Below are 57,671 nucleotides of genomic sequence, written 5' to 3'. Positions count from 1 at the left end.
CGTACGCGACGGCTGGATTCCGATCGAAGAAACGGTTCGCTATTACAACGGGGCCAAAATCGTCATTAACCTGCACCGGGGCTGCCACCGTCACGGAAGAGATCACCGCAACCTCCGGGGTCTTCCCGGCCAATCGATCAACCCGCGCACCTATGAAATCGCCGCGTGCGGAACGATGCAGCTCACCGACGTCCGCGACGATCTGACCCGTTATTATACGCCGGGTGTAGAGCTCGATATTTACCGGTCGGCCGGCGAACTGATCGATAAGCTGGACTATTATTTAAAGCACGACGCCGAGCGGCAGAAGATCGCTCTGAACGGCTTGCGGCGGACCATGCAGGAGCATTCGTTCGTCACGCGGATCGGCCAATTGCTAGGCTTACTCGGCTACTGACGGGGCAAGCGTCAAGCAACTAACCCAAAGAAGGGAGGCAGGAGCATGTCCGGAAAAACAGCACGCTCCAACGTAAAGCGAGTGTCGCGAGCCCGCCGCCGCGCCGCTTGGCAAAGCGGTTGGGAACGCGGGTTGCGGCTCGGCTTGAGCGGCGGCTATCATTTCGGCCGGTGCGATGCTGTCATGCGGCTGCTGCCGAACGATCCGGTCGGCCGGTGGGACGTCCGGGTCATGTACGTGACCTCAGGCAAAGGCCCCCCGTATTCGCCGCTCGACGCCTCCATTATCGGGGCGCTGCGGCCGCTGGTGCGCGAGCTGATTGTTCGGAAGCCGACCCAGGATTTGAAGTCCGCGGCCGTGAAGACGCGGCCCGACATCGTACTCGTGCTGGAAGGATTGCGGATATCCGGCGAGCGGATCGACGAGCTGCGGGCGGAAGGAATCCGTACGGCGATCTGGCTTACGGACGATCCGTATTACACCGACCTGACGCTGCCCCTCGTCACGCATTACGACGTCGTATTTACGCTTGAGCTTGCCTGTGTGGAGTTTTACCGCCGGTTCGGCTGCAAGCAGGTCCACTACTTGCCTTTAGGCACGAACTCGTCGATCTTTCGGCCGAAGCGGATTCCGGCCAAATATCGGCACGATATCAGCTTTATCGGCTCCGCTTTTTGGAATCGGGTTGCCTTTTTCAATCAGATGACGCCTTTTCTGGCGGCGAGAAATACGTACATCGCGGGCATCTGGTGGCAGAGGCTGCGCCAATTTCGGATGCTGCGCCGAAAGATCGCCCTGAACAAGTGGATGGGAGCGGAGGAAACGGCCGCGCATTACAACGGGACGAAAATCGTGATCAATCTGCACCGGGCAACGGACGACCCGACCTATAACTTCAACAGCCAACGCATCGGAGCCGTATCGCCGAATCCGCGGACGTTCGAGATCGCGGGCTGCGGGACGCTGCTGCTCACCGATATCCGGAGCGATATGGCCCGTTTTTATACGCCGGGACAGGAGATCGTCACCTATGCGTCGCCCGACGAGTTGATGCAAAAAATCGATTATTACTTGCATCATGAAGAAGAGCGGCGGTTTATCGCGCTCAATGCGCTGCGGCGCACCATGCAGGAGCATACGTATGCCCATAGGATCGCGCAAATGATGCGCATTTTGTTCGAGGGCGCTCCCGGCTGATGCGTTAAGCTTGCCTGCTGCTGCGAAATAGGCGACTGACTTCGTCCGTTTCCGCGTCCATCCGCATAAGGTGTATAGATGCATGCGGAGGAAAGGAGAGACGGAGAATGGCTAAACGCATGGCGAGCAAGCGGGGGGGCAGGAGCCGGGTCCGAAAGGGGAAGCGAAGCCTCCGGCCGATCCGCAACCGACGGACGGCCCGACGCCGTGCGCCGAAGAAGGGTCGACGGCGTCGGGCCGGAAGGCCAAGGCCGCGCATGTTCCGGCGAGTCTACAACAAAGCATTCAACAAGGCATACAAGGAAGGCTTTGCGTCGGGCTTCGCCAAAGGGCTTCAAGACGGCGGAGCGCCGGAAGGCTGAACGGAGCGTCGGTATATGCCGGATATTTCTCGAGGAGGCATGTCCGGCCCTTCGATCCCGCGAGCCGGACAAGCCCTCTTGATAGGCGGACAGGCATGGAACCGGGTCTTTAGGCGGCCGAATGGGTAAGTGTCGTGCCGGCCCGGTTCATTTCCTAATATAGTATAGGACTTGGATTGCAATCGGGGAGGCGTCAATTGGTGGTGAGTCACTGCGATGAGGAAAGGCGGCCGTACGGGAGGCATGAGCCGAAGAGAGTGCTCGTGATCGGCGGCGATGGGATGGCAGGACACGTGCTGCTGCGGTATTTGGCCGCGCACACTTCGTATGAAGTGTTTTATACGACGGAGTACGGAAAATCAGACTGCGAATACCCGCTCCCGGGAGCGGCTCTGCGTCTCGACGCGTCGGATAGCGTGATGGTCGACAAGCTGGTGGAGGCCGTTCGTCCCGAGCTGATTGTCAACGCTCACGGTATTATGTACGATGCGGCCAGGCAAAGGGAGCTTGAGGCCGTCCGGATCAATGGTCTGTTCCCGCACCAGCTTGCGGAGTTGGCCGACCGGCTTCAAGCCCGCCTCGTTCAGATCAGCACCGACAGCGTATTCCTGGGGGACCGCGGCCGCTACGAAGAACGTCACGTGCCCGACGGGACGACGGCGTATGCCAGAACGAAAGCGCTCGGCGAAGTCGTTCGTGCGCCGCATCTGACGATTCGCACGTCGCTGATCGGGCCGGAGCTGCGGGAGGAAGGCAGCGGGCTGCTTCCATGGTTCCTGCGGCAGCGGGGGGAAATCCGCGGGTTTGTCCGCGTGCCGTGGAACGGGGTAACAACGCTGGAGCTGGCGAGATTTATTCATTATACGGCGGAGCGGGGAGACCGGTTAAGCGGCATCGTTCATTTGACCGCGGCTGAGACCATCAGCAAATACGAGCTGCTGGAGCGAATGAGGCGGATATTCGACAAGCAGGATGTCCGCATCCGGCCCGACGATGCCGTCGCGCTGGACCGTACGCTCCGATCGACCCGCCCCGAGCTTGACTTTGCCGTGCCCGGCCACGACCGCATGCTCGAAGAACTGCGCGAATGGATGCAGCCGGTCCGGTAACGGGAAGCGGCGTTTTTTTCCAAAGCCGCAGAGTCGTTTGATGGAGAGGGGGAAGCTCAGGTGAGACATAGTCGCAAGTCTCGGAAGCGGGGAGGAACCATACTGGAGGCGGCTGCGGTACGGACGGCGAACGTCTCGGTTATTATCCCGGTGATCAACGAGAAAGAAAAGCTGCCTTCCGTGCTCCGGGAAGTGGCGAAGATTGGGGCGGAGAAGCTGGAAATCATCGTCGTGGCCAACGGCTCGACCGACGGCTCGGAGCAAATCGCCGAATCGATGGGCGCGAGGGTCATCAGCTTCCCGGAGCCGCTCGGCCACGACGTCGGACGCAGCATCGGAGCCAGCCGCGCGAACGGGGAAATCCTGCTGTTCGTCGACGCCGATATGGTCATTCCCGCGCGCGATCTGAGACCGTTCGTTCATGCGGTGCACAGCGGGGTGGATGTGGCTTTGAACCGCTATCTGGGACCGATCCATAAACGAAGGCCCCATCCGGTCGTGCTGGCGAAGCACGCGCTGAATGCGGCGCTCGGCAGGCCCGATCTGAAGGGAACCTCGATGACGACGGTTCCTCATGCGATCAGCCGCAAGGCGCTTGAAGCGATCGGAGCGGGAGCGCTGGCGGTGCCTCCCAAGGCGCACGCGATAGCCGTGCAAAAGGGGCTTGTCGTAAGGCCGGCTCATCTGGTGCCGGTCGGCCGCTTGAATCCGCTGCGCAAGCGGCAATGGACGTCGCTTGGCACCGATACGGTCGGTCAATTGATCGTAGGGGACCATCTGGAGGCGGTTCACTGGCTGCTCACGACGACGGGCGAACGAGGGCCCCATAACGATTTGATGCGAAACCGCAACAGCGTGAGGTGATTTCATCGATGAGGCAGCAACAGGCGATGTTGGTTGACAATCCGGCGGTTCGAGGCCGGCAGATTCGCATGCAGCCGCCGGAAGAGAGCGGCAAAGCGACCGTATCGGCCGCGCCTGCGCGCAAGAAGCCTGCGCGGAAGAAGCGGGCTTATGGCAGTGCCGCTTACCGGCTCGGGTTTCGGCTCGGCCGCAAGGATGCGCCGCCCAATCCTCCGGACGGCGCGAGAGGGCTGCGCCGGCTGCTGAACCGGGGCTGGTCAGCGCGGGTGAAGGAGCGCGGCTTGACCGGTTACCCGGGGGGCCGCTATCACGAAGCTGCCGCCGGGTACGTCCGGGGCTTCTTCGCGGGCATGAACCGGCCCGCGCCCAACTGGGTGCCGCTCCCGACGGAGCGCACGGTAGCCGTTATCGTATCGGCCAAGAACGAAGGACGCACGATAGCCGCCGTGCTGAAGGAAGCAAGCCGGCTCACGGACGAGATTTATGTGATCGTCAACGGCTCAATCGACAATACGTTCCGCAAAGCCAGAGCGGCTTCCCGGGCTATTGTGTTGTCTTATCCGCAGGCGCTTGGTCACGATGTAGGAAGGTCGGTCGGAGCCAAGCTGGCTCAGGCCGACATCCTGCTCTTCACCGACGGGGACATACCGATTCCGGCGAAGAAGCTCGTGCCCTTCGTTCACGGAATCGAAAAAGGACTGGACGTAGCGCTCAACAATGTCCAGCCGTACCTGAGACGTTTTGGCCGTCAAGATTCCGTCACGATCATGAAGCAATTTTTAAACTCGGCGCTTGGCAGGCCGGATCTGAAGGCCAGCTCGCTCACGGCGATACCGCACGCCTTGTCGCGCCGGGCGGTAGAGACGCTGGGCCTTGAGCTGCTGTCGGTGCCGCCCAAAGCGCACGCGCTGGCCGTACTCCAGAAGCTGCGGGTCGGCAAGGCGGGCCAGGTGAACGTCATCCGGGGCAACAAGCGGCGGAAGCTAAACAGGGGCCGCCGCAGTCCGGTCGCCTCCATGATCGTCGGCGACCACCTGGAAGCGTTGAAGCTGGCTGGCGACCAGTTGGGCGAGCGGCTCGTTTATCCGGACGTGATGCGCAAACGACACTATATCGGAGGCGATTCCTAATGGAAACCGTTAGTATCATTATTCCGAATTATAACGGGGCCAAGTGGCTGTCTCCATGTCTGGAGTCAATTCGGCAGCACGTAACCATGCCTCACGAAGTGATCGTGGTAGATAACGGCTCCTCCGACCCGTCGCTCCGGCTGTGCCTTCAGCATAAAGTCAAGCTCGTTTCGCTGCCCGGCAACCGCGGGTTTCCCGCTGCCTGCAACTTCGGGCTGCGGGTCTCTACAGGCGATGCGCTGATGCTGCTCAACAACGATACGCAGATGACGGCAGGCGCACTGGAGAATATGATGCGCTGCCTCTACAGCAGCGACGATGTCGGCATTGTCGGGCCGATGACGAACTATGCCAGCGGCAAGCAGCAGATCAAGGAGCCTTTCACCTCGATTGCCGATATGGCGGCGCGTATGAATCGGCCGGACAGCCTCCAATGGCGTGAGACGGAGCGGATCGTCGGACTGTGCTTCCTGTTCAAACGGGAGCTGATGGGTCGGATCGGGGAGCTTGACGAGCGGTTTTCGCCCGGGCATTTTGAAGACGACGATTATTGTTACCGTGCCCGGCAAGCCGGATACCGTCTGTTTATCGCGGGGGATGCGTTCATCTACCACCGCGGCAGCGCCAGCTTCAAATTGGAAAGCCGGGATAAAATCAAGGCCTTGCTGAAAACGAACCGCCAAAAGTTTATCGATAAATGGGGCGTCGATCCGCATGCTTTTATATGAACCGACTGGGCCAATACCGTGGTCCAAGGCGCTTCGGGCGCATAGGATATTAGAAAGGCGGAGTGCATTCTTTGCACGTCTCGAAAAGCGCCAAATCGCCGTGAAAATGACCGGGGTCCGCATACGCCGCTTGCGGCGCGGAATCCCGGGCAGGCCTTGGCTTGGCAAAGAAGTGAGCAAGGTTGTCTTAAGGAAGAGAGTCCGTACTTAGCCTCAAGGAGGAAGGACGGACTCTTTTTCACGTGTCTATGCTTTGGGAGATAGCGCCTTCCAGCTTAGCAGCAGGCCGCCGTAAACGAGCCCGCCGCCGAAGCCGAACAGCAGGACGGTATCGCCGTCCTTCAGCTTCTCTTCCCGGGCCGCTTCCTCCAGCGCAAGCGGAATCGTAGCCGCAGACGTATTGCCGTACTTCTCGATCGTATGCAGCGTCCGTTCCGAAGGAATCCCCATCTTCTCGCATACGGAATCGATGATGCGGAGGTTGGCGCTGTGCGGGACGAACCAGTCGATGGCATCCGTAGATAAGCCGGTTTGGCTCAGCAGGTCGTTCACGCCTTTCGGAATGGTCTGAACGGCGAATTTGTACACCTCGCGGCCGTTCTGGACAAGCTTGCCGCTCGTATTGACCGGGCTGCCGTTCATGTGATCGGCAAGCAGGGAGCGATAAATGTGAGGCCCGCCGCTGCCGTCGGTACCGCCCGTATAAGCGAGAAACTGCGGGCCGGAATCGTCCGAATCGTCCCGCTCAAGCAGGACCGCTCCGGCGCCGTCGCCGAATAGAATGCACGTCGTACGGTCCGTATAATCGGTGATCTTGGACAGGGCATCGGCTCCGATGACGAGCGCCTTGCGGTGCAGGCCGGAAGCGATCATCCCGTCAGCCAGATGCAGGCCGTAGACGAACCCGGCGCACGCGGCGCTCAAATCGAAGGAGGTCGTTCCCTTCATGCCGAAATGAGCTTGAACCTGACAAGCGGTTGCAGGGAAAGCGAAATCCGGCGTGCTGGTGCCGACGATAAGCAGATCGACATCGTCCAACACGGCGCCGTAGCGGTCGGCAAGCTGCTGCACCGCCCGGATGCACAAGTGGCTCGTATACTCCTCCGGCGCGCTGATGCGCCGCTCACGGATGCCGGTCCGCTGCACGATCCACTCGTCGTTGGTTTCCACCATGCGCTCCAGATCGGCGTTCGTCAGACGGCGTTCGGGGACGTAGCTGCCGATGGCGGTAATACGGGAGCGGTAAAGCATAGCGGGAGAGGAAGAGAAATGGGATTTCATAAAGGTCACCTCATTCATGAAATGGTTATGAAATTTAGTGCTATGTGCAGGTATTAGTACTAAGTACTAAAGATGATACTCCCTTTCCTCTCTTCTGTCAATCGATGGAATAGCGGCCGCCAGGTTCGTATCCCCGTCATAGTCCGAGTACGGTGCTGCATATAATCTTAGCAAATTGCAGCGGATGAATGGGGTGATGGACATACGTAAAAGAAAGCTCGTGAGGAGAAATCCAGATTGGTTTTTCCGTACAACGTGGAAGTATCTTATGGCGAGGTATTCCCGGTCAAAGCTGCGCGTCCGAAAACATTATAAAAGGTATTATCGCGGTCAGATCCTTCATTTTTCGGAAGCGAAACGACTCGTTCCCGAACTATACGAGGACTTTCGGGCCCGTACGGTAAAGTCGCCCGCCGCCTTTGTCGCCGTGCTAAAATATGGCCGTGTATGCGGCAAAAAAGCTTACATCCTCTCAGCAAGATATAAGCTTCTGCAAGATGTTTCCTTTGAATTTGAATTTAACGCCGAGCATCTTCAACCCATAAAAAAACGGAAAGCCTATCGGACCTGGAAATCACGCCCTTTTCAATATATTCCGGGTACTGTCGCTGTCCTCGCCTTTTGTTCCTCTTTTAACTATTTCCATTGGATGTTCGACGTATTGCCGCGATTGGAATTGCTGCGCCAAAGCGGTTTTCGGATCGATAAATTTGTCTTGAATCGTCAATGGTTTCCTTCCTTTCAAGACGAAACGCTTGCCGTTCTTGGAATTCCCAACGAAAAAATAATCGATAGCCGGGTTGACCTGCAAGCCCGCAAGCTCGTCGTTCCTTCCATAATAAACAGCTATAGTTTAAACACTAACACGTTTATCAAACCGCGTGTCATTCCCAAATGGCCTTGTGATTTTCTTAGAGCTACATTCCTGCATCCAAGCCATAACGATTGTTCGATGCAGCACGAATACATCTACATTAGCCGGGAGTATGCCAGGCACCGCAGAGTCATCAATGAGGAAGAAATCGTCGATCAATTGGCTGCGCTCGGATTTAAAAAAGTGACGCTGGATTCTATGAAGGTTGCCGAGCAAGTCCAATTATTTTCTTGCGCTAAATTTATCATTGCTCCGCATGGCGCCGGCCTTGCCAATCTGGTATTTTGCAAGCCGGGGACGAAGGTCATCGAGCTGTTTTCGACCCAATATATGCCCGCCTACTTCTGGATGGTCAGCAATCATGTTCAGTTGGATTATTATTACTTGATTACTCACGTCGAAAAAAATCATGAAAAGTTGGACTATACGGTAAATGTGGACCAATTGCTACAGCTAATCACACTTGCCGGCCTATGAGCTTGAAGGGGAGCTTATGGAGGGCGGTCGCCGAAAATTACACTGGATCGGGGAATTGAAAAGCTGTTCCGGAACGAACAAACCACTTGACTGCTTGAAGCAAGTCAAATGGTTTGTTTTCGTTAACTTTTTTGGAATAGGGTCACACCATTCCAAAAGGTAGGATGCCCGTTATAAGCGGTAGATGAATCAAAGAGTATTTTATAATCATTTACACTATTGGCCATAAAATCAAGCGTAGCTTGTCGAGGTTGTTCCCAGTTTGTATCGTCTACCATAACAATGCAGTTATCGGCGAAGAAAGGTTCGGCTAACTGTAGTCCTGTTAATTGATTATAGTAATCATGGGCACCGTCATAAATGTAAAAGCCAATCGGATCGTTGTGCGTATGAATGAAGTAGTCAACGTAATCCATGTCATGGAAGGCATGAGAATCGCTTTTGTAATATGAAAATCGTGATGCAAAGTCCTCTCGCGGTCCTCCAAATTCCGAGAAGTTATCGACACCGATACATTTTTTATTCGGATTATTGATCATTCCGGCAAGAAATGTGAACCCATGCCAAACCCCTATGTTCACAAAAGCATGGCGATCGTTCATTTGCGATACGCCTTTATTAATGATGGCTCCCAAGGCGAGGGTTGACATTCTTGGTATTTTGCACAGCTCGTAAAAGCTTTCTTTTGTTTGTTGATCCGCTTCCGGTAATTTCGTATTCGCTAACTCAAAATCAAGCATGTTGTCGATAGGAGAACTAGGAGACATGTTCGGCTGCAGCCATGAGAATGAAATTCCGTTTATATATTTCGTAAACCTCATTACTCGGTTCCTCCTCCAAGTTGGTTGGACAATGTACTAGTACTTTATGATGCTTCCAATCTTTTGGTGAACCTATTTTCGTCCCAAAGCGGATGCCGTTATGCCATAGCCGTGTCCTTCAAAGGCTGTGTTCATAAAATGTAGGAAAACGTTGTTGACCGCCAAAGGAGCTGCTAGAAACTATGACCGGTTCAAGCGAATTGATGCCTCCTGCAGGTTTTTACGAATCCACATTAGATTGGATCAAACAGTCACAGAATGAAAGGTTGTTATACTCTATTTATCCGGAAATTCCGATTCCCACCGTTAGAAAACAAGAAGAATTGCAATTGCTCGTCGATAAATCCAGATTCAGCAACAAGGCATTTGTTGCCATTGTGCCCTACGGACGGGTCTTGGGCGAGCGGGCGGTTATCTCACCCGACCATAAACTATTATGGGATGTCTCGGTTGAATGGGCGAAAATGCCGCCGGAGCATTCCGTATTTCAGGAGCATAAGCTGCCGCCACTGATCCGAACCGATAAAACCGTAGCTTTGCTTACCCATCCGGCCGCTAAAAATTACTATCATTGGTTATTGGAAGCGATCGCCCGCGTTCATTTGCTGCAAATGACCCATATCCCAATAGACAAATATATCGTCAACCACAACTGGCTGCCATTTCAGCTTCACACGCTTGCCGCATGCGGCATACCTGCCGAAAAAATCATTCAGCCGTATGAGCTTTTTCATCTGCAAGCGCGAAAGCTCATCGTTCCCTCCTATGTGAATTTGCCAAATTCGTGGTCTTGCACGTATGTTCGAAATGTACTTTTACCCCATATGGCCATTCGGGATGAACCTGGATACGAGCGGATTTACATCAGACGGAATTCCTATCGAAGAATTATGAATGAACATGCCCTATTCGGTCTGCTGGAAAAGTACGGTTTTCAAAGCGTCGAGCTGGAGTCCCTACCGTTGGATCGGCAAATCCGATTGTTTCATTCCGCCAAAATGGTCGTTGCACCGCATGGAGCCGGGCTCGCCAATCTCGTTTTTTGCAAGCCGGACACCAAGGTCATCGAATTATTCAGCCCAAGCTTTATGGAGCCGCATTACTGGTTGCTCAGCAGAGTAATGCAGTTGGATTACAACATGATCATTGGACATCAAGAAAATCCGCATCATTATTGGAGTGGTTTCGATGATATGTCCATCGATCCCCATCGATTAGAGGAGGTGTTGTCATGTCTGTTGTCGTAATCACAGGCTCTGCCGGGCTGATCGGGTCCGAAGCGACCGAATATTATGCGAGCCTGGGCTATCGTGTCATTGGCATAGATAACGATATGCGTCAAGACTTCTTTGGCCCGGAGGGGACAACGAGATGGAACCGAAGTCGGCTTGAGAAAAACCTGGGAGCGAATTATGTACATTATGACGTGGATATACGGGATCATGACGCGCTCAGCGAAATCTTTCTAAAGTACAAGCAGGATATAGCGCTCATTATTCACACCGCCGCGCAGCCGTCTCACGATTGGGCTGCCAGAGAGCCGCTCACGGATTTCCATATTAATGCCAGCGGGACACTGAATCTGCTTGAAATGATGCGTCTGCATTGTCCGGAAGCCGTGTTTATTTTTACCTCGACGAATAAAGTGTATGGCGACCGTCCGAATGAGCTCCCGTATTTGGAGCTGGAAAGTCGCTGGGAGCTTGATTCGGGCCATCCCTGCTATGATGGAATACCGGAAACGCTCAGCGTAGACCAATGTTTGCATTCCTTGTTTGGGGCGTCAAAGCTTGCGGCAGATGTTATTGTCCAGGAATACGGCCGCTATTTTCAGTTGAAAACGGTCTGTTTTCGCGGAGGCGTATTAAGCGGCTCCAGACAATCCGGGGTACAGCTGCACGGATTCATCAATTACCTGTTAAAGTGTGCCATGACGAATAGTCCATACACCATATTCGGATATAAGGGAAAGCAAGTCCGGGATATCATCCATGCGAGCGATGTTATCGCTGCCTTTCATGCGTTCTTTCAACATCCAAGGCGGGGGGGCGAAGTTTATAATCTTGGCGGTGGGCGTGATTCGAACATCTCCATTCTTGAAACGATCGAATGGGCCCAGCACATTACCGGCAAAAAGCTAAACTATTCCTACTGCGACCAACCTAGAACAGGCGATCACATCTGGTATATTTCGGATACGTCAAAGTTCCGGAAGCATTATCCGAATTGGAGCATTCAAATTCCCGCACCTCAAATGATGGAACTGATTTATGACGAAAATAAAGATCGTTGGAAGGTCTGAACTCAAAAAAATCCCGGACCACTTGAGGGGTGGTTCGGGAAAATATCATGATTTTTAATATTTATAATTCCATATTTTAAATACTTTTCTTCTCCAGCGCGGGCCTCTACGCAAGAGACGATGCGTTAATCCGTTCGATAACCGGTTGTTTAATACCACGGCCGCATGAAACGTTCTTCTTTTTTTCTGTAAACGTATTTTTCTGGAGTCTCTGATCGTTCTTACATAGACATAATTTAATTTTTTGAACCTATTGCCTACCCGTTTCTTGAAGAACAAGCATCCTTTTCTTGAACCTACAATGGTTAGGACAGGTTGTTTCCTCTGCTCCCGAATAAGCTTGTTGTAGAGATGGAGAGACGATATCGTCATTAATTCGGTGATCGTCTGCTTCGTATTTTGTTTGCCTAAGGAGTCTTCGCGAAGCCTGTAGTGATATAAGACTTTGGGGATTTTCTCAATGGGCGCAATTTCGAACATGCGTAGCCATAGATCATAATCGTAAGAAATCTTATACATTGGATTATATCGCCCGGCATCGTAGAAAGCTTTTTTCGAGAACGTAACCGAGCCGTGGCACAAATAGCACATAAATAACCGATGTTTATAGATTTGTTCTCTTTCCAGCATTTGATTGTAATACTCGACTTCGGCATTGTTGCTTACGACCTTATTTCCTATGCGGCCTGTGATCAAAGAGCCTACGCCAATACTTTCAGGGTGTGACAGCAAATAGCTGGCCTGTTCCTCCAACCGGGTGGGTTCGCTGAGATCATCCGCGTCATGTATGGCAATCCAATCCCCTGAAGCATGCTCGATACCCAAATTAAGCGAAGCTGCCGCCCCTTGATTCGTTTCAGCATGAATCATTTTGACTCGATCATCGGCAATGGCGTCCAGAATCTCCCGCGTTCGATCCGAAGAACCGTCGTTAACGATAACAAGTTCAAATTGCGAATACGTTTGATTCAATATACTTTGGATCGCTTCCTCAATATACTTCTCGCCGTTATATACGGCCATCACAACGGAGATGTACATCATGAATCCTCCTCGCTTATTTGCGGATCAACGACTCCAAAAGCGCCACCAATTTGGGATATTCCCTTGAAGATTTCAGTTGATTCAATTCCGCAAAAAAAGCATGCTTCCACTGCTCATCCCGCATGGTCCCGGATGCATTCATGAGGTTGGTTACGGGCAAATTGCGAATCCGTAAGGTGAAAATTTGATCAAACAAAATAGGAAATGCCTGAATCAGATGGGAGTATTGCTGCGGATGCTGATGAACCATCGCTTTATATTCAATAACCAGTTCGTTGACTTCAAGCAAGTTTTTGCCGATCCAGCATAAGGATTGTACGCCCACTTCAAATTCAGGATGCCGAGTAAAAAAATATTGATAATTGATCAAAGCGTCTTTCGTTTGGTTGCCGAGACTACGGGGATGTTCCTGGTGGTACACCTTCACCTTGGGGTTGTCAATAATTTTGACGCCATTTCGATACAGGCGGTAGCCAAACTCCCAGTCCTCGCATCCCCAGCCTTTAAATCCTTCGTCAAACGGTCCAGCTTTGTCGAAGGTGCTTCTCCTGACGGATATATTATGGGTAACGACAAAAATATACGGCAAATGATATCCTTCATAATGCGCGCCATGGCGGTCAATGATCTCTCGAAAGAAGGGAGCTGGGTACGCATATTTCTTGTATTTTCGCTGAAAAATGCTCTGCTTCTTAAATAGCCTCATTTTCGAGTATTTCTTGAAAATACGCAGAATTCTCAATCTCCTGTAGCGGGAGTTTTTTTTACGGTTCAACCGCCTGAACAGCTTTAATTGTTCACGATTAAATTTTTTATCCAATACCGTGTAGGTATTGTAATGTTTGGCACAGCCCGTTACCACCAGATTGGGGTCGGCTTGATGGAGGCGAACATGCTGTTTCACGTAAGCAGGGTCCAGAATCATTTCGGCATCGATGATGATCAGGACCTCCCCGGTAGCTGCTTCAATCCCGATATTTTTCGCTTTCGATCTCCCCACATTTTGCTCGCAGCGAATATATCGAAAATGAAATGGCGGACGATAGTTTTGCAGTCTTGGCGTTTTATCCGTCGAGGCATCGTCTACCAGAATGACTTCCATTTGTTTGGGGTCAAAGGTTTGGTTTTCCAATGCATATAGGGAATATAGATTTTGAGGATATTTATTATGGGTAATCATAACGACGCTTACTTGAATACTCATCGGCGGTCACATCCCTTCTTGGAGTCAGGCTATTTCAAGATATATGCTTAGCCAATCGGATGTGACACGGCAAGTTCATCAATTTCATCTAAACCAACGTTATGCGTACATTAGCTGATAGCGTAGTAGGGCTATTCTTCATAGGATGTTATGAGCCGAGCATCGTGAAAGGAGGGAGTTCGAATAAAAACGATTCGCAAAGCCGTCATTCCTGCGGCCGGCCTTGGTACCCGATTTCTTCCCGTGACGAAATCGATACCGAAAGAGATGCTGCCGATCGTCGATAAGCCGACGATTCAATATATCGTCGAAGAGGCCGTTCAATCCGGAATTCACGACATTTACATTGTGATCGGAGACAACAAACGATCGATTCAGCATCATTTCGATAAGAACCTTGAGTTCGAATTCATCTTGAAAGAGCGCAATAAGCTGGAATTGTTAAGACTCGTCGAGGACATCAGCTCACTGGCTACGATTCATTATGTCGTGCAGGAGCAGGCACTCGGACTCGGTCATGCGATTGGGTGCGCTCGTCCGTTTATTGGCCATGAGCCTTTTGCGGTTCTATTAGGAGATATGGTTGTCGATAGTCAAGTGCCTTGCTTGCAACAGCTACTCCATGTCTACCATGAAAAACAGTCATCGGTTATCGCAGTCCAACGGGTAGATTGGTCGGAGACAAGCAAGTACGGCATTGTACAGGGGAAGCAAATAAGCGAACAGTTGACCCTGGTTACGGACTTGATTGAAAAACCTCCAGAGGCTCCCCCTTCAAATATCGCGATCATTGGAAGGTATATTTTAGATCCGAAGATTTTTGAATTTTTAGAGGAAATGCGGGTCGGAGCTGGAGGGGAGATTCAGTTAACGGATGCCCTTCAACAACTCATACAGGAACAACGCCTATGGGCGTATGAGTATGAAGGAAAATTATATGATGTCGGAGATAAGTTAGGTTTTCTTCAGGCCAACGTTGAATTGGCTGTCAAAAACGACGATGTAAGCGAGAAATTTAAGCTTTTTTTGCATAAATTTATGGGAAGCGCCGAAGAATGATCGACTGAGGTGGATTCATTGAAAAAAGTCATTGTGACGGGGGCCGCCGGATTTCTCGGTTCGTGCCTGACCCGAAAGCTGCTGGCCGACGGAAACCAGGTGATCGGAATAGATAATTTGCTGACGGGCAGAGTTAGCAATCTGGCAGAGATACGAGACCATGCCAACTTCACGTTTATCCAAATGGATGTCGTATCGGAAAGTATGGTGGAGATGAAACCGTTGGCAGGGGTTGATGAAATTTATCATTTGGCCTCCCCGGCATCGCCTAAGTTTTATCAATCGGCCGCTCTGGATACGATCGCGGTCAACACCATCGGAACGAAGCATATGCTGGAGCTGGCGAAATCCAACGGAGCGAGAATGGTGTACACCAGTACAAGCGAAGCCTATGGAGATCCGGAGGTTCACCCGCAGCAAGAGATGTATCGGGGGAACGTCAATACATGGGGACCCCGGGCTTGTTACGATGAAGCCAAGCGGCTCGGTGAAGTATACTGCTATGAGTATTATCGTCAATTTCAAGTACAGGTCAAAGTTGCGCGTATTTTTAACACGTATTCGGCCAACCTGCGCAACGACGATGGACGAGTGATCTCCAATTTTGTAAACCAGGCTATACGGGGAGAAGACATCACCGTCTACGGAGACGGAAGTCAGACAAGGTCTTTTTGCTATGTAGACGATACGATCCAAGGACTTATGCGGATGATGGAGAAGAATGCGGCTACCGGGGAAATCATTAACCTTGGAAATCCGCAAGAGTACGCGGTATTGCATGTTGCGGAGCTTGTCAAGAAGCTGGCGCATTCGAACAGCCGCATCACGTTTCACGACCTTCCGAAGGATGACCCGAAGCTGCGTTGTCCGGTCATTGATAAAGCGAAAAAACTTCTCGATTGGGAACCTCAAATTACATTGGAGGAAGGACTTGTACGAACGATTGAGATTTACCGTGCGCAGTTGAGCGAAGCAGCCGGAGGGGATCGAGCGTGAAGGTGGTATGCGTTGGTTCGGGCTATGTCGGAAGTGTCACGGCTGCCGCCTTAGCGATGGCGGGGCATGCTACAACCGTAATTGATGTTGACCGGCACAAGGTCGATTGTATCAACGCAGGGCGAAGTCCGGTCTTCGAGCCCGGTCTGGATTCTCTTATACAGCATCAAGTCGGTACGTCATTGAAGGCTTCCGTTACTGCTGATGACGTGCATGAGGCGGATGTTGTGTTTATTTGCGTGGGTACGCCGTCGCTTGCCGACGGTACGGCAGACTTGCGCTTTGTGAAGGCTGCGGCCCGTTCCATTGGAGAGCATTTGAACACGGAGCGGTTCACAGTCATCGTCAACAAGTCTACAGTTCCGGTCGGCACGACCGAGCTGGTCGCGACGATCATCGAAGAGGCATCGGGACTAAAAGCCGAGGAGCAATTCGCTGTCATTAGCAACCCTGAATTTTTGAGGGAAGGGTATGCGTTAGAAGACGTTTTTTTCCCTGACCGCATTGTCATTGGCACGCTAAATCTTAAAGCAAGAACGACCATGAGGGAGCTGTATAAACCATTCGTTGAACAGCTCTATGATGAAGATGTTACGAGGCTTTTACCACTAGAAGCCTGCAAGAACCGGCAGAAAGCCGTCTATTTCGAAACCGATGCGAAAAGCGCGGAATTGATCAAGTATGCTTCCAATGCGTTTTTGGCGGTTAAAATTAGCTATATTAATGAAGTTGCACGATTATCCGAAGCGCTCGGCTCGAATGTTGCGGATATTGCAAGAGGGATAGGACTCGATTCGCGAATCGGGGAGAAGTTTTTGCAGGTATCCAGCGGATGGAGCGGGAGCTGTTTTCCCAAAGATACGGGGGAGTTATTGGCGACCAGCCAAAAATACGGGAAGGAGCTCGCTATCGTTAAAGCGGCAATCGAATCCAACCAGCAGATGTACCAATTTTGTGTGAGCAAGATTCAACACAAGTTGAAAAGCTTGAACGGTAAGACTATCGGGATTCTGGGGCTGACCTTTAAGCCGGATACGGATGACGCGCGTCAAACGCAAGCGATACCGATCATTCACAAGCTGCTGCAATTTGGAGCGAAGATAAGAGTCCACGATCCGAAGGGGATGACCATGTTTCGGGCTTTGCATGGCGAGCTGCCGATGACCTTCTGCGATCAGGCCGAAGAGACGGCCGACCGTGCAAATGCGCTCGTCCTGTTAACGCATTGGAAGGACTATCAGCAGTTGGATTGGAAACGAATCTACGATGCCATGAAAACTCCGTATATTTTGGATACACGCAATTTCCTACCGGCGATCGAACTGCGTAGTATTGGTTTTGATTATGAAGGTATTGGTATCGTATAGTGACGAAGGAGAATAAATCCCCTTTAAGCTGACCATGTCACGCACTTATGGTCTGCTTAAAGGGGAATTTCTTTTTCTCCAGCTTTTACGACGGCAACCAATCTATCCAGTTTAGCGTTGCTGCATTAATTTTTGTTCGCGCTGCTGTCACTTGCTATTACGTTTTTCGGCGTCGGGGTAACTGAATTTATCAGCAAAGGTACAGAAATAGCGGAGCGTTTCGGAATATAATAACTCATCTTCTAATTCCCATCCCTCAGGTGCAAGGTTGATTTCACCATATTTTTCAAGAATGTTCCTTTGCAGAAAGTTCCAAAGTGAAGTGTCTTGATCTGTAGAGAGCTCTCTGCCATTAACAAATTCAGTAAGATCCAATTCGAATTGCTTTACATTTAAAATAGCATGAAATGGATTTTCCTTTGGAGTAATGTGATTTGACTTGATATAAAAATCTCGTACTACCGGGTGAATTTTTTCCTTAGTAAAAAGAACGGTTTGAAATTCCTTTTTGGATTCTTGTTTTAAACCTTCGAGTATCACTTCTTCTACTTTATCATCGATATAAATAACTTTAATCGTATCAAAATGGATGCCGACAGTTTTCATAAGCAACAAGTAGTCGTCTTTGTACTGAATCGGAAGTTGAATGACATGATCTTGACTCGTATTGAGTAGAAAGGGGACGATTATCCATTGACTCAGTAAGCTTAGATCATAAGTATAGATCGAGGGGATTGGTGTTTCTTTTTTTATCTTAAAATTGGTTGAATCCTCTCGTGGTACTATATTCCCCTGTATCGGTTCTGATTGTTCTTTTCTTTCATCCATCTCATAATAAAATCCTTTCTATGTGTGAATTGAATATCTTAGGAGGTTGCGTCAAAGTTATTTTTTGAGTCCTGAGTCAACAGAAAAATAAGTCTCCATCCCCACGTTATCGGTGGTTTTGGAGGCTTATTTATTTTGCATAGAGTTCAAAGTTTGCTATAGTTATTTTATTGTTACTTCTGCTGATTTAACGGAAGCAATAGCATAGACAGCTTCCCTACCAGCAACAACGCCCTTTTTGGTAGCGGTAAATTCACCACTGCCCCACAATTTATGCTCAATCTGATCGCGATATGTTTTTTGATTTCCACCTTTCGGGGCTTTATAAACTTCGTCACCGGGAATACTGCGTCAGGGAAAGTTAATTAATGAATATAGAAGTTATCAGATTGTTATCCGTATTAACCAAGATCGTCATTGAACTGCATACACTGGAAAATGCCTGAACGGTAATCCGATCCTTGAATGATTCATCAAAATTCCAATTATTTGGCATTAAAACTAATTGGCCATTAATTTGAACGAAAGAGTGCTTAAAGAAATTCCAAATAGACACAATATCATGACCCAAAGTTCGTGTAACTGCCTCGAGATTTACCTTATATTCTTTTATTGTATGAGAACCGGTTTCCAAGCTCGCGCTCCCATTGGCATACAAATCTAGAGCTATAGCATTAATGTTCCCGGTGTTAAATACAGACAAAAAATTTTCTTTGGAAGTTTCCTTTACATTTTCTAGCATGACTTGAACTTGCTCACCAGAAGTAACTTTTCTAATTCTTTCGAAATGGGGGGCAACTTCCTCAATAAGTTTTTCATAGATAAACTCTTTTCCAATAGGAATATGCAATACCCCATTTGGATTTATATAAATAAAAGGTGCTATAAAAAACTGGGCAATTGAAGATAACTGTTGATCAGCAAGGTTTATGTTAGTTACCTCCTCGAATATTGGCCTATGTTGTTCTGAAATAAAGTTTATGGAACAAATTTCTTCTTTATCTTTTTGGAAAATTTCATCAAATAAGTTCAATGATGCTAACCTTCTTTCTGAAAAAATCAAGAGAGAAAATCAAATGGAGTTTAGACCATCGATTTTCTCCCGGATGATTATGATTTGTTATTTAACGGTAAATTTTATTGTTCCTGGAGCAACAGTATAAGCATTTCCTTTTGTTGTGCTTACAGAACCAGAAATTGTTGCAAAATAAGTCCCTTCACTCTCAAAGGTATTTTCGGCTTGGTTTGCTACGAATGTAGGAACACCAAAAGTTGGGTACTTGAATTTAACAGTTCGACCAATCAAACCTATTCCCCATTTAACATTAATGTCTACACCAACTATAAACGCTTTTGGAGTCGTAATGGTGACCTTCCAATTAGCATACACTTTTTTTCCTTCAACCTCTGACCAAAAATCAACATAACCGTCAACACGCGATTTCGCTGCTGAAACTGTATTCCCATCTGCGATAGGTATTAATGTAATCGGTATTCTCGTATGTTGAGTATACGCCTCTTCTTTTACTGAAAGTTGTTTCGCTTCTGCAAAAGCACCAGTTGGCAATGAAAAAATTAAAACTACCAGAAGAAAAATTTGTGCAATTTTTTTCAGCTTCATTGAATTGTTCCTCCTTCAGCATATTAAGATAATAAGTAAACTATCTCAAGAAAAAGAATACATTAATATAAATAGATGGTAAACCATATTTAAACATTTATTACAAAGATAGTATTTTCGTCCTATAACAAAGATGTCAGCAGAACATAAAGTGCTAGACTGGACCCAAAGAATATAAGCAAAATTTGCAGTTAATCGTTGAAATTTGGAAAATAAATATTAGACCGAAGAAAAAATCCGGCATGCTCATTGTGCCGTACCCACCTACTTTTGTTGCAAAACTCCCATCTTCGTTTAATGCACGCAATTCAAATTCTTGCTTATAATGCCTTAACTTTTGGTATTCAGGAGATTTTTTAACCTCTTCACTCACACTAGCAAATGCTGGAACCGTTGTAAATATCAATAGAACTAAAAGCAGAATTGAAGATATGATTTTTTTCAACTCGATACCTCCTAAAATTTTTGAGGTTTAAGGATCGGCAATGTGTTAGCCTATTTTTTCTTCATGTATAGCACCTTCCCTCAATAAATTTTTGAACAATTCGTCGCGACCTCATCGTTAAAACATAATTTATCATAATCTTACAAAATATAGGATAGTAATTCGTATCTATTTTTATTTCGTTATTTACTTCAAAATGTACAAGTAATTGCAGTGATTACCAAATAACGGTTATACTTTGTAGAAATTTAGCGAATCGTTGTATCTCAGATGAAATTAGATGAAATATCATGAAAAAATCAATTAATTGTAAAATAGAACATTATTCGCTATAATTAGACATAACATAATATTGAATAAAAGGAAGGTATTATTATGGTGAATATTAAGCATCAGAATAAAACCATCTCAGATATCATCTTCCAACTTAGAAAAGAGAAAAACTTGACATATGCGAATCTTGAAGAAGTTACAGGAGTGAGTATTCCAGCACTCCATAAAATTGAAACAGGAATTACAAAGCGTCCTGAATTTAAAACAGTGAACGCAATCGCTACTGCTTTTCCAGGCTCTTATAAAGAGATCATAGAATGCTATATAATGATAGAAAATCGAATAGAAACCTTATTTGAAGTTCTGTATGATGTATTATCCAATGAGAATTATGCATTACTTGTTCCTAAAGTGGCTTTTCGTTTGCTTGAAATACCCAATTGCGAAACAGAAGAATCTTTAAAACGCCTTTTTGATTATACTCAAGAAATTAGTGACTCCACACTAAGAATAATGATATATAAAGTAATTGTTAAATACTCAAGAGAGCATGGAATTACGAGCTTCATTGCGAAAGGATTATTGCAGCAATATTTGATTGAAAGATTAGATCTGAAGCGTGTTGAACAAACGTTCCAAGAAGGACTAGAAATTTTACATTACATTGATTTTTTAACTAACGAAGAAAAGATTATATATTTTTTCAGAATGGGCTTGCATGCTTTTAATACACAAAAATATAGGGAGTGTATTGAGTTTTGTGAAAATGGGATGGTTTTGGAAAAAAACTGCTCAGAATTAAAGGCAAGAGCGCATCTATCTATGATTAATTCTCATTTAAAATTGAAAAACTTTGATAAAGTTGAAGAATTATTAGATGTATTTGAAAATTACGAGTATGATTTTGTCTACGAAGCGGCTAAGTTTATACGTGCATTAATAAAAGCAAGAAAAGGTGAATACGATATTGCTGTCCCCCAACTAGAATATTACCTTGAGGTACTTAGTCAGCGGTATCGATTACATATAGTCGACGAGCTTTTTGAGATTTATTTAAAGATAGATGATATGGATGCATGTTCTAAACTCTTAGAAAGAGAGTATAAAATGTTGGGGACGTTCCCTGAGACACCTCATACTTACAAATCGCTTGGAAAGTATTATCGACATAAAGGATACTATCAGGTAACTATTGGTTTAATAGATGAAGGAGTAAAAAGCTTCGCCACTAGTGTACAATATTTAACAAGGATTAGCGCCGTTGAAGAAAAGGATATTTATGTTTTTTTACTGTTTATCCAAAATTCAATAATACTTAATCAGGGACTTTATGGATATAATTTCAGGAAGGCATAACTTACCCCGCAGAAAAGCAAGCTCAATTGACTTAGTTTTAAAGCCGGGACATTGATTTCCTTGGAGTAGATATACATTAATCTTAAAGTGAACAGGCGCATTGCCTGTTTTTTTGTTTTGTCTACAGATTTTTATCATGTTTTGGAATTTTACGGAAAACTAGAAAAATTAATTACAATGATGCTATAAATCCTTAGGGGGAGGAAAAGGTGACTATCTTATATGTGGTTGATGCAAGATGGCAGAAGAACGGGAATTGTCAGGGTTGTAGACAATTTTGGGAGAATAGTAATCCCCACAGAGCTTAGGCGTGTTTTGAATCTTGAACCCAATGTCAGGACAGAGTATTTCTGCGATGACGAGAGAAAGGCGATTATGGTTTATAAATATCCAGCAGAAGAATGTTTGTTTTGTTTGGACAAGCAACAACTCATTTACTTCAAACGATTTTATATTTGTACGCCATGTATTCATAGCCTTCCATCGCTTCAAGTTTTCCTTGAGCGGGTGGAACGCGAACGAGCTAGCGAGGAAAAAAGAACACTTTCAAAAGAGAAAGACATCACTCCAAGAAGGAAAAAAGCATTGGATCTTCTGCGCCAAGCAATGAAGGAAAACCCTAAAGCTTCACAAAAGGAACTAGCCGAAATTTTAGGATTTTCACAAGCATGGGTCAGTAAGTTGATTAGGAAGCTAGTAGATTCATAAAGTGCTAACTCTTGAATTAAGCAAAAGATAATTTTTCCCCTTTAAGCTGACCCTGTGTTTGAGGATAACGCTATGGTCGAACTTAAAGGGGAATAAATCGGTCCTCTATCCCAAGTTCTCGTAAGTTTCAGGTGACAAGGAGTCTTAACATGGCGGACAACGCCCCGATATCAACCGTAAGGTCGGAGGATACATGCCCGACCAAGCCGATATTCTCGTTTTCGGTGAGCCGTCTGCCATGACCGATTAAATACGAATAGCGAAGGCCGTAATAGCTGCTTATGTGCCAAAAACAAGGATACATATACTCGGGAGGATAAATATCAACAACCTGCGTCCCGGTCCGGCAAAACATAATATTTGTGAGACTGGCGCCATGTGGGGCGACGACGATTTTAGCCGAATAAAAAAGACGCACCTGGTCGGCTACCGACATCCCATCCAGCGTCACATCCCGGAAACCGTGCGCTGCTGTAACGTGGAGCACTTCGCTTTCGTTCAGCACTCTTCGATGCTTCGCTTCCCTTCTGCTAATATAAATGCGCTCATAACCGCTCATAGGGCTCGGTCTGACGATTTTCAACAATTCGCTGCGTACGAAATTGGTCGCCCACATGGGCACTTGATTGGATACAAACGGCTGCAAGTAGTACGGCTGTAGCGAAGGAACGACCAGCCACGCGGCTTTCACGTGAAGCCCCTTGTAGGAACGAATTATTTTTTGTTTCGGGATGCCGAGTAGCGCGAGCGTCTCTTCCTGAAAGTGCGCGGGACCGTCGCTGGAAATAATATATTTGTCTATGGGCAGGCCGGTTTTTCGGATCAAATCGATTCGACCCAACGCGTCGACCATCCAATGGAAATAATTGCGGCTCCATATAAACGTAAGTACAGCTACCGTTTTCGGCGTGTGGGTCGCCGCAGGCAGCGAACTCTGTTTAAAAACAGGATGAACCGAGCCTGGTACGTCAACATTCACCGAAACGTCCCATACCAGTTTATTGTCTGGAGTAATGACGGCTCCCGAATGTTCCTCGCCTCCATAGAACCGTCCTTCCGGCAACACTGCCACATACCCTTCCGGGACGGTTACGTACCGCTGCCTAAACACGGGATGGTGCTGGGGATCGACGGTACCCGGTTCCGTCAGGTGCACCGCCTGTGCCGGATGGACGAATTTATGCAATGAATTGCGTGCCGGCGATGTTGAAGCGGATGCCGCGATCCAATCCCGAAGCGTCATATACATGCCGCTAGGAATCGCTTCGTTCATCCCAATCCCCCCGTTTCCCTATGATGAAGCTCCGTGTCGGTTACACCACTTTTTGTATAACCATGAGCCCGTTCCAGTACGTAGGATGACCGTTGCTTGCCGTCGTAACGTCGAGGAGGGTGCGATATTGCCCCGGGTACATCGCCATAAAATCGAGCGTCGCCTGGCGAGGTTCGGGCCAGTTCGTATCGTCGACCAAGATGATACACCCATTCGCGAAGTACGGCGACGCGTGTTGCAATCCCTGCAACTGATTCGTATAATCGTGCGGTCCGTCGAAGAAATAGAGTCCGATGGGGCTGCGATGAATGTTCTTGAAATACTCTATATAGTCCATGTCGTAGAACTGATGTCCGGGACCTTGATGCAAGTTGAAACGGTACATGAATTCCGCTCGCGGACCGCCGAATTGCGAGAAGTTATCGATGCCTATGCATGATTTGCCGGGGTTATGAATCAAGCCTGCCAAGTAGGAAAATCCATTCCAAACCCCTACGTTTACAAAACCTTGATCGGACGGAAGTTGGGAAACAACCCGATTAATGATCGATCCGATCGCGAAGGAAGACATTTTTGGCATTTGCCAGATGATGTTCATCGCGTTTCTCATTTTTTCCTCATCCGCAGGAAGCACGGTGTTGGAAAATTCGAACGCGGCGTCGGTCCCGTACATTCTTTCATTCGGCACGGGCGTTTCAGGTAATACGTACCGAAATGAAATTCCTTTAATAAACTGTTCGTTATTCATAAACGAAGCATTTCCCCTCTCCGCATAGTTCGGCCTGTAGTAACCATTTTATTTAATGTCACAAAACCCGGAAGAGCAACTGATATACGTACTATGAAAAATGCCTATTTTTCCTCACGGGTTAAGAATTGGAAACAGCAATAAAGCTGCGCAGGAGTGAAGATAGTACGCCTCTTGCGCAGCTTTGCTTGTAGGGTTCATCCATGTCGATTCAGCAAAATATGCAGGGTTGTGCCTTGACCCATCTGACTGCGAACCGATAACGTCCCGTCATGCGCTTCGATCATTTTCCGGGCGATGACCAAACCTAATCCATGCTCTGATCCCGCCAAACGTTCGGTGAGGACATTGGGCTGCAAATCATGTAGTTGAGAAAATACCTCCTCCGGAATACCTGCCCCATTATCTCGAATCGTGATACGTACATGTTTTTCACTTTTAGCCGCAATCGCGACGTGAATTTCAGTATGCTGTGCATTATGCTGCACGGCATTCATCAGAAGGTTGGCAAAGGCGCGGTATAGCAGCTTGCGATCTCCATTCAGCAGCGCATTTTTGGCGTTCAAGTCCGCAGACAGCTCGAAGTTATAGGTAAACGCACGGGGATTGTTGGCGATATCGGCCGTCACTTGCTGAACAAACTCGTAGACGGGGAACACTTCGGGGTCCATAGGCATCTCCTGTTCCACATTTTCGAGGTGAAACGATCGGTTTAAATCCCCAATGAGTTCCCCCATATATTCACTTTTCGCGACAAGTTCCTGGACAAACTGATGTTTTTCCTCCTCTGACCAAGCATAATCCGGTTGCGCGAGTAAGGCTGAATAGCCAGTTACATAAGACAACGGTGTTTTTAGATCGTGCGAGACGCCGCGAATCCATTCCTCTTTTGCTTGTTCGAGTTGCCTTTGCTTCTCTTCCGCTTTTTGCAATACGCCAGCAAGCGCGATCAAATCGGTTAGAACCTCCTGGTAGAGCCAGTAGGATTTTTTTATTTTTCCCTTCTTAGTAAAAATTCTTTGGTAATCGGCTGCACGTTATATTGGCGGTGACGCAATTGCTTAATCAGCTTTTGCACGAGCCAAATCGGACGAGCGAAATAGAAGGCGAATAGGGAGGCGCAGCTTAATAAGGTCACACTAAGTTCAGTAAATACGATGCCGAAAGGGGGGGATTCAGGAACAAATTTGTAGCCGATCCCACGCAAATTCAAAATGATCGTTGGTTTTTTGGCATCGTCGCCTAATTTTTTACGTATTTTTGAAATATGCATCGTGACGGTTTTTTCCTCACCAAAGCCAGGACTCCCCCATACCGCTTCATAAAGCTGTGCAGAGGTCAAAATCCGATGAGGATGCTTACAAAAGTAATGTAGTAATTCAAACTCCTTTGCTGTACATGCAACAGGCATGTTGTCGATGACTAGGCGCGCGCGACCGGGGTCCAACGTAAAAGAGTGATATTCAAAGATCGCTTGTGTCTGCTCGATAGGTCCATGTGTAAGATGAGTATAGCGTTGACGGCGAAGATTCGCCTGGATGCGAGCAACCACTTCAAGCGGCTTGAACGGTTTAGTCATATAATCATCGCCGCCGATGGCCAATCCCCGCAGCTTATCAAAGTCACTATCGCATTTGGTTAGGTATACTGCTTCATAAGGTGGATATCGTTCATAATCGAAAAACACTGAAATCGATCACTTATCCAAGGAGGCAACTTCATGAAGAACAAACTAGCTTGGGTGCTATCCTCTACATTAGCGCTAACGATGATCCCGACAGTGGCAATGGCTGCTCCTAACAGTACGATTGCGGCGGCAGCTAACCAAGGATTGGAGAAGATTGCGGCGGAGAAGGCGGCGTTACTAACGAAGTCTTATGAGATGAATAGCGTGCAGTATGCGTTGATAGATAATGGGAAAATGATTTTGTCGGGCCAGACAGGCAAAAATGATCAAGAAGGGAAACAGCCGCTGACCAAACATACGCTATACGGGATTGGTTCAGTCAGTAAAGTGTATGCAGCAGCGGCTGTGATGAAATTGGTCGACGAAGGAAAAGTCGATTTGGATGCTCCCGTCTTTCGATATGTCACCGATTTTAAGATGAAGGACGAACGGTACAAGCGCATTACTCCGCGTATGCTGTTGAACCACTCCTCCGGCTTGCAAGGTGCCACGTTAGGTAGTGCTTTTTTATTTAAAGATAATGATACCTATGCCCATGATACCTTGTTGCAGCAATTGTCCAACCAGAGCTTGAAGGCGGAACCTGGCGCGTTCTCGGTATACTGCAACGACGGCTTTACGCTGGCCGAGATTTTGGTGGAAAGAGTCAGCGGTATGAGCTTTACCGAATTTCTACATCAACGGTTTACAGAACCGTTAAAGCTGAATCATACGAAAACGCCGCAGGACAAATGGGAAGACGATAAGCGGGCTGGACTTTATTCTCCGTCGTACCAAGGGCAGCTTCCCATTGAATCGGTGAATGCGATTGGTTCGGGAGGGATCTCTTCCACGGCAGAAAATGTGGTGCGATTCTCACAATTATTTATGGGACAGGGAAAAGGGGTCCTCTCTGATAAGGCAGTCAAGGCGATGGAGCAAGAGGAATATAAAAAAGGAATGTGGCCGGGGGATGGAGATAATAATACCAACTATGGTCTTGGCTGGGATAGTGTGAAACTATATCCATTCAGTGAATATGGGATAAAGGCCTTGGCTAAGGGCGGCGACACAGCACTTCAACATGCTATACTGGTCGTGCTTCCGGAACAGAAGATGGCAGCGGCTGTGTTGTCATCCGGCGGCGACAGCACGACAAATCAACTGCTGGCAACGGAATTGCTGCTCGCCGCGCTCAAAGAGAAGGGCGCAATTAAGGACATCAAGCCGAACAAATCCTTTGGCAAGCCGGTCAAGGCCGAGATGCCTCAAGACGTGGCGAAGAAAGCGGGCTTTTACGGCGATAGCAGGAGTCATTTCAAAGTAGAAATTACGAAGAATGGAGAACTGTTCTTACCCTCTAAGCCAGAAGAGAAATATGTATATACTGCGGATGGAAGCTTTATTCATGAGAAGGGTACCACCAAGCTCAACTTCGTCACTGAGAAGAATGGACGAACTTATTTGAAGGAGAGCACCTATAAATCGACGCCAGGCTTGGGGCAAGATGCGATGACTCACTATTTAGCCGAGAAGCTAGAAGACAACGTGCTATCGAAGGAAACCGCTGCCGCATGGGCGAAGCGGGAAGGCGTCAAGTTCTATATCGTGGACGAGAAATTTAGTGCTATGGAATATCAACAACAGATACTTACCACAGAAATTACTCGCGAGAAAGACATGGCGGGCTATTGGGACGGCAGAAAAATTACAGGCCCGAACACGGCGGAGCATCAGATCCAAATCCCCGTGTCGGCAGGCCGTGATACGACGGAAGCTCGTTTCTATACAGAGGGCGGCAATGAATATATGGAGATGGCCGGATCGTTATACGTAAGTGGAGCCAACGTAAAACCGCTTGATGCAGGCCAATCATCCAAAGTTGCGCTGCAAGCAAATGGGCATGCGAAATGGTTTACGATCCCCCAAGTGGCAGCAGGGAAAACGATGACCGTGGCGTTGCCAGCGAAGAGTGCGTTCGCGGTGTATGATGAGGAGGGAGTATGCGTCAATTTTACCGTTGTGAGCGGCAATAACAAAGTAAAACTGCCGAAGAACGGAACAGTTGTATTTGCTGGCGCGCCGAATGCGGAATTTGGAATCACGTTGAACTAGCTACAATTTAAGATGGGCTTCAACAAAACCAGTACGACACAGAAAAGGTGTTTTGCTGGTTTTGTTTGATGGCATATTTATGAATCTACATATTCCTAAGCAACTTACTAACCCATGCCTCTGAAAATCCTAAGATTTTGGCTAACTCTTTTTGTGAGGCTTCAGGGTTTTCCTTGATCGCTTGATGCAGACGATCCAATGCTTTTTTCCTTCTTATAGAAATTTTTTTCTCTTCTGTCTCATTAGCTTGTTCACGTTCTAGTCCTTCGATGAAGACCTGAAGCGCCGGAAGGCTCTGAATACATGGCGAACAAACATAAAACCGTTTGAAGTAAATGAGTTGTTGCTTGCTTGAACAAAACAAACATTCTTCTGCTGGATATTTATAAACCATAATCGCCTTTCTCTCATCATCACAGAAATACTCTGTCATGACATTGTGATCAAGATTCAAAACACGCCTAAGCTCCGTAGGAATTACTATTCTCCCAAAATTGTCTACAACCCTGACAATTCCTGTTCTTCTGTTATCTTGCATCAACCACACCTCAAACAATAATGATTTCTAGTCTACACACCGCATTCTCCTAATTTGGGCAATTAAAACGTAGGTATCTAATTGTTGGCTTAATTGAACCATATATTCACTCGTCAAGCTCTCGCCTTGCTGTACGGCCTCTTCCATTTGGTTCTGAATGTTTTTTATTACGTTCTGTAATGCTTCATCGCTGCAATCTGCTACTAGAGTATTCATCGTTCCTCCTCCAAAGCATTTATCATAATATAAATCTAAATCAACTTTCTTATTTTCCATTTAATCCAAGAAACAAGAAACATTTTACTCTTAAAAACAAAAAAACAGGCAAATATGCCTGTTCATTTGTTCTATCTATTTATCGAATCATTAATCACTTTCCTCCCTCATTTAACAATAAAGAGATTTTTTTGTACCATGTTATTATATGCCTCGTTGAAATTATATCCATAAAGTCCCATATTAAGTATTATTGAGTTTTGGATAAAAAGTAAAAATACATATATATCCTTTTCTTCAAAGGCATTAATCCTTTTTAAATATTGTACACTAGCAACGAAGTTTTTAACTCCTTCATCTATTAAACCAATAGATACCTGATAATATCCTTTGTGTCGAAAATACTTCCCTAGCGCTCTGTAAACATTAGGGTCTTTAGGACTCGTGTTCATTATTTCATGCTCTCTTTCTAAAAGTTTCGAACATGCATCCATATCATCTATCTTTAAATAAATCTCAAAAAGTTCGTCTACTATATTTAACCGAAACTGCTTACTACATTCTTCAAGGTGATTTTCAAGTAGAGGGATTGCAATATCATACTCCCCTTTTCTTGCTTTGGTTATTGCCCGTGTAATTTTAGCCGCTTCATAAACAAAATCATACTCGTATTTTTCAAAAACGTCTAATAACTCTTCAACTTTATCATAGTTTTTCCAAGCCGAATAAGAATGAATCAGAGATAAATGTACTCTCGCCTTTAATTCCGATTGTATTTCTTCTAATACCAGTCCATTTTCAGCAAACTCAATGCATTCCCTATATTTTTTTGTAGCATAAGCATGTAAAGCCATCCTATAGTGATAGATTACGTTTTCATCGTTAGTTAAGAAATCAGTATAATGCACTATCTCCAGTCCTTGTTGGAATGTTTGGTCAATGTGTTTGAAATCTCCCCTTTCGATCAAATATTTTTGTAGTAAGCCTTTGGCAATATAGTTCATAACGCCATGTTTTCTCGAATATTTCACAATGACGTTATACAGTTCTAATCTTAAGCTGGAATCACCAACCTCCTGCGTAAAGTAATAAAGTCGCTGCAAAGAGTCTTCCGTTTCGTTGATAGGGTTTTCAAGCAAACGCAATGCGACTTTAGAAGCTAGTGATGGCTTCTCACTTGACAATACATCTTGCAGAACTTCATATAAAACTTCCGTTCGACTTTCTATTCTGATGTAGCATTCTATGAGTTCTTGGTAAGCTTCGGGGAAAGCACCCGTGATCGCTTTTACTGTTTTAAATTCAGGACGCTTGGTTGATCCTTTTTCTAGTTTTTGAAGTACAGGTTTACTTACACCCGTAATCCCCTCAAGATTCGCGTACGTCAAATTTTTTTCTTTTCTAAACTGGAAGATGATATCTGAGATGGTTTTATGCTGATGCTTAATATCCACCATAATACATAACCTTCCTTTTGTTCAATATTATATATTGGTTGATTATAGCAAAATACATTCCATTTTACAATTAATTGATATTTCATCTAATTTCGTCCGAGATACAACGTTTCGCTAAATTTCTACAAATTTTTAATGATATTTGGTAATCTATGTAACCACTTTGGAAATTCGAAGAAATTAACGAAATAAAAATAGATATCAATTCATATCCCATAATTTATGAGGTTGTGATAAATTATGTTTTAACGATGAGGTCGCGACGAATTGTTCAAAAAATCTAGGGAGGTAAAAGAATGAAGAGAGTTAAGAATATCATGCTATTTTTCTTCTTATTCAGTTTAATCGTTTCTAGTTTTGTAACCCCAGATGCTTTAGCACAAACTGCTGATTCGTCAGTCAATGTAAAGGCAGTTAACGACGTTGCAATGGAGATTCAAAGCGATCCGTCGCTTTACAACCCGAACAATCCAAATGAAGTTAAAGCACAACTTGAAAAAGTCTACTTTGATGATACTCCAAGCAACTCAGGCGATATTAAATTTATGGAGCAAGGCGGTGTTGTTTTTAGCATTATTCTAGTTCCTATTGAAGGATCAGGAAATGTGCGTCTAGCTTCAAAAATAGTAAGCTTTATTGGTGGTAAACCACACAGAATTGATTTTGACTTACATTTATATCGCGGTGCCACTCGTGGAACAGGAACGTATGTAAAAACATGCTCTAGCTCATTATCTGGAATCTTAGGAGTACAAGTTGGCAAAGAAATTACGTGTGATCTTACCATTGATTCTACTGGATATTATTTCTTGGAATCAAAACATACAATAAAGAATATGCTCGGAATGACTCTTGGAGCTTCTTCTGGTCAAACAAGTCAATATCTTTTAAATACAAAAGCGTCGCTCTACCCCAATGTTTCCGATCCATATTCTGGTAAGGCAATGACTGAACCAAGAGCTGATTGGGCCTACACTGGTTCGATTCCTTGGACTAAAACTGACAGAGGAAACTTTATCGCAGAATATAGCAGACGACATCCTAATAATGGATGGAATTGGAGTGGTGAATTTACAGAAATACACCACATCAGACCTCGGCAGTATGGTGGATCTAATGACTATGATAACCTCATACCACTTGAAAAATGGTTTCATCAAGGCCCAGTGGAAGGTTGGTGGCGATATTATAGATAATAGAACATTAAACAGTTGAAGAAAGGGTTTAATGGTTTTACAATAAAAGGGGTAACTCCTAAATGTTACCCCTTTTAAAACTAGATTAGGAGTTGTATACAAAGATGAACAATAGCATTAAAGCCTTAAAGAAAATCTTAAGTGTCAATGAGCAAATATTGCTTACAAGTCCAGATGGAGAAACCGTTCCACACGTATGTAGTTTTAAACCACCTGCAACAGATGAGGAAATTAATCTATTAGAAACAACAACAGGTTTCAAACTGCCTGAAGACTATCGAAACTTCCTAAAAACCTGTAATGGATGCAGCTTGTTCGATCATCATCTGTATGGTGGTGAAGCTCAACTTCACGGCATTCAAGAAATCATTGAGCGGTACCATAAAGTTGATATAAAAAATGTAATTCAGGTCGCTTGGATTTATCAGGACATCATCGTAATTGACATTGACAAAGTAAAAGCTGGAGAAAAAGAGTACTTATTCTTAAAAGAAAGCACAATATTTTATCAACCCGGAAGAAACCTATTTTGCGACTTTGAAACTTGGTTAGAAAGATTCATCTCAACGAATGGGTCTAAATACTGGGACTGGAAAACAGAACCAAAAAGAATGTATTATTCTTAGCGTTTAATTGCTAATGGCGATTTAAATTTTCTTAAGGGAAAACTTAATGGTACATTTTACGCTTAATTTAGTTGTTTATTTCTGTTTTGTTGTATTAATCAATTACATACTTGAGTCTTGCGAAACTCCGATGCATTTTGCCTAAAGGGCAGACCTGTAGCGTGATCGGTGAATTAGCAGTTAGGCCGGGAGCTTGAGATGACGCAAAATGTCGATAAGGGGCTTCTTCTCCAAGGCTTGTTGGTAAACATAAACAACGATTTGCCCGAAGCACTCTTCTCTGATGCGGCGTACGACATCGCCAAGCGTCAAATCTGCACCATCACTCATCCAATCCTGCCGCTGAAACTCAAGGAAGTTCTGCGTTAAGAATTGAATGGCCCAAAATCGCTGAATCCCCGTAAACGAAAGCAATTGGTATTGGTCAAAGCCTAACAGCTCCTTGAAATAGCGATACCCCGTCTCGATGTTCCAGCGTACGTGATAATATCGTTGAATCGTAACGAGATCCAGCGACGAATCCGTGCACAGGAGACAAACCTGTGGTTTGCTCGATGCGGTGTAATCGTATTTTTAAAGCTGGCTTAACTATGAATAGGACAACAGGAGAACAGACATATACTACTACAGAGGGAGCAAAGCACGTTAATAATGCCCAAGTAGATATATGGGGGATTTACCGAGGGGCTTCCCTTCATTTGGTAACAAACTATACAGTTAACAGCACTTCTATAAAGATTGATGATACAAATACCTCCGGCACGAAAGACCTGTTTCCCGTTAAGGTAGATGTTAAAAAGAACGCTACACTGAGTAACAGCGATAGAAATGTCGCTTCGTATGCAGAGTACTTGGTAACATTCATTCATGAAAAGCTAGGAGCTTCAAATACTTGGAGACTTGAAACACATCTCAAAGTACTATATGCTGGAAATGGTAGTATTACATTTACTGCAGAAACAAAATGGTTTTATTAAAAAGGATGATGTCAGCTTATGGTTTTTTCTCTTAAGCTAGCAATTATTCAACTCTTGATCATTGTAGTTGTAGGTTACATTTTTTATTTGCTCTTCTTTAAAAAGAAACGTCGAAAAAATGATAACAGCCACTAATCGAGCAGGAGGAGGTGGCTTATCCAGTCCCTTTTATAACACGTACAAAAGGATCGCATACGGTGGTTTTAAAAAGTTATTAAAATTCGGGAGCGGACGCAATAATGAATATTAGCCCCGTCCCGATTATGGGAACTGCCTATGCCGGGTAAACCACACGAAAATTGAAATAAGCTTCCCTGTAACGGGAAGCTTATTTCAATTTCTTGAACAACTGGCTGACCCAACCCTGTGTTACCCAGATTCCGCACCCTCCGAGCGAGAGGAGCTTCGAGATACGAAGCTCTTCTTTCAGGATTCACTGCTCTCCCCTTCGTCCTCCTTATTCAAAGGCAAGACATTACCTTTGGTGCACGAATTGGGATTGCGGCACCGACATTGCTCCGTTGGTATTGCTGAAATCGTCCCAGCATATAATCATAATTGACATTGACAAAGTAAAAGCTGGAAAAAAAACCTGTATGCCATTGCGAAGTATGACCAAACTATTATTTTTATTGATTCGTCGCGGGTCAAAGAGGGGCTTGCTTGATTTCATAATTGGAGTGATGACTTTGCAAAAAATTTCGATCTTCTGGAAGATAATATTCATCATTCTTCTATGTATTCTTGTAGTAGGTTCGATTGGGTTATTTGTTGGCGTGAATTTCTTGCTAATCATGGCTTTATCAAAAGTATCTTTGTTGGGTATTCAAATTAAAACAAATTTTGCTGGATTTCTTTTTTCAATTGCCATAATATTTTTTAGTCCAATTAATTTGGTAATTGGCTTCATTCTTGAAGTAATTAAAGAGAGTTTATTTAGAAGAGAAATTTTTAAAAGTTTGTTTGATATGGTAACAACATATTTCATAACTTACTTATTCATTTATGGTTTGGATTTTTATTTCGAAGATATTGCATTTTCCCAATTTGGAATTGCAGTCCTAGCCCTCTGTTATGCAATAATCTTTGAGTTAATCGAAAATTATGAGCCTTTAATGAACAAATGGAAGAATAAAAATCAAGAATAGTATACCAGTGATCCAAAAGAAGCAGACATCAAATTCAGTCACCTAATTAGTGAGGGAACAGCCCTATACACGATAAAAAAAGCACCTTGACAATAGGGTGGGGGGCTATACTATAATGAAATGGAATTCGGGGAAATATGGCATTCCGGCCCCTCGTTTTAGACGGCCGTCACGAGGTGATCGACCGGGAGACGTTCTTCGGAAAATTCTGTTCAGGTGGAGGATTAAATATGTCTACGCAATCACAGGCTCTTTCGCAACCCGATCCTAAGCGTTGGAAGGCATTGGCGTTGCTTTGCTTTGCAAATTTTATGGTCATTATGGATACCTCGATTATTGGGGTAGCCTTGCCGGCCATTAAAGAAGCACTTGGATATTCGCAGGAAAACTTGCAGTGGGTATTTAACGCTTATGTCATTTTCTTTGGCGGCTTGCTGCTGCTGGGCGGCCGATTATCCGATCTATTCGGTCAACGAAGCATCTTCATGTGGGGTTTCTCCATCCTTACCCTAGCCTCTTTATTTGCAGGACTGGCATGGAATGATGAGGCGCTTAATGTTGGCCGCGCCTTGCAAGGGTTCGGTTCCGCACTAATTGCTCCGTCGGCGTTGACGATTGTCATGATGTTGTTCAGCGGTAACCCGAAGGAACTGGGCAAGGCTCTTGGCTTCTGGGGCGCTTCGGCAGCGGCAGGAGGATCTGCCGGTGTGTTTCTTGGGGGAGTGATTACCGAATGGCTGAGTTGGACGTGGACGTTTCTAATCAATGTTCCAGTCGGTATTCTGGCCTTATTGCTAGCTCCGTCCCTATTGTCGAAAGGGCAGCGCAGAAAAGGGAGCATTGATGTCGCGGGCTCCATCTTCGTCACAGCCGCTCTCGTGTTGATTGTATACGGTATTGTAACGGCAGAACATAATGGATGGGGATCGCCGTCCACGCTATGGACCCTCATTTCGGGAGCCGTTCTGTTTATTCTCTTTCTCATCCTTCAGGCTGTTAAAAAAGAACCTCTCGTGCCGCTCCGAATATTTAGAGCGCCAAACCTGGCTGCCGGAAATCTCGCGCTCATTATGCTCTCCGGCGGATGGATTCCGCTTTGGTATTTCCTCAACCTATATATGCAGCAGGTTTTGAAATTTTCCGCCTTTGCCGGTGGAGTCGCTTTGCTTCCGATGACGATACTTCTTGCCATTATTATGATGTTCATTACAGGCAAATTAATCGGGAAGTTTGGTATGAAAGCCAATATCGTGATCGGCTTGATCGCTCTCGGAGCGTCAATGATGTGGTTCTCGGGAAATACGCCTGTAGACGGTACTTTCGTTGCGAACGTTCTCCCGGCATCGTTATTGGGGGCGCTCGGCATGTCTCTTGCCTATATCCCGGCAACGATGGCAGCCATGTCAGGGGCGAAGCCGGAAGAGGCGGGCTTAGCATCCGGTCTGGCCAATACCAGTTATCAGATCGGCTCGGCATTAAGTTTGGCCTTTATGGTTGCGATCGCCGCTTCCACAACAGCTTCCCAAGGAGGAGTTGATTCCGTAGCGGCCTTGAATGACGGATTTCATCAAGCCTTTTTTTGGTCCGGTATAGTGGCCTTTGCAGGAGCTGCTCTGGCTTTGCTCTTTATCCGTTCGCCCAAACCAGGGGAGTCAAGCGGTCCGGCAGTCATGTGATTAATCACGACAGGTCTCCGGCCAAACGAAGGGTTTGGCTGGAGACTTAAGTGCAGCGAGTGATATGCATACGGTGTTGATGAGCTGAAGCAGTTACTGGTGAATCTATAGGAGACTACTGTTTTGCATAATGTCGTAGGGGGCCGTTTTAAGGAAAATAGTCGTCCATTCGAACATGAGGATGGGAGCGTATGAAAGCTATGCGGTTTGAGTAGAAGGAGGGTAGCGTTTTGATCAGTGAAGAACTATTAAATCATTATCGACAGCAGGGAATGAAGCTGCGGGTAGTTCGTGATGATTATCCCGCAAATGACGTAAAAGGGATTGTTGTGGCTTGGGATGACACGACTGTTCTGATCCGCAAACAGAATCGAAGGGTTTTGAAGCTGGATAGAAGATATCATTATCAGCCATTTATCGAGGAACGTTTCTCGGAATGGGATTTGAATAAGGAGCGTCCAAATGATGAGTGGTCCGGTCAACCGCATTTTAGATAAAGCCATCTCCGGAAGGCTAAGCGGCTTCAAGGCGTTCATTTCATGGACGTTCCAGCCGGAAAATACAAATTTAAGAGCTGAGAAGCTGGGACCAGAGGATTATTTGAAGAACGTGGCGATCAGTCGGCTATTCCTCGACAATATTAATAACTTCCAAGCCTCGTGGGTGACGATGGGGCCGGAGGTTGGCAAGCAGTCTCTGCATTTCGGTTGCAATGACTTCGGTTCAACGATGATCGAGGAAAATGTCGTTTCCGCAGCGGGCGCCACCCATAAGGTCAACTGGCTGAATCCCGTGTTGATGATTTATTGTACAGAGTTTCGATGACGATTGCGAAAGCCGTATCGGATTCAATCAAGGTTCCGAGCAACAATCCGCTTCCGACCAAAAAAAGCTGCGGGAGCGATACGTGCTCCGGCAGTGGAACATGCAGCAGTTGCAGTTGAAGCATGGGCTTGCGTTTTGCAGAATACGAAATTGGACAAGATAGCGTTGACTTTGTCGCAGCTCCAACTCCATAATTGTAATATCTAATAGGGTATTGGGGTATGGTATAATCAAGGTGAAGGAGGCGAATCATATGAACAACATGGATACAGAAATGCTTGAGCATGAAAGCGAAAGTTGCTGCTCGACTGCCGAACCTGGACGAAAAAGTCATCATTCAGATAAAGTAAAAAACAGCTTGTTAAACCGATTGAATCGGATCGAGGGGCAAGTTCGCGGCCTTAAAGGACTTATTGAGAGGGATACGTACTGTGATGATGTGTTGAACCAAATCTCCTCCGTACAATCTGCTTTGAATGGGGTAGGAAAGCTTTTATTGGAGTATCATCTGAAAAGCTGTGTTATCGAACGGATTCAGGAAGGGGACTCCGAAGTGTTAACAGAGCTTATGATTACCATGAATAAGTTAATCAAGTAAGCTGCTGGGGCAGCGTCTGCTGCTTTTTCTTCGAATTAAATATAGGTAGAGGGGGGCGGTAAAAAAATATTGACGATATATAGGATAGAGGGGTATACTAATTTTGAGGTGATGGAAATGAATTCGGACAAATCGATGGCATCATTTCCTGAAATTCAAGCATCAAGCTACATGACTCCGAAGGGTCGGATCTCCATCCAGATCAGATTGAATCGAATTGAAGGGCAGGTTCGCGGGGTGCAGAGGCAAGTGGAGCGAGATGAATATTGTGATAATATCTTCAACCAGCTTGAGGCTGTCCATTCTGCATTAAATGCAGTCGGAGTTGTGCTCATGTCGAATCACCTGAAAGCATACGCGGCGAGCACCCGTCTAAAGGATAACGATACGGTCGCGGATGAAATGCTAAGAACATTAACCATTCTAATGAAGCGAGAGGATGAGGAAAAATGAAAAACATCACACTGCAAGTTGAAGGTATGAGCTGCCAGCACTGTGTCAATTCCATTGAGGGCGCGCTTAAAGAAATCGGGGCAAAAGGAAAGGTCGATCTGAAGAACAACTCGGTGGACGTGTCGTTCGATGAAAATCAAATTTCGATCGAGCTGATCAAGGAAACCATTGAAGAGCAAGGATACGAAGTCGTGTAAGTCATCTAAAGACAAGGGAGTGAAGCATCGTGGAAGCTGCACAGACAAAGCAATCAACGTTGCAAATTACGGGCATGACCTGCGCCGCTTGCGCAAACCGCATTGAGAAGGGCCTCAATAAAATGGAAGGGGTCTCCTCTGCCAACGTCAACTTTGCCTTGGAAAAAGCAAACGTCACATACGATCCGGCAAAGTTGGATAGAAAAAATCTGGAAGAAACCATTAAAAAGCTGGGATACGGTACGGTTACGGAAGTTGCGCAATTTAATCTCGAGGGCATGACCTGCGCCGCATGCGCCAACAAAATCGAAAAGGGGCTCAGCAAGATGCCGGGCGTGACAAGCGCCACGGTAAACTTCGCGATGGAAACCGCTCGCGTAGAGTATTCATCGGGCGAAGTCTCGATCGAGGATATGCAAAGCAAGGTCAAAAAGCTTGGCTACAAAGCCACGATCAAGCAGGAAAATCAAGATGCAGGCGACCATCGTTTGAACGAAATTCGTCAGCAGAAACGGAAATTGTTGATTTCGGCGATTCTTTCCTTCCCGCTGTTATGGACGATGGTCGGTCACTTTTCGTTTACTTCGTGGATCTACATGCCGGATTTTCTGATGAACCCGTGGTTCCAGCTTATTTTGGCCACGCCGGTGCAATTTTATATTGGCAAACAGTTTTATGTAGGCGCGTATAAGGCGCTGCGCAATCGCAGTGCAAACATGGACGTTCTGGTTTCGCTTGGCACTTCGGCTGCTTATTTTTACAGCCTGTATTTGACCCTCGATTGGTTCGCGATGGGCGACAGCATGCATCATGGACCTTCCTTGTACTACGAGACAAGCGCGGTACTGATTACGCTCGTCATATTGGGGAAACTGTTCGAAGCGAACGCGAAGGGCCGGACCTCCGAAGCGATTAAATCGTTAATGGGGCTGCAAGCGAAAATGGCTTTGGTCATCCGCGATGGCCAGGAGCTGACGATTCCCGTTGATGAAGTGATCGCAGGAGATGTCGTTCTGGTTCGTCCGGGAGATAAAGTACCGGTGGATGGAGAAGTGCTGGAGGGCGTGTCGTCGGTAGACGAATCGATGCTTACGGGCGAAAGTCTCCCGGTGGAAAAGAGAGCCGGCGATGCGGTTATCGGAGCTACGATCAACAAAAACGGCATGCTTCGGATTAAAGCGACGAAGGTCGGCAAGGAAACGGCGCTTGCGCAAATTATTAAGGTCGTGGAGGAAGCGCAAGGCTCCAAAGCGCCGATTCAACGGGTAGCGGATATCATCTCCGGCATCTTTGTTCCGATTGTCGTGGGTGTAGCCATTGTGGCTTTCCTGGTCTGGTATTTCTTCGTCACCCCCGGCGATTTTGCAGGCGCATTGGAAAAAGCGATCGCCATTCTCGTCATTGCCTGCCCCTGCGCACTTGGATTGGCAACCCCGACGTCGATCATGGCGGGGTCGGGACGCGCAGCGGAGCTCGGTATTTTGTTCAAGGGCGGCGAGCATCTGGAGCAGACGCACAAGATCGATGCGATCATTCTCGACAAAACCGGCACGGTAACAAAAGGCAAGCCGGAATTGACAGATGTTTTGGCTGAAGGCAACGAGGCGGAATTCCTCAGACTGGTCGGCGCGGCGGAGAAAAACTCGGAACATCCGCTGGCGGAAGCGATCGTTGCGGGCATCCAGGCAAGAAATATTGAGCTGCCGGGAACAGAGTCGTTCGAAGCTATTCCGGGATTCGGCATCAAGGCGGTCGTAGAAGGCCGTGAGCTGCTTGTCGGTACACGCCGGTTGATGGAAAAGTACGAAGTCGATGCGAAGGCGGCATATGAACCGATGTCCCGTTTGGAGGAGGCAGGCAAGACGGCCATGCTGGTTGCGATAAATAACCGGTATGCAGGTATGGTTGCGGTTGCGGATACGATTAAGGAAACGTCCAAGGCAGCCGTAAGTCGTCTGAAGGAAATGGGCATTCAGGTCATTATGATCACAGGCGACAATGAACGGACGGCGAAGGCGATCGCGGCCCAGGTCGGCATCGACCATGTACGCGCTGAAGTGCTGCCTGAAGGAAAAGCGGAAGAAGTGAAAAAACTGCAGGCGCAAGGCAAAAAAGTGGCGATGGTCGGGGACGGCATCAACGACGCGCCAGCCCTCGCAACGGCAAACATCGGCATGGCAATCGGCACAGGGACAGACGTAGCGATGGAAGCGGCGGATGTCACCTTGATGCGCGGCGACTTGTCGAGCATTCCCGATGCGATTTTCATGAGTCGCAAAACGATGACCAATATTAAGCAGAACCTGTTTTGGGCGCTTGGTTATAACATGTTAGGGATTCCGATCGCTGCAATCGGCTTACTGGCGCCGTGGGTTGCCGGCGCAGCGATGGCACTAAGCTCGGTTTCCGTTGTCCTTAATGCGCTTCGTCTGCAACGGGTGAAAGTGCGACACTAACAAAGGATTAGGAGAGTCAATTCATACGAAGAGAAAACGGGTGCTGCTTTTAACAGGTGTGTTGGCTTTCGGGGTACTGACTGCTTGCGGAACGCCCAAGGAAGACACATATTCAAGTCATGGCGGCAGCAATCAGAATCAAGAAAATACAGCAGCTCCAAGTACAGGACATGGAGAGCATGGTGGGCACGATGCTAGTTTGATGGAAACGGAAAGTTTTCGATCGATACCTCGTTTCCCGGAGGCGGGGACTACAAGCTCTATGCCGATTTTGTTCCGAAGGGCGGATCGAGCACTACGCTCAGTGAATGGGTGAAGGTAGAGGGAAAAGAAAAAGAGCATGAAGCTGTCAAAGCGGACGAAAAGCTTGTGAAAGTTGTAGATGGCAAACAAGTCGAGCTTACGTTAAGCAGCACGAAGGCGCAAGACGAAGTCACACTTACGTTTCATATTGCAGATGTGCAAACGAAGAAAGGGATCAGCAACCTGGAGCAATATCTGGGTGCTGTCGGACATGTCGTTATTTTATCGGATGATGCGGAGAAATATCTCCATGTCCATCCCGTGGACGAAAAGGCGACCGGACCGAAGGCTGAGTTTATGACTTCCTTCCCGAATAGCGGTATGTATAAAATCTGGGGACAATTTCAGCATCAAGGAAAAGTGTTCACCGTACCTTTCGTAGTCGATATCAAGTGATTCGTTAAGTTTGCACAGAGGAGTAGATCATGGTGGGTGAAAAAGTAAAAATTGCCATAAGTCCGGCGATACAGCTTGGTGGCAGCTTATTCACGCCAAACCAGCTTGTCCAAATCGGCACGATCGTAGGGACCGATGCGAAAGTGGAAATGACCGCCTTCAAACAGCTCTATGCAGAAGTGCCGATCGAACGACGGGAAGCTATCAAGGAAGAGCTTGAGCGTAATGGTCTTGAAGTGAATCCTGCCGGGTTTGTAACCAAGAGCTTGATCGCCTGCAATTTCTGTAAAGGCGCCGAGGAAGCGGGGCTTGAAACGGCCAAAGCCTTGAATCAAGCCATAGCTGGCATTGAAACGCCTACACCGCTTAAGATCGGCTATGCCGGATGCGCGTTAGGTACAAGTGAACCGCTCATTAAGGATATCGGTGTTATCAAAATGCGTGACAAGTTTAATATTTATGTTGGCGGTGAGTCGAAGGGGCTTAAAACCTCCTTCGCCAAGCTGCTTCGCGAGGGAGTCGCGGAAGATCGACTCATTCCCGCCATTATGGCTATCATTGATTATTATATAGAACATGCCAAAGGCAAGGAAAAGTTCAGCAAGTTTGTGGATCGGATTTCGCTAGAGCAGCTGCAACAGGTCGCAGGATAAAGAATCCAGCCATTGAAAGGAGGTGAAAACCAATGAAAGAAGCAACCGTCCAAGTACAGGGCATGACTTGCCGTTCTTGTGTTCCGAGAATTGAAGGTGCGATTAGTGCAATCGGCGCTGAAGGTCGCGTTAATTTTGAGCAGGGCACGGTAGATGTTCGGTTTGACGAAGCCAAGGTTCAGATTGCCGAGATTCAGGAAGCCATTCAGAAAAAAGGATATAACGCCGTACTGGTGTAATATATCATACGATCTTATCGGCTTTGTGGAAATATAACTGCAATTAGCTCTTTAAAGAGAAAACCCGGTCGAGCTTCGGCCGGGTTTGTTAAATCATACTGGAGAAAAACGCGAAGGAGCGTATAAGATGGCCCAATATACATGCGTAGACAAGGACACCTGCATTGCATGCGGAGCATGTGGAGCGGCGGCGCCCGATATTTTCGACTACGACGATGAAGGCTTGGCCCACGTCATCTTCAAGGGAGACGATAATCGCGGAAGCACTCCGATCGACGAAAGCTTGTGGGATGAATTGCAAGATGCGCTAGACGGCTGCCCCACCGATTCGATCAAGATTTCTGATAAGCCATTTTCCTAAATGGAAGAAAGAACTGCTTCGGGGGTACTAAAGAATGTACGACAAAATCATCACGAACTCGGACGTAGCCATTATTGGAGGCGGTCCTGCTGGCATGTTTGCCGCCTTCTACGGCGGCATGAGACAGATGTCGGTTACACTAATAGAAAGTATGCCGCAGCTCGGCGGCCAACTCGCCGCTTTGTATCCGGAGAAAATGATCTACGACGTAGCCGGCTTCCCTAAAGTGAAAGCCCAGGAGCTTGTCGATCATTTAAAGAATCAGATGGAGTTGTTCCGAACTGACGTCAGACTCGAGGAGAAGGTGCTGGCTGTGCGCAAGCTCGGTGAACGGTCGTTTGAGATCGTCACGGATCGCGCCGTTCACCAAGCGAAAGCCGTCATCATCACTGCTGGTGTCGGTGCCTTCGAGCCGCGCAGGTTGGAACTACCGGAAGCGATGCGTTTCGAGAATTCCAATCTTCATTACTTCGTCAGCGATCTGGAGCGATTCCGCGGCAAGAAGGTGCTCATTAGCGGCGGCGGTGATTCCGCTTTGGATTGGTCGCTGATGCTTGAGCCAATCGCAGAGCGGGTGACGCTCGTTCATCGCCGTGATAAATTCCGGGCTCACGAGCATAGCGTCGAGTTGCTTATGCAGTCCAAAGTCAATGTCGTCGTGCCGACCGAGATTACGGCGCTTCACGGAGAGGAAAGCATCGAGCGGGTTGTGCTGACCAACGTGAAGACCCAAACGAAGACGATGGTCGAAGTTGACGAAGTCCTCATCAATTTCGGTTTCGTTAGTTCACTGGGACCGATCCGAGAGTGGGGACTTGCCGTCGAGGGCGGTTCACTCGTTGTCGATACGAAGATGGAGACGAACATTCCCGGCATCTTCGCGGCCGGAGATATTACGACTTATCCAGGCAAGCTGAAGCTGATTGCCGTCGGATTCGGAGAAGCGCCGACCGCCATTAACAATGCCAAAGTTTACATCGATCCGGAAGCCAAGCTTTCACCCGGGCATAGCAGCAATATGAAAGTGTAAGCAAAAAGGGCATCTTGCCTTCGAATAGGCCGGTTCGAATCCGGCTCTGAAGGGAGGGTGTCCTTTTTTTGAGTGAGTGATAACGAGGTACTGACAGGGGGAATGAGTACTATGAAGAGGCAGTAAGGAGCTCAGTGAATGGGTGAAGGTGGAGGGGGAAGAAAAAGCGCATGAAGCTGTCAAAGCAGACGAGAAGCTTGTAAAAGTTATCGATGGCAAAGAAGTCGAGCTTACCTTCAGCGGCACAAGGGCGGAAGATGAAGTCACCCTTACGTTTACTATTGTTGACGCGCAAACGAAGGAAGAGATTGGCAACCTGGAGCAATATCTGGGTGCTGTCGGACATGTCGTTATTTTATCGGATGATGCGGAGCAATATCTCCATGTCCATCCGGTGGACGAAAAGGCGACCGGACCGAAGGCTGAGTTTATGACTTCCTTCCCGAAGAGCGGCACCTATAAAATCTGGGGTCAATTTCAACATCAAGGAAAAGTTTTCACTGTACCTTTCGTAGTCGATATCAAGTGATTCGCTAATATTATTCGTGGAAGGAGGTGAACCCAATAATAGAAGTTCAGATTTCCGAAATTGAGGATGCCATTCGGAAAAAGGGATATAACGTTGTGGCATAAAATAATTGATAAGTGAGGAGTGTATCGAACATGGAGGTACCAGTAAAAATCTATACAATCCCGACCTGCAGTGACTGTAATTTCGCCAAACGCTACTTCAAAGAGAATGAAATCTCTTATACAGATTTAAACTGCGAAGAAGATCCTAAGTATCCAGAAGAAGTCTGGAACCTGACCGGAAAACAAGTTGTGCCGACGATTGTTATTGGCGATAAGGTGTTCGTCGGCTTCGCGGAAAATCTCAATGAAATAAGCGGTTTGTTGAAGGAAGCATAAGTTGACTGTCCTGTGAATGCTGCCGGTAGAACAACTTTCCATAATGCCTTAATTATTTGCGATAAAAGGTACACCGTCTGGTTTTTCCCCTTTACATAGGGGGAGGGGGGATGTTAAATTTAATAAGAAGGAGCTGATCCAATGAGCCATACCAACCATGAGACTGTCTCATGCGACCATACATCCTCTACAGAGCGGAAGAGTCATCATTCCGAAAAAACCAAACACAATTTGATCCAAAGACTGAATCGTATCGAAGGGCAAGTGCGCGGGGTGAAGGGAATGATCGAACGAGATACGTATTGTGATGACGTGCTGCATCAGATCTCTTCGATCCAAGCCTCTCTTAATGGATTGGGAAAGCAACTGCTGGAACATCATTTAAAAAGCTGTGTGATTGAACGGATTGAAGAAGGCGATCGTGAGGTTTTGGACGAATTGATGACCACCGTAAATAAGCTAATTAAATAACGGAAAGGGGAGACAACTCGATTGTCTCTCCTTATTTTTTTCTAGCAGTCATTTTACGGCACAGTGTTTTGCTTGGTGCTTGATATATGACCTGATAATAGTCAGCTTTATCAAAGCTACGATATTCGCCCTATAGTACCCCCGTCTCTATATGTATTAGTGAAAAAGCAGTTGATTTAATATAGGGTAGTGGGGTACGCTAAAATAGTAGGATGAGTGAACCATAGTTGAATTATATAGCGAAGGAGGTATCTAATTTGTCGAGTCTGAAAGCATATCTTACATTTGTAAAGCCGTATTGGCGCCTTGTTTTAATTACGGTCTTAATCGGGATTGTCAAATTCGGCATCCCGCTTACTTTGCCTTTACTTTTGAAATATGTAGTGGATTCGTTGTTATTAGGTTCGTTCACGCAAAACGATAAAATTGTACAGCTCGGTTTTATCATCGGCGGAGCATTTGTATTATTTGTAATCATTCGGTATCCGATTGAATATTATCGGCAATACTTTGCTCAACTCATTACGAATCGGACCTTATTTGATATCCGCAACCGATTATACGACCACATTCACAAGCTTTCCTTGCGATATTATCAAAACCATAAAGTGGGAGAAATTATTTCCCGAATGATGAATGATGTAGAACAGACGAAAAGCTTGGTAGAAACGGGAATGATGAACATTTGGCTTGACATCGTTACCTTATCCATTGCACTGGGAATCATGAGCTACATGGATTCTTCGCTAACACTTATCGCTATTGCGATTCTCCCTCTCTATGTAGTTGCCGTTAAAGTATTGTACAGGAGACTAAGTGCCTTGACTAAAGCAAGGTCCCAGTCACTTGCGGAAATGCAAGGGTATTTACATGAACGAGTAAACGGTATACCGGTTATTAAGAGCTTTACATTGGAGCATTATGAAAAGGGGCAATTCGGACGCAAAAATGAGCAGCTCCTTGAGCGAGCATTGGCTCATACCCGTTGGAATGCACTGACATACGGAATCATCAATACGTTAACAGATATTTCACCGTTAGGGCATTTTTGTTGGTCCATCAGCTCACTTTAAAAAGATCGATAATGATAACTTTATCGAACTCAAAAACAATCGAAAAATCGAACGAAAATCTTTGAAAGCCAAAGGTATGTTTACAAGGGAAAGTATGCAAGAAGGATTGGCGAAAACGACCAACTTAGAAGGGCCAAACAATCTGGCAACTGTTTCCGCCAATGCTACTTCTTCATCGGGGAGATATATTTATAGCGTTCCTGATATTCCATGGTATAAGGGTTGCGTTCCAACAGCCGCTGCAAACATTGTGAGATATTGGTCTGAACAGCGAGGGTACAACAAACTAACACAAACTAGTCAAGGCAGCCCTATGTTTGATCATGAAATCATTCAAGATCTTGCCTATTATATGAATACCGATAGTAATGGTGCTACTACCTCTATAAATGCAGCTAATGGCGGCAAAGCTTATTGGAAAGAACACGGATATAGCTTAAATGTTGACGGTTGGTCAAACTTTTCCAACTACCAAAACGAAATTGATAACTATAGACCTGCAATTATTAGCGTATGGAAAGACCAAACTCCCGGATTAAATTATGGAGACCACGCTTTAACAGGAATCGGGTATCAAATACTTGATAATGGACAAAGAAATGCAATTGTACGCGATTCTTGGCATTCAAAACCAACGGATGTAATCTATCCGTACGGTAATTACGTTCAAACCGTCCAGTCTTTCGTGCCGGAATCCATCTAAAAACTTCTACAAACAAAAACTCCCCTTTAAGCTGACTATGTCTAAGAAAAATACTATAGTCTACTTAAAGGGGAGTTTCTGACTTCAATTACTTCTTAATGATAAAATATAATTATCTAACTCTTTCGTTAGTTGGGTTGATTCGTAGCTGACATCTTCTAATGAAAGGGTATTGAAATACTTTAATTCTTTGTCCCCAGCTATTATCGTAAGGTAATATAAATATCCAAAACCAGGGGATTGATCGTTCTTTTTACGAAGCTTTATTTCTTTCAGTTTGCTCGAAATTTCACCGATGGTACGGGCTTCGTTAATCGGTATGACTTTTCCGCCATCTCCAAATTTAACTTCAATTTTTGTAATGTTATCAAAGTCACTTTTTAATATAGTGGATAAGGGGATATATTGTGCGGGGGCATCATTCAGAAAGATTTCGTTGTCATGAGCGCTGTACCTTATCGATATTCCGGTATTTTCTGCAACAAAACGAATTGGGACGTAAGTATGATTTTCGTAATTTAATATCTTGTATTCGCCCAAGTCAATTTTGTTCCCATTAAAACTAAAATTAACCGGAAATAGTAAGGCTTGAATGGAATCTGAAGCGTATACTATAGTAGACATTGAAACAAATAAACCGCAAACAAATCCAATTACATACTTCCTCATTTTGTATTCACCTCCATAATATAGTTTTAATTGATTAGACGCGAAATCAGTAAAAAAGTTTCTTTGCCAAAAATCGTTGACCGCACTACTTGAATGATAATCTTCCTCTTTTACGGTCCTTGCCCGGCGTAAGCTGGCGTTAGTTCGATTTTTTGCGCTTTCAATCTCTCCGTCTCGACGGATTTCTCAACAAGAAATTGAGGAAAAACATTGTTTTTTGTATGCTTTTTATGTTAAAATTTAACTACCGAGGGAGGTAAAGGGAATGGGGCAACATCCTGATGTTAGCTGTTTAGGATCGGAGGTCGATCCTTCACATTATTTTTCTATGGCGGAGCATCTTTACAAGGCTGGAAGGAAGCAAGAGGCAGTTCCTTTGTTCCGTCATGTCATCGATGATGTGAAGGATACTCACCATCCGCAATACATTATGAGCCAGCTTCGGTTATTTCAGTCTCTCATTGGCATCGGATCGGAAGAAAACAAAGAAGCGTTGGCTAGATTTGAGTCACATTATTTTTATCTGCCGGAAGATGTGAAGCTGGATGCCTTGCTACAAATGGCGAATGTTTATTACACCTTATGGAATTGGAAAAAAGTCGAAAGATATGCGGATGAATTAAGAACCTTGGCTAGAACCATCTACGATAGACAGCTTGAAAACAGAAAAAATAACAAACCTCCCAAAATTCTACAATCTGAGCGACATTTAGTAGTATACTATGGACAAGGGTTTCTTCTAAAAGGAATCGCCCTAACCATGCAAGAGCGGTGTGAAGAAGCGAAACGCTACGTTTCGGAATATTCCGAACTTGGATGGTTCGAATTTCTTGACGAAACCGGACACAAGGAGGTCGATAAATTTCGCATCTGGGGCAAGGCAAATATGTACAATCTTGAATTAAAATGCGGGAATGACAAAGTCCTTACGGAGCTATCGGACTTTTTGGACAGGCATCCCATCGAACTTCTTCCAAGTCTACTTACAGTTATTGAATCGGCGAACCTATACAATTTTAAGATCGATGAATTTTTAGACAAATTCTGTGCGAAGCTTCCCCCGATCAACACTTCCATTACATACATAAACGGCACGCAATTATTTCACTTCTGGCATGAGAAGGCAGTGTACAGCTTCAGAAATCGGCAAATAATAACCGGGTTGAATGAACTATTGTATGCGTTATACCTTTCACAGAAATTGAGGCATTACTCAGGCTTCGAAAGATGCGTTTCCTTATTTGCGAAGCATGCCGATTTTGCGACTGAGCAACAAAAAATGCGTTACAGAAATATACTGGAAGGAGGTGTCTGATCTATGAAAAAAGTATGGCTTTCCTTGGTTTTAGGATTGTTTTTATTCAGCGGTGTATTCGGTACAGCGCTGCAACAGCCACAGCCTGGTCTACCAAACACTATTCATAACGGGACAGGCGGTTAATCACGTACCGACCTAAAGATCGCCCTCAACTTGCCTTCTTGGCAGTAGAGGGCGATTTTTTACAGCACAACCACTTTCTCTTTACAGGATGCACAATACTTCGCGTACTGGATACAAGTCTCCAACGAATCGTCCGGCTCCATCGGCCACCAACGGATCGCCCCCGCAGGCGCTTGGGAAGCGAAAAACTCCACTTCCTTGGGGATACGGCCCGCCACGATCACCTCGGTGTTCTTAAAGCCGGATTCCATCCCCTTTTGGAGGGTCTTCCTTAATTGCGTATGCTCCGTTTCCGGATGAGAGTAAGGAATCGGGAACAAGATCGAAACTCGGGTAGTGTCTTCATGAATGACATGAGCCGTTTTGCGGGCGGGATTGTGTACGGAAGTCTCCCATATCCGGTTGTATGGCAGATGCTCCGGCAGCCCCAGCTCGGTCAGCCTCGAATGAATTCTATCGTGGTAAACCCGTTCCAGTTCTCTGACCAAAATCTGAATCTGCTTATTTCTTAGAAACGTGGTGTTGTTTCCTCTTTCATTCCGATATTGGATATAGAGTAGATCGGGAACGGCCGCAAACTTGGAACAAAGAAACGTCCGAATCAGCATGTCGTAATCGTCGGCCACCAGCAGCTCATCCCGGTGCCCCCCGACCAGATGATAACAATCCCGGGACCATGCGCGAGGATGATTCGGCAACCCGACCAAATGGCGGACGGTATTGCCGTTGATCGTCGTATGTCTGTGCGCATTTTGCCAGCGGTTCATTTCATGCAGCCAGACCCGATAAAATGTGCTGTATCCAAAACCGCAATCCCAGCCGTACCAATGCGCATGAAGGTTCTCCGCGTACACCTCGGTGCAATCCCCGTAAACCAAGCCGCATTCGGGATTTTGCTGAAATGCCCGAACGATCTTCTCCAGGCAATCGGGCGTCAACTCGTCGTCATGATCCACTTCAACTAAAATTTCCCCTGTACACAGGCCCGCGGCATACCTTTTGAGCGCCCCGATATAGCCATTGCGGGAATCCTGGCGATATCTGCGCACGCGAGGGTCCTTCAAAGGAAGCAAGTCATGCTTGTAAGTCTCCTCGTTATCTCCGGAATCGTCCACAATGACCCATTCCCAGTTCGGGTAAGTCTGATTTAACAGCGATCGATAGGGACGTTGAATTCTTTCTTTTGACCTGTAGCTGGCCGTGAACACGGAGATCAGAGGCGTATCGGAAGAGAAACGGGTAGGAGGAACGGTTTTGTTTTCAGGAAGAGGATCTGTCCCTCTGAGCCAGCAATAAAACAATTTATTCGATTCGAGTTCGTCCGGCGAATGGAAGTGCAGCCAACGTTTTTTTTCCTGAACATGCAGCGAGTTTAGAGTTGTAAAAGGCTTCCATTCATCTCCTATGGAAGCATAGACGCGCGGCTTCCGGGGGCCGGCATCGACTAATGGATCATCAGGCCCATACATTTTCACGGTGATGTGGTTTTCTGCCAGCCTCAAGATCGGTTCTTTCAATTTATTCTTCGAAATCTTGTCTGACACAAACAGATGAACCGTCAATAAAGGAATGAAGTCCGATGACAAGTTGATTCCCCTTTCCCAGATGTCGAACACAAGCTGAGCCCAAGTGCCGATCCATTCTCTTTTTTTCACATACGCAGTGTATTCCGCTGCTCGAACATTTGTCCGCCCAAAACCTTGCGCATGAACGCACATTTCGCTTGAGAACGCATACTCTGGGAGGTAGCCATCCTATCGTACAATGCGGGCTCATTTTAAAAGAAAGGTGGAGTTATCTTGAAACATCCGTTGGTTAGTGTCGTTATTCCCGCTTATAACCGGCCCCATACGCTAAAACTCGCTATCGACAGCGTACTCGAACAAACCTACCCGAATATCGAAATCGTCATTTGCGACGACAGCTCCAATAACGAAGTGCAGCAAATGCTGGAAGCGGCTTATCCCCAGATCAAATACCATAAAAACGAGAAAAATCTTTTTCTTGAAAACTGGCACAAATGCTTCGACCTGGCCTCGGGGGAATATATCAATTACTTGATGGATGACGACGTATTTCATAAAGAGAAGATCGCCAAAATGCTCTATTTTTTCAGTGAATTCGACAATATCACGCTGGTCACATCCTACCGGCAAACCATCAATGAATCGGGGAGCTTTCTTGCGCCCATCGCCGCCACGGTCAGACTGTACGAAGAGACGAGGGTGATGGATGGAACAACGCTGGGGAACATCGCATTAACCCGCTGCTTGAATGTGATCGGCGAGCCGACGACCGTTTTATTTAAAAAGGCGGACCTTACCGAACCGTTCGGAGTATACCGCGGGAAGCAGTATTCGCTGATCAACGATATGGCTGCCTGGTTATCTCTATTGTCCAAAGGAAAAGCGGTTTATATACCGGAAGCGCTCAGCTACTTTCGGTTACATGCCAGCCAAAACAACAGCACGCTTGGCTTCAAAGCGTTCAGCGAATGGCTCGATATCACGATCGCCTCCAGAGAAGACGGGTTTCTCGAAACGGAGGAGTTGTTCAAAACCGCTCTTCTTGCTTACCGCAAACGTGTGCAAGGATACCCGCAATTTGCAGCGGACATTCAGCGGATCGATTCGATCTTGAATACGATAGAATGAGGCGGAGCCGGGTATTCGCCGTTCCTCCCGTTCATGGGGTTCATACGATAAGGTGTACACACTTTGATTGGAAGCGGATTCCAGCGGGAAGAGGTTGCCTTATGTATGAAATTCCGTTCTTGCGACCGAACTTAGTCAAAAAGGAGCGGTTGCTTTCTTATTTTGAACAAATAGAAGCAAGCCGGATTTACTCCAATTACGGCCCCTTAAATCATCTGTTTGAAACGCGGGTGATTGCCCAAATGTTCGGCGGCATCGGCTCGGCCGTGACGGTGCATAACGCTACGCTCGGGCTGATGCTGGCGATATCGCAATGCAAGCGGCCCCGGGGCAAATATGCGGTGATGCCCAGCTTTACTTTTGCAGCGACCCCGCTTGCCGCCGAGTGGTGCGGGCTTGAGCCCTATTTTCTGGATATGGAACCGGACGATTGGCAAATGAACAAAGCGCAATTGGAGGAGACGGTCGAGCGGCTGGGCGAGCAGATTGCGGTCGTCGTTCCTTACGCCACTTTCGGTTCGGAGATCGATTTATCCATATACAACAAGCTGCAGCAGGAAGGAATTCCGGTCGTCATTGATGCGGCTGCCAGCTTTGGAACGACCGTTGCGGAGGATGACGTACAATTCGGCAAAGGCTTCGGTGGAGCCGTGGTGTTCAGCTTTCACGCGACCAAAACGTTTGGCGTCGGAGAAGGCGGGCTAGTGTATAGCGCGGACCAGGAGCTCATTCAGCGAATCCGCCGGGCTGGAAACTTCGGCTTCTCCAGCTCCAGAGAATCCGTGATGTCAGGCTTAAACAGCAAAATATCCGAATATACCGCCGCTATCGCCTTGGCCACTCTCGAAGGGTTCCAGGCAGTGCAGGAGAGAAGAAAAACGATCATTGGCCATTATCGCCGTGAATTGAAGCAGCAGGATTTATTGCAGCGGGGATGGTCTGCCCAAAAGATGCAAGGCCAGGTGCCCCTGCAATTTTTCTCTCTGCTGAGCCCGGACTCTCTCGGCAACCGGGAAGTCCTCCGGCGGTTAGCCTCCCGTTCGATTGAAGCCCGGACTTACTTCTCCCCGGCGTGCCATCAGCAGAAGCAGTTTCAAAGCTACCCCCATTCCGATCTTCAGGTGACGGAACGGATTGCAGACCGTATTGTTAGTCTGCCGCTCTGGGAGGAAATGAAGGAGGACACCGTTGGGCGAATTGTGAAGGTGCTTGGAAGCATTACCGAGGGGAATGCCACATGAAAAAGATCGTCATCTGGGGATCGGGCGGACACGCCCGCGAGGTCAACTGGCTTTGCGAAGAACTGGGAGTGCAGGTGCTGGGGTTTCTGGACGAACGGCCTGCAATGAAGGGCCAACAGGTGAATGGAGTTCCTGTATTGGGAACGCTTGACGATATCGAAGCGATGCGGCAGGAGGTCGAGATCGTATGCGCCGGGGTCGGGGACCCGGCATTGAAGAAGCGGTTCGCTTACGATACGATCCGGTCGGGATTCCGTATCGCAGACCCGCTGGTCCATCCGCGTGTCCGTTTGTCGAGGAGAAATACCGTAGGGCAAGGCAGCATGATTTGCGAAGGGGCCATCCTGACCGATAATATCCGGATCGGATGCCATGTGATTGTCAATCGAAGCGCCAACATCAGTCATGATACGGTCATTGACGATTATGTCACCATCGCCCCGGGTGTAAATCTGGCGGGCAACGTGACCGTAGACGAAGGAGCGTACATCGGCATCGGCTCCTCGGTTCGGGAGAAATGCCGCATCGGATGCTGGTCTATCATTGGCGGCGGAGCCTTCGTCAAAGGCGATATCCCCGACTTTACGATGGCTGCGGGGGTGCCGGCCGTCATCAAAAAACGGCTTGACAAGAGATAGGAAAGGAGAAAAATCATTTGGCTGACCATCTCAAACACCAAGGTCCTTACTATTGTCCTTATTGCAATAATACGATTGAACGTTTTCGCCCGTGGCCGGATATTTACGATTTTCCCAAGTGTCAATATGAAATGTGGAACAAGCGGACCGCCATATGTCCCGTGTGCTCCTCTTTCGACAGGGAAAGGTTGTATAAATTTTATATGGAACGGGAAACGAAGCTGCTCGCAAGGCCGCACAAACTACTGCACATTGCGCCCGAGAGAAATTTAAGGAAATGGTTAAAAGGGCATCCGAACATTTCGTATATATGCGGCGATTTGATGCCTCAGGATGCGGAAATGGAGCGGATAGACTTAACGGCCATGTCTTTCGCTGACGAAACGTTCGATGCCGTTATTTGCAGCCATGTGCTGGAACATATCCCCGAGGATCACAAAGCGATGGCGGAAATCTACCGCGTATTGAAGCCGGACGGCTGGAGCATTCTGCAAGTGCCGATCGCTGTAAACTTCGAGGAGATTCTGGAGGACCCGACGGTGACCTCTCCACAGGCAAGAAAAGAACACTTCGGCCAGGACGATCACGTACGCATTTATAATCGCAAAGGCTTCGTTGGCCGATTGGAAGCGGCCGGGTTTCATGTCGTTTTATTTAATTTGGCGGATAAATACGGTGTCGAGGAAGCAAACCTGTACGGTTTGTCCGAGAACGATACGCTGTATATCGGGACCAAGCAGACTGTTCCCGAACAATGAATGACAGTTCGCCGAACAAAGTTCCAAGTAACGAGAAAGCAAGCTCTTTAGCCCTTCTGCTTCCCAATAGGAAGTCGGAAGGGCGTTATTTGTATAATTTCAACTCTGTAAACGCCGAGTCTCTCTGCGTATCGTCACATACTATATTAAAGGCTTTACAATTATAAGATTTTAATAGTGAAGCTAACATTAATAACGGAGGTGATATCTAGTTGGCCGATTCTCATTTTAAGGCAGATGAAGTTGGACCTCAATTCGCTCAAGGACCTCAAGGGCCGCAAGGTGCAACAGGCGCTCAAGGACCTCAAGGCGTTCAAGGACCGCAAGGACCTCAGGGCGAACAGGGACCGCAAGGAGACCAAGGACCGCAAGGACCTCAGGGCGAACAGGGACCGCAAGGAGACCAAGGACCGCAAGGGCCTCAGGGCGAACAGGGACCGCAAGGAGACCAAGGACCGCAAGGACCTCAGGGGGAACAGGGACCGCAAGGAGACCAAGGACCGCAAGGACCTCAGGGTGACCAAGGACCTCAAGGAGCAACGGGCATTCAAGGAGCTCAAGGACCTCAAGGACCCCAAGGAGCAACGGGCACTCAAGGAGCTCAAGGACCCCAAGGAGCAACGGGCACTCAAGGAGCTCAAGGACCCCAAGGAGCTCAAGGACCCCAAGGAGCTCAAGGACCCCAAGGAGCACGGGGCACTCAAGGAGCAACGGGGCTTTTAACTGGATTTAATTGTACAAAGTACGCCGGTACACCATCTATAGTTTTGACCGCCGCAACGCCAACGTCCACTGTATTAACTGTAACCGCCAGTATTGCGGCAGCAACCAACGTAGTTTGGTTGACCGCCTATGTAACGTGGACACCAAATAATGCAAGCAACACCTTTACCTTAACGATCGTTCGTGATGATAGCACAGTAATTGCTACAGCAAACGATTCCCCGGCATCTCCAAGCAGCCCTATAACGACTGCTATTACCACTTGTGACGCTGCTCCACTGACTGGTACCCATACCTATACTCTACGAGCCATAGGGAATAGTTTATCGTCTAATCAAACTATTATTTTAAATTTTGCTGGACTTACAGGTAGTGTTCTAAGCACTTAGTTACATGAATAACGCAAAAAAGAGTCCCTAACCAGTTCAAACCGACTGGCGGGACTCTTTTCATTTTCTCAACTCAATAAGCTCCTTTATGTCAAATATCCCCAATGCCTCCGCGACCTTGACCAAATGTTGCATAGCTCAGTTGTCGGCTTTAAACCGGTTGCCTCGGCCAGTGTCATGTTCCGCTCTTTTAAAAGCTATTGTAAGCGCTTACCGATTCGAATCGATCTCCGGCCTGTTCTGCCCAAGGCTAGCATAGCTTGCCGTTGCGAATGCTGTCTCGGATTTACTCAGAGCTAGATCAGCGGTAGTCTGTGCTGCACTCGCTTTCTCTCATGATTCATTCGCAGTGTTCGCCGCAAAACTCGCCTGGGTATTAGCCGTGTCTGCTCCTGTCTGTGCTATATCCGCTTTCGCCTATGCTTCATTAGCTTTACTTAATGCGGTGTTGGCTGTTTGTTGTGCGGTATCCGCTGTTACCCGGAAAAGAAGCTTTTACGTCGATTTCAAAATATACGATTTCACCTCTACAAACGCCGAGGCTCGATGCGTTTCGTTACATACTATATTAAAGGCTTCACAATCTTAAGTTTTGGGAGTGAAGCTACATCAAGTATACGGAGGTGACATCTAGTTGGCTGAATCTGCATTTAGAGCTCGTGCAAGTACAGACCAAAATTTCACACCATCCGGACCGTTCTTCGTAGCCTTTCCAATCGTTGATTATGATTTGAACGGCGAGTACAACCCAGTGGCTTCTACTTTCGTCTCCAGCCAGGGCGGCGTGTATACGATTAGCGTCAGCCTTTTGCTCACGGCGGACCCTTCCGTGGAATTCATTGCACTCGCATTAGAAGGACCTAACAAATCCGGGGAGATATTCATCCGAAATACGGACCATCCGGATCTGCCTTTCTCAGTAAACCTCACCGCTCAGATGAATTTCGCTCCGGGTAACAGCACGAGGGTATTTATTCAACCCAATGCCGGAACAGTTACAGTGGTAGCCGATCCCGTCTTTACTCATTTTGAGGCTGCACGGACAGATGGAGCAGTTGGGCCGATAGGACCTCAAGGGCCTCAAGGACCTCAGGGAGGAGGACCGCAAGGACCTCAAGGCACTCAAGGACCTCGTGGCGTTCAAGGCGCTCAAGGACCTCAAGGGCCTCAGGGACAGCGCGGCATTCAAGGACCTCAAGGTAATCAAGGCGCTCAAGGACCTCTAGGACCTAAAGGCACTCAAGGACCTCAAGGGCCTCAAGGACAACGTGGCATTCAAGGACCTCAAGGGCCTCAAGGCACTCAAGGACCTCGTGGCGTTCAAGGCGCTCAAGGACCTCAAGGGCCTCAAGGACAGCGCGGAGTTCAAGGCTTCCAAGGACCTCAAGGCACTCAAGGGCCTCAAGGTGCTCAAGGCGCTCAAGGACCTCGCGGCGTTCAAGGTGTAACAGGCGCTCAAGGACCTCAGGGCGTTCAAGGTACTCAAGGACCTCGCGGAGTTCAAGGCGAACAAGGACCTCAAGGCGTTCAAGGACCTCAGGGAGTTCAAGGGCCGCAAGGTATAACTGGCGCTCAAGGACCTCAGGGCGACCAAGGGCCGCAAGGAGCAACAGGCGCTCAAGGATCTCAAGGCGTTCAAGGGCCGCAAGGAGCAACAGGCGCTCAAGGACCTCAAGGCGATCAAGGACCGCAAGGACCTCAGGGCGAACAGGGACCGCAAGGCGACCAAGGACCGCAAGGACCTCAGGGCGAACAAGGACCTCAAGGCGACCAAGGACCGCAAGGACCTCAGGGCGAACAGGGACCACAAGGCGACCAAGGACCGCAAGGACCTCAGGGCGATCAAGGACCGCAAGGCGACCAAGGACCTCAAGGACCTCAGGGCGACCAAGGACCGCAAGGCGACCAAGGACCGCAAGGACCTCAGGGCGAACAGGGACCGCAAGGCGACCAAGGACCGCAAGGACCTCAGGGCGAGCAAGGGCCTCAAGGACCTCAGGGTGACCAAGGACCGCAAGGTGACCAAGGGCCGCAAGGTGACCAAGGACCGCAAGGACCTCAGGGTGACCAAGGGCCGCAAGGAGCAACAGGCGCTCAAGGACCTCAGGGTGACCAAGGGCCGCAAGGTGTAACTGGCGCTCAAGGACCGCAAGGCGATCAAGGGCCGCAAGGTGCAACTGGTGATCAAGGACCACAAGGAGACCAAGGGCCGCAAGGAGCAACAGGCGCTCAAGGACCGCAAGGCGATCAAGGGCCGCAAGGAGCAACAGGCGACCAAGGACCTCAGGGCGACCAAGGGCCACAAGGAGCAACAGGCGACCAAGGACCTCAGGGCGACCAAGGGCCGCAAGGAGCAACAGGCGCTCAAGGACCGCAAGGCGATCAAGGGCCGCAAGGAGCAACAGGCGACCA

At 47.1% G+C, this 57,671-nt stretch carries 61 protein-coding genes and 4 pseudogenes (1 of these 65 running past the window's edge); 46 read left to right on the top strand and 19 right to left on the bottom strand.

Annotated features, from left to right (window positions below; genetic code table 11):
- The 7 genes from NLX71_RS09560 to NLX71_RS09530 all read left to right on the top strand — a co-directional run.
- Positions 1–397 carry the final stretch of a CgeB family protein gene (locus NLX71_RS09560; RefSeq protein ID WP_254363373.1) on the top strand. The gene continues 719 nt to the left of window position 1, outside the view, so only the last 397 of its 1,116 coding nucleotides appear in the window; its start codon lies off the left edge, out of view; the stop codon is at positions 395–397.
- Positions 398–442: 45 nt separating this feature from the next.
- Positions 443–1,594 carry a CgeB family protein gene (locus NLX71_RS09555; protein ID WP_254363372.1) on the top strand — a complete coding sequence of 384 codons (1,152 nt, stop codon included), beginning with the start codon at positions 443–445 and terminating at the stop codon, positions 1,592–1,594.
- Positions 1,595–1,701: 107 nt separating this feature from the next.
- Positions 1,702–1,956: a hypothetical protein gene (locus tag NLX71_RS09550; protein WP_254363371.1), complete on the top strand. Its 255-nt coding sequence runs from the start codon at positions 1,702–1,704 to the stop codon at positions 1,954–1,956.
- A gap of 203 nt (positions 1,957–2,159) precedes the next feature.
- The gene (locus tag NLX71_RS09545) at positions 2,160–3,065 is read left to right on the top strand and encodes a sugar nucleotide-binding protein (protein WP_309248933.1); all 906 of its coding nucleotides are present in this window, start codon (positions 2,160–2,162) and stop codon (positions 3,063–3,065) included.
- A 60-nt stretch (positions 3,066–3,125) separates the two neighbouring features.
- On the top strand, positions 3,126–3,929 hold the full coding sequence (locus tag NLX71_RS09540) for a glycosyltransferase family 2 protein (RefSeq protein ID WP_254363370.1): 804 nt from the start codon (positions 3,126–3,128) through the stop codon (positions 3,927–3,929).
- 8 nt (positions 3,930–3,937) lie between these two features.
- Positions 3,938–5,059: a glycosyltransferase family 2 protein gene (locus tag NLX71_RS09535; RefSeq protein WP_254363369.1), complete on the top strand. Its 1,122-nt coding sequence runs from the start codon at positions 3,938–3,940 to the stop codon at positions 5,057–5,059.
- Positions 5,059–5,787 (top strand): glycosyltransferase family 2 protein, encoded by a 729-nt coding sequence (locus tag NLX71_RS09530; RefSeq protein WP_254363368.1) that lies wholly within the window; start codon positions 5,059–5,061, stop codon positions 5,785–5,787. Before NLX71_RS09535 ends, NLX71_RS09530 begins: the two co-directional genes overlap by 1 nt.
- 246 nt (positions 5,788–6,033) lie before the next feature.
- On the opposite strand, the gene NLX71_RS09525 is transcribed toward NLX71_RS09530, so the two are convergent.
- Complete coding sequence (locus NLX71_RS09525) at positions 6,034–7,068, bottom strand: ketoacyl-ACP synthase III (RefSeq protein WP_302058155.1); 1,035 nt, start codon at positions 7,066–7,068, stop codon at positions 6,034–6,036.
- A gap of 196 nt (positions 7,069–7,264) precedes the next feature.
- On the opposite strand from NLX71_RS09525, the gene NLX71_RS09520 reads away from it, so the two are divergent.
- Positions 7,265–8,419: a glycosyltransferase family 61 protein gene (locus tag NLX71_RS09520; RefSeq protein WP_254363367.1), complete on the top strand. Its 1,155-nt coding sequence runs from the start codon at positions 7,265–7,267 to the stop codon at positions 8,417–8,419.
- 122 nt (positions 8,420–8,541) lie between these two features.
- Here the strand turns inward: NLX71_RS09520 and NLX71_RS09515 are convergent, their stop codons facing one another.
- Positions 8,542–9,240: a class I SAM-dependent methyltransferase gene (locus NLX71_RS09515; RefSeq protein ID WP_254363366.1), complete on the bottom strand. Its 699-nt coding sequence runs from the start codon at positions 9,238–9,240 to the stop codon at positions 8,542–8,544.
- 182 nt (positions 9,241–9,422) lie between these two features.
- Between NLX71_RS09515 and NLX71_RS09510 the strand changes: the two genes are divergently transcribed.
- Both NLX71_RS09510 and NLX71_RS09505 read left to right on the top strand, forming a co-directional pair.
- Entirely contained in the window at positions 9,423–10,487 is a 1,065-nt protein-coding gene (locus NLX71_RS09510) for a glycosyltransferase family 61 protein (RefSeq protein WP_254363365.1), read from the top strand.
- Complete coding sequence (locus NLX71_RS09505; RefSeq protein ID WP_254363364.1) at positions 10,472–11,542, top strand: NAD-dependent epimerase/dehydratase family protein; 1,071 nt, start codon at positions 10,472–10,474, stop codon at positions 11,540–11,542. The genes NLX71_RS09510 and NLX71_RS09505 overlap by 16 nt, the downstream gene beginning before the upstream one ends.
- Before the next feature lie 54 nt (positions 11,543–11,596).
- Here the strand turns inward: NLX71_RS09505 and NLX71_RS09500 are convergent, their stop codons facing one another.
- A complete protein-coding gene (locus NLX71_RS09500) occupies positions 11,597–12,583 on the bottom strand; it encodes a glycosyltransferase family 2 protein (RefSeq protein WP_254363363.1) in 987 nt (328 codons plus the stop codon).
- A gap of 16 nt (positions 12,584–12,599) precedes the next feature.
- Entirely contained in the window at positions 12,600–13,766 is a 1,167-nt protein-coding gene (locus NLX71_RS09495; RefSeq protein ID WP_254363362.1) for a glycosyltransferase family 2 protein, read from the bottom strand.
- A 207-nt stretch (positions 13,767–13,973) separates the two neighbouring features.
- On the opposite strand from NLX71_RS09495, the gene galU reads away from it, so the two are divergent.
- Genes galU through NLX71_RS09480 form a run of 3 tightly spaced genes read left to right on the top strand, consistent with a single transcriptional unit; the run spans position 13,974 to position 17,212 of the window.
- Positions 13,974–14,849, top strand: coding sequence for a UTP--glucose-1-phosphate uridylyltransferase GalU (gene galU / locus NLX71_RS09490; RefSeq protein WP_254363461.1), 876 nt, complete (start codon positions 13,974–13,976; stop codon positions 14,847–14,849).
- Positions 14,850–14,867: 18 nt separating this feature from the next.
- Complete coding sequence (locus tag NLX71_RS09485) at positions 14,868–15,845, top strand: UDP-glucuronic acid decarboxylase family protein (RefSeq protein WP_254363361.1); 978 nt, start codon at positions 14,868–14,870, stop codon at positions 15,843–15,845.
- On the top strand, positions 15,842–17,212 hold the full coding sequence (locus NLX71_RS09480; protein WP_254363360.1) for a UDP-glucose dehydrogenase family protein: 1,371 nt from the start codon (positions 15,842–15,844) through the stop codon (positions 17,210–17,212). The genes NLX71_RS09485 and NLX71_RS09480 overlap by 4 nt, the downstream gene beginning before the upstream one ends.
- 147 nt (positions 17,213–17,359) lie before the next feature.
- Here the strand turns inward: NLX71_RS09480 and NLX71_RS09475 are convergent, their stop codons facing one another.
- The 4 genes from NLX71_RS09475 to NLX71_RS09460 all read right to left on the bottom strand — a co-directional run bounded on the left by NLX71_RS09475 (position 17,360) and on the right by NLX71_RS09460 (position 20,106).
- Entirely contained in the window at positions 17,360–18,040 is a 681-nt protein-coding gene (locus NLX71_RS09475; protein ID WP_254363359.1) for a hypothetical protein, read from the bottom strand.
- Positions 18,041–18,401: 361 nt separating this feature from the next.
- Positions 18,402–19,073 carry a hypothetical protein gene (locus tag NLX71_RS09470; RefSeq protein WP_254363358.1) on the bottom strand — a complete coding sequence of 224 codons (672 nt, stop codon included), beginning with the start codon at positions 19,071–19,073 and terminating at the stop codon, positions 18,402–18,404.
- Between the two features lie 87 nt (positions 19,074–19,160).
- On the bottom strand, positions 19,161–19,661 hold the full coding sequence (locus tag NLX71_RS09465) for a hypothetical protein (RefSeq protein ID WP_254363357.1): 501 nt from the start codon (positions 19,659–19,661) through the stop codon (positions 19,161–19,163).
- 154 nt (positions 19,662–19,815) lie between these two features.
- Entirely contained in the window at positions 19,816–20,106 is a 291-nt protein-coding gene (locus NLX71_RS09460; RefSeq protein ID WP_254363356.1) for a hypothetical protein, read from the bottom strand.
- Positions 20,107–20,481: 375 nt separating this feature from the next.
- Between NLX71_RS09460 and NLX71_RS09455 the strand changes: the two genes are divergently transcribed.
- Together NLX71_RS09455 and NLX71_RS09450 are read left to right on the top strand one after the other, a co-directional pair.
- Complete coding sequence (locus NLX71_RS09455; RefSeq protein WP_254363355.1) at positions 20,482–21,735, top strand: helix-turn-helix domain-containing protein; 1,254 nt, start codon at positions 20,482–20,484, stop codon at positions 21,733–21,735.
- 222 nt (positions 21,736–21,957) lie between these two features.
- Positions 21,958–22,443, top strand: coding sequence for a winged helix-turn-helix transcriptional regulator (locus tag NLX71_RS09450; protein ID WP_309248932.1), 486 nt, complete (start codon positions 21,958–21,960; stop codon positions 22,441–22,443).
- Between the two features lie 127 nt (positions 22,444–22,570).
- Here NLX71_RS09450 and NLX71_RS09445 read toward each other — a convergent pair whose 3' ends face one another.
- The 4 genes from NLX71_RS09445 to NLX71_RS26795 form a co-directional block, all read right to left on the bottom strand.
- Positions 22,571–23,716, bottom strand: coding sequence for a glycosyltransferase family 61 protein (locus tag NLX71_RS09445; RefSeq protein WP_254363354.1), 1,146 nt, complete (start codon positions 23,714–23,716; stop codon positions 22,571–22,573).
- Between the two features lie 40 nt (positions 23,717–23,756).
- Positions 23,757–24,464 carry a class I SAM-dependent methyltransferase gene (locus NLX71_RS09440; protein ID WP_254363353.1) on the bottom strand — a complete coding sequence of 236 codons (708 nt, stop codon included), beginning with the start codon at positions 24,462–24,464 and terminating at the stop codon, positions 23,757–23,759.
- Positions 24,465–24,661: 197 nt separating this feature from the next.
- Positions 24,662–25,417, bottom strand: a complete 756-nt coding sequence (locus tag NLX71_RS09435; protein WP_254363352.1) for a sensor histidine kinase — start codon at positions 25,415–25,417, stop codon at positions 24,662–24,664.
- A gap of 38 nt (positions 25,418–25,455) precedes the next feature.
- A complete protein-coding gene (locus tag NLX71_RS26795) occupies positions 25,456–26,151 on the bottom strand; it encodes a response regulator transcription factor (RefSeq protein WP_254363351.1) in 696 nt (231 codons plus the stop codon).
- 33 nt (positions 26,152–26,184) lie between these two features.
- Here NLX71_RS26795 and NLX71_RS09425 point away from each other — a divergent pair, with 33 nt between their 5' ends.
- Positions 26,185–28,245: a serine hydrolase domain-containing protein gene (locus NLX71_RS09425; RefSeq protein WP_254363350.1), complete on the top strand. Its 2,061-nt coding sequence runs from the start codon at positions 26,185–26,187 to the stop codon at positions 28,243–28,245.
- 85 nt (positions 28,246–28,330) lie between these two features.
- Here NLX71_RS09425 and NLX71_RS09420 read toward each other — a convergent pair whose 3' ends face one another.
- The 3 genes from NLX71_RS09420 to NLX71_RS09410 all read right to left on the bottom strand — a co-directional run bounded on the left by NLX71_RS09420 (position 28,331) and on the right by NLX71_RS09410 (position 30,456).
- A complete protein-coding gene (locus NLX71_RS09420) occupies positions 28,331–28,783 on the bottom strand; it encodes an AbrB/MazE/SpoVT family DNA-binding domain-containing protein (RefSeq protein ID WP_254363349.1) in 453 nt (150 codons plus the stop codon).
- A 27-nt stretch (positions 28,784–28,810) separates the two neighbouring features.
- A complete protein-coding gene (locus NLX71_RS26555; RefSeq protein WP_302058153.1) occupies positions 28,811–28,999 on the bottom strand; it encodes a Spo0E family sporulation regulatory protein-aspartic acid phosphatase in 189 nt (62 codons plus the stop codon).
- 167 nt (positions 29,000–29,166) lie between these two features.
- Positions 29,167–30,456 carry a helix-turn-helix domain-containing protein gene (locus NLX71_RS09410; protein WP_254363348.1) on the bottom strand — a complete coding sequence of 430 codons (1,290 nt, stop codon included), beginning with the start codon at positions 30,454–30,456 and terminating at the stop codon, positions 29,167–29,169.
- Between the two features lie 296 nt (positions 30,457–30,752).
- Between NLX71_RS09410 and NLX71_RS09405 the strand changes: the two genes are divergently transcribed.
- The 3 genes from NLX71_RS09405 (at position 30,753) to NLX71_RS09395 (ending at position 32,647) form a co-directional block, all read left to right on the top strand.
- Positions 30,753–31,652, top strand: a complete 900-nt coding sequence (locus NLX71_RS09405) for an HNH endonuclease signature motif containing protein (protein WP_254363347.1) — start codon at positions 30,753–30,755, stop codon at positions 31,650–31,652.
- 104 nt (positions 31,653–31,756) lie between these two features.
- The gene (locus NLX71_RS09400; protein ID WP_254363346.1) at positions 31,757–32,278 is read left to right on the top strand and encodes an SMI1/KNR4 family protein; all 522 of its coding nucleotides are present in this window, start codon (positions 31,757–31,759) and stop codon (positions 32,276–32,278) included.
- Positions 32,279–32,476: 198 nt separating this feature from the next.
- On the top strand, positions 32,477–32,647 hold the full coding sequence (locus NLX71_RS09395; RefSeq protein ID WP_254363345.1) for a hypothetical protein: 171 nt from the start codon (positions 32,477–32,479) through the stop codon (positions 32,645–32,647).
- A 48-nt stretch (positions 32,648–32,695) separates the two neighbouring features.
- Here NLX71_RS09395 and NLX71_RS27010 read toward each other — a convergent pair.
- Positions 32,696–32,746: pseudogene (locus NLX71_RS27010) on the bottom strand (hypothetical protein); the annotation flags it as partial.
- Between the two features lie 122 nt (positions 32,747–32,868).
- Between NLX71_RS27010 and NLX71_RS09390 the strand changes: the two are divergent.
- From NLX71_RS09390 to NLX71_RS09295, 19 genes and pseudogenes are all read left to right on the top strand, one after another.
- Positions 32,869–33,255: a hypothetical protein gene (locus NLX71_RS09390; RefSeq protein WP_254363344.1), complete on the top strand. Its 387-nt coding sequence runs from the start codon at positions 32,869–32,871 to the stop codon at positions 33,253–33,255.
- Positions 33,256–33,944: 689 nt separating this feature from the next.
- Complete coding sequence (locus tag NLX71_RS09385; RefSeq protein ID WP_254363343.1) at positions 33,945–34,403, top strand: hypothetical protein; 459 nt, start codon at positions 33,945–33,947, stop codon at positions 34,401–34,403.
- Between the two features lie 230 nt (positions 34,404–34,633).
- The gene (locus NLX71_RS09380; protein WP_254363342.1) at positions 34,634–36,079 is read left to right on the top strand and encodes a DHA2 family efflux MFS transporter permease subunit; all 1,446 of its coding nucleotides are present in this window, start codon (positions 34,634–34,636) and stop codon (positions 36,077–36,079) included.
- Positions 36,080–36,309: 230 nt separating this feature from the next.
- Positions 36,310–36,576: a hypothetical protein gene (locus NLX71_RS09375; RefSeq protein ID WP_254363341.1), complete on the top strand. Its 267-nt coding sequence runs from the start codon at positions 36,310–36,312 to the stop codon at positions 36,574–36,576.
- Positions 36,577–36,598: 22 nt separating this feature from the next.
- Positions 36,599–36,859 (top strand): annotated as a pseudogene (locus NLX71_RS09370) (dehypoxanthine futalosine cyclase); the annotation flags it as partial.
- A 307-nt stretch (positions 36,860–37,166) separates the two neighbouring features.
- Entirely contained in the window at positions 37,167–37,502 is a 336-nt protein-coding gene (locus tag NLX71_RS09360) for a metal-sensitive transcriptional regulator (protein WP_254363458.1), read from the top strand.
- A gap of 117 nt (positions 37,503–37,619) precedes the next feature.
- A complete protein-coding gene (locus tag NLX71_RS09355) occupies positions 37,620–37,955 on the top strand; it encodes a metal-sensing transcriptional repressor (protein WP_254363340.1) in 336 nt (111 codons plus the stop codon).
- Entirely contained in the window at positions 37,952–38,152 is a 201-nt protein-coding gene (locus NLX71_RS09350; protein WP_254363339.1) for a copper ion binding protein, read from the top strand. The genes NLX71_RS09355 and NLX71_RS09350 overlap by 4 nt, the downstream gene beginning before the upstream one ends.
- Before the next feature lie 29 nt (positions 38,153–38,181).
- Positions 38,182–40,608 carry a heavy metal translocating P-type ATPase gene (locus tag NLX71_RS09345; RefSeq protein ID WP_309248931.1) on the top strand — a complete coding sequence of 809 codons (2,427 nt, stop codon included), beginning with the start codon at positions 38,182–38,184 and terminating at the stop codon, positions 40,606–40,608.
- Positions 40,609–40,977: 369 nt separating this feature from the next.
- Positions 40,978–41,307: a hypothetical protein gene (locus NLX71_RS09340; RefSeq protein ID WP_254363338.1), complete on the top strand. Its 330-nt coding sequence runs from the start codon at positions 40,978–40,980 to the stop codon at positions 41,305–41,307.
- Between the two features lie 29 nt (positions 41,308–41,336).
- Positions 41,337–41,960, top strand: coding sequence for an NAD(P)/FAD-dependent oxidoreductase (locus NLX71_RS09335; RefSeq protein ID WP_254363337.1), 624 nt, complete (start codon positions 41,337–41,339; stop codon positions 41,958–41,960).
- A gap of 32 nt (positions 41,961–41,992) precedes the next feature.
- The gene (locus NLX71_RS09330) at positions 41,993–42,199 is read left to right on the top strand and encodes a heavy-metal-associated domain-containing protein (RefSeq protein ID WP_254363336.1); all 207 of its coding nucleotides are present in this window, start codon (positions 41,993–41,995) and stop codon (positions 42,197–42,199) included.
- Positions 42,200–42,326: 127 nt separating this feature from the next.
- Positions 42,327–42,560, top strand: coding sequence for a ferredoxin (locus NLX71_RS09325; RefSeq protein WP_254363335.1), 234 nt, complete (start codon positions 42,327–42,329; stop codon positions 42,558–42,560).
- 34 nt (positions 42,561–42,594) lie between these two features.
- On the top strand, positions 42,595–43,590 hold the full coding sequence (locus tag NLX71_RS09320; RefSeq protein ID WP_254363334.1) for an NAD(P)/FAD-dependent oxidoreductase: 996 nt from the start codon (positions 42,595–42,597) through the stop codon (positions 43,588–43,590).
- A 142-nt stretch (positions 43,591–43,732) separates the two neighbouring features.
- Complete coding sequence (locus NLX71_RS09315) at positions 43,733–44,119, top strand: hypothetical protein (protein ID WP_309248930.1); 387 nt, start codon at positions 43,733–43,735, stop codon at positions 44,117–44,119.
- A 134-nt stretch (positions 44,120–44,253) separates the two neighbouring features.
- Positions 44,254–44,499: a glutaredoxin family protein gene (locus tag NLX71_RS09310; RefSeq protein WP_254363333.1), complete on the top strand. Its 246-nt coding sequence runs from the start codon at positions 44,254–44,256 to the stop codon at positions 44,497–44,499.
- A 141-nt stretch (positions 44,500–44,640) separates the two neighbouring features.
- Positions 44,641–44,970 (top strand): metal-sensitive transcriptional regulator, encoded by a 330-nt coding sequence (locus NLX71_RS09305; RefSeq protein WP_254363332.1) that lies wholly within the window; start codon positions 44,641–44,643, stop codon positions 44,968–44,970.
- Between the two features lie 257 nt (positions 44,971–45,227).
- Positions 45,228–46,043: an ABC transporter transmembrane domain-containing protein gene (locus NLX71_RS09300; protein ID WP_254363331.1), complete on the top strand. Its 816-nt coding sequence runs from the start codon at positions 45,228–45,230 to the stop codon at positions 46,041–46,043.
- 61 nt (positions 46,044–46,104) lie between these two features.
- Positions 46,105–46,746, top strand: coding sequence for a C39 family peptidase (locus NLX71_RS09295; protein ID WP_254363330.1), 642 nt, complete (start codon positions 46,105–46,107; stop codon positions 46,744–46,746).
- Between the two features lie 84 nt (positions 46,747–46,830).
- On the opposite strand, the gene NLX71_RS09290 is transcribed toward NLX71_RS09295, so the two are convergent.
- Complete coding sequence (locus NLX71_RS09290) at positions 46,831–47,415, bottom strand: copper amine oxidase N-terminal domain-containing protein (protein WP_254363329.1); 585 nt, start codon at positions 47,413–47,415, stop codon at positions 46,831–46,833.
- Positions 47,416–47,680: 265 nt separating this feature from the next.
- On the opposite strand from NLX71_RS09290, the gene NLX71_RS09285 reads away from it, so the two are divergent.
- A complete protein-coding gene (locus NLX71_RS09285; protein WP_254363328.1) occupies positions 47,681–48,730 on the top strand; it encodes a DNA-binding protein in 1,050 nt (349 codons plus the stop codon).
- A 3-nt stretch (positions 48,731–48,733) separates the two neighbouring features.
- Positions 48,734–48,856, top strand: coding sequence for a hypothetical protein (locus tag NLX71_RS26550; protein WP_302058152.1), 123 nt, complete (start codon positions 48,734–48,736; stop codon positions 48,854–48,856).
- A gap of 59 nt (positions 48,857–48,915) precedes the next feature.
- Here NLX71_RS26550 and NLX71_RS09280 read toward each other — a convergent pair whose 3' ends face one another.
- A complete protein-coding gene (locus tag NLX71_RS09280) occupies positions 48,916–50,442 on the bottom strand; it encodes a glycosyltransferase (RefSeq protein ID WP_254363456.1) in 1,527 nt (508 codons plus the stop codon).
- Positions 50,443–50,655: 213 nt separating this feature from the next.
- Between NLX71_RS09280 and NLX71_RS09275 the strand changes: the two genes are divergently transcribed.
- The 4 genes from NLX71_RS09275 (at position 50,656) to NLX71_RS09260 (ending at position 54,147) form a co-directional block, all read left to right on the top strand.
- Entirely contained in the window at positions 50,656–51,510 is an 855-nt protein-coding gene (locus NLX71_RS09275) for a glycosyltransferase family 2 protein (protein ID WP_254363327.1), read from the top strand.
- Positions 51,511–51,611: 101 nt separating this feature from the next.
- Positions 51,612–52,751, top strand: a complete 1,140-nt coding sequence (locus NLX71_RS09270; RefSeq protein WP_254363326.1) for a DegT/DnrJ/EryC1/StrS family aminotransferase — start codon at positions 51,612–51,614, stop codon at positions 52,749–52,751.
- Complete coding sequence (locus NLX71_RS09265) at positions 52,748–53,389, top strand: acetyltransferase (RefSeq protein WP_254363325.1); 642 nt, start codon at positions 52,748–52,750, stop codon at positions 53,387–53,389. The genes NLX71_RS09270 and NLX71_RS09265 overlap by 4 nt, the downstream gene beginning before the upstream one ends.
- 203 nt (positions 53,390–53,592) lie before the next feature.
- Complete coding sequence (locus tag NLX71_RS09260; protein ID WP_254363324.1) at positions 53,593–54,147, top strand: class I SAM-dependent methyltransferase; 555 nt, start codon at positions 53,593–53,595, stop codon at positions 54,145–54,147.
- Positions 54,148–54,162: 15 nt separating this feature from the next.
- Here NLX71_RS09260 and NLX71_RS26790 read toward each other — a convergent pair.
- Positions 54,163–54,240 (bottom strand): annotated as a pseudogene (locus NLX71_RS26790) (group II intron maturase-specific domain-containing protein); the annotation flags it as partial.
- Between the two features lie 150 nt (positions 54,241–54,390).
- Between NLX71_RS26790 and NLX71_RS09255 the strand changes: the two are divergent.
- Both NLX71_RS09255 and NLX71_RS09250 read left to right on the top strand, forming a co-directional pair.
- The gene (locus tag NLX71_RS09255) at positions 54,391–54,870 is read left to right on the top strand and encodes a hypothetical protein (RefSeq protein ID WP_302058151.1); all 480 of its coding nucleotides are present in this window, start codon (positions 54,391–54,393) and stop codon (positions 54,868–54,870) included.
- Between the two features lie 1,437 nt (positions 54,871–56,307).
- Positions 56,308–57,671 (top strand): annotated as a pseudogene (locus NLX71_RS09250) (collagen-like domain-containing protein); the annotation flags it as partial.

Origin of the sequence: Paenibacillus sp. MZ04-78.2, assembly GCF_024213375.1 — a bacterium.
Taxonomy (GTDB): Bacteria; Bacillota; Bacilli; order Paenibacillales; family NBRC-103111; genus Paenibacillus_G.
This window is presented reverse-complemented; position numbering and strand designations above follow the sequence as displayed.

Coding starts and splice junctions, on each gene's coding strand:
- NLX71_RS09495 (WP_254363362.1), bottom strand. CDS start 13,766: ATGATTACCCATAATAAATATCCTCAAAATCTATATTCCCTATATGCA.
- NLX71_RS09425 (WP_254363350.1), top strand. CDS start 26,185: ATGAAGAACAAACTAGCTTGGGTGCTATCCTCTACATTAGCGCTAACG.
- NLX71_RS09285 (WP_254363328.1), top strand. CDS start 47,681: ATGGGGCAACATCCTGATGTTAGCTGTTTAGGATCGGAGGTCGATCCT.
- NLX71_RS09290 (WP_254363329.1), bottom strand. CDS start 47,415: ATGAGGAAGTATGTAATTGGATTTGTTTGCGGTTTATTTGTTTCAATG.
- NLX71_RS09395 (WP_254363345.1), top strand. CDS start 32,477: ATGACGCAAAATGTCGATAAGGGGCTTCTTCTCCAAGGCTTGTTGGTA.
- NLX71_RS09380 (WP_254363342.1), top strand. CDS start 34,634: ATGTCTACGCAATCACAGGCTCTTTCGCAACCCGATCCTAAGCGTTGG.
- NLX71_RS09350 (WP_254363339.1), top strand. CDS start 37,952: ATGAAAAACATCACACTGCAAGTTGAAGGTATGAGCTGCCAGCACTGT.
- NLX71_RS09325 (WP_254363335.1), top strand. CDS start 42,327: ATGGCCCAATATACATGCGTAGACAAGGACACCTGCATTGCATGCGGA.
- NLX71_RS09555 (WP_254363372.1), top strand. CDS start 443: ATGTCCGGAAAAACAGCACGCTCCAACGTAAAGCGAGTGTCGCGAGCC.
- NLX71_RS26550 (WP_302058152.1), top strand. CDS start 48,734: ATGAAAAAAGTATGGCTTTCCTTGGTTTTAGGATTGTTTTTATTCAGC.
- NLX71_RS09305 (WP_254363332.1), top strand. CDS start 44,641: ATGAGCCATACCAACCATGAGACTGTCTCATGCGACCATACATCCTCT.
- NLX71_RS09525 (WP_302058155.1), bottom strand. CDS start 7,068: ATGAAATCCCATTTCTCTTCCTCTCCCGCTATGCTTTACCGCTCCCGT.
- NLX71_RS09520 (WP_254363367.1), top strand. CDS start 7,265: ATGGACATACGTAAAAGAAAGCTCGTGAGGAGAAATCCAGATTGGTTT.
- NLX71_RS09335 (WP_254363337.1), top strand. CDS start 41,337: ATGGTGGGTGAAAAAGTAAAAATTGCCATAAGTCCGGCGATACAGCTT.
- NLX71_RS09320 (WP_254363334.1), top strand. CDS start 42,595: ATGTACGACAAAATCATCACGAACTCGGACGTAGCCATTATTGGAGGC.
- NLX71_RS09265 (WP_254363325.1), top strand. CDS start 52,748: ATGAAAAAGATCGTCATCTGGGGATCGGGCGGACACGCCCGCGAGGTC.
- NLX71_RS09390 (WP_254363344.1), top strand. CDS start 32,869: ATGAATAGGACAACAGGAGAACAGACATATACTACTACAGAGGGAGCA.
- NLX71_RS09510 (WP_254363365.1), top strand. CDS start 9,423: ATGACCGGTTCAAGCGAATTGATGCCTCCTGCAGGTTTTTACGAATCC.
- NLX71_RS09310 (WP_254363333.1), top strand. CDS start 44,254: ATGGAGGTACCAGTAAAAATCTATACAATCCCGACCTGCAGTGACTGT.
- NLX71_RS09400 (WP_254363346.1), top strand. CDS start 31,757: ATGAACAATAGCATTAAAGCCTTAAAGAAAATCTTAAGTGTCAATGAG.
- NLX71_RS09440 (WP_254363353.1), bottom strand. CDS start 24,464: ATGAATAACGAACAGTTTATTAAAGGAATTTCATTTCGGTACGTATTA.
- NLX71_RS26555 (WP_302058153.1), bottom strand. CDS start 28,999: ATGAATACTCTAGTAGCAGATTGCAGCGATGAAGCATTACAGAACGTA.
- NLX71_RS09445 (WP_254363354.1), bottom strand. CDS start 23,716: ATGAACGAAGCGATTCCTAGCGGCATGTATATGACGCTTCGGGATTGG.
- NLX71_RS09455 (WP_254363355.1), top strand. CDS start 20,482: ATGGTGAATATTAAGCATCAGAATAAAACCATCTCAGATATCATCTTC.
- NLX71_RS09515 (WP_254363366.1), bottom strand. CDS start 9,240: ATGAGGTTTACGAAATATATAAACGGAATTTCATTCTCATGGCTGCAG.
- NLX71_RS09405 (WP_254363347.1), top strand. CDS start 30,753: ATGAAGAGAGTTAAGAATATCATGCTATTTTTCTTCTTATTCAGTTTA.
- NLX71_RS09420 (WP_254363349.1), bottom strand. CDS start 28,783: ATGCAAGATAACAGAAGAACAGGAATTGTCAGGGTTGTAGACAATTTT.
- NLX71_RS09410 (WP_254363348.1), bottom strand. CDS start 30,456: ATGGTGGATATTAAGCATCAGCATAAAACCATCTCAGATATCATCTTC.
- NLX71_RS09360 (WP_254363458.1), top strand. CDS start 37,167: ATGGATACAGAAATGCTTGAGCATGAAAGCGAAAGTTGCTGCTCGACT.
- NLX71_RS09465 (WP_254363357.1), bottom strand. CDS start 19,661: ATGAAGCTGAAAAAAATTGCACAAATTTTTCTTCTGGTAGTTTTAATT.
- NLX71_RS09500 (WP_254363363.1), bottom strand. CDS start 12,583: ATGTACATCTCCGTTGTGATGGCCGTATATAACGGCGAGAAGTATATT.
- NLX71_RS09550 (WP_254363371.1), top strand. CDS start 1,702: ATGGCTAAACGCATGGCGAGCAAGCGGGGGGGCAGGAGCCGGGTCCGA.
- NLX71_RS09260 (WP_254363324.1), top strand. CDS start 53,593: ATGGAACGGGAAACGAAGCTGCTCGCAAGGCCGCACAAACTACTGCAC.
- NLX71_RS09270 (WP_254363326.1), top strand. CDS start 51,612: ATGTATGAAATTCCGTTCTTGCGACCGAACTTAGTCAAAAAGGAGCGG.
- NLX71_RS09355 (WP_254363340.1), top strand. CDS start 37,620: ATGAATTCGGACAAATCGATGGCATCATTTCCTGAAATTCAAGCATCA.
- NLX71_RS09535 (WP_254363369.1), top strand. CDS start 3,938: ATGAGGCAGCAACAGGCGATGTTGGTTGACAATCCGGCGGTTCGAGGC.
- NLX71_RS09475 (WP_254363359.1), bottom strand. CDS start 18,040: ATGGATGAAAGAAAAGAACAATCAGAACCGATACAGGGGAATATAGTA.
- NLX71_RS09530 (WP_254363368.1), top strand. CDS start 5,059: ATGGAAACCGTTAGTATCATTATTCCGAATTATAACGGGGCCAAGTGG.
- NLX71_RS09450 (WP_309248932.1), top strand. CDS start 21,958: ATGTGGTTGATGCAAGATGGCAGAAGAACGGGAATTGTCAGGGTTGTA.
- NLX71_RS09330 (WP_254363336.1), top strand. CDS start 41,993: ATGAAAGAAGCAACCGTCCAAGTACAGGGCATGACTTGCCGTTCTTGT.
- NLX71_RS09505 (WP_254363364.1), top strand. CDS start 10,472: ATGTCTGTTGTCGTAATCACAGGCTCTGCCGGGCTGATCGGGTCCGAA.